This is a genomic window from Nocardia sp. NPDC004068 (assembly GCF_042874315.1).
In the GTDB taxonomy this organism is placed as follows: domain Bacteria; phylum Actinomycetota; class Actinomycetes; order Mycobacteriales; family Mycobacteriaceae; genus Nocardia.
In genome coordinates, this window is the sequence record NZ_JBIAMW010000001.1 from 789,189 (window position 1) to 846,859 (window position 57,671).

At 70.8% G+C, this 57,671-nt stretch carries 49 protein-coding genes (1 of these 49 only partly in view); 37 read left to right on the forward strand and 12 right to left on the reverse strand.

Features of this window, described 5'->3' with window-relative positions; all coding sequences use genetic code 11:
- Positions 1 to 150 precede the first annotated feature (150 nt).
- Positions 151 to 2,442, forward strand: coding sequence for a RelA/SpoT family protein (locus tag ACFYTQ_RS03760; protein WP_387357037.1), 2,292 nt, complete (start codon positions 151 to 153; stop codon positions 2,440 to 2,442).
- On the opposite strand, the gene ACFYTQ_RS03765 is transcribed toward ACFYTQ_RS03760, so the two are convergent.
- Positions 2,418 to 3,272, reverse strand: coding sequence for a DMT family transporter (locus tag ACFYTQ_RS03765; protein ID WP_387356826.1), 855 nt, complete (start codon positions 3,270 to 3,272; stop codon positions 2,418 to 2,420). The genes ACFYTQ_RS03760 and ACFYTQ_RS03765 overlap by 25 nt on opposite strands.
- A gap of 393 nt (positions 3,273 to 3,665) precedes the next feature.
- Here ACFYTQ_RS03765 and ACFYTQ_RS03770 point away from each other — a divergent pair, with 393 nt between their 5' ends.
- The 17 genes from ACFYTQ_RS03770 (at position 3,666) to ACFYTQ_RS03850 (ending at position 22,251) form a co-directional block, all read left to right on the forward strand.
- Positions 3,666 to 5,258 (forward strand): cutinase family protein, encoded by a 1,593-nt coding sequence (locus ACFYTQ_RS03770; RefSeq protein WP_387356828.1) that lies wholly within the window; start codon positions 3,666 to 3,668, stop codon positions 5,256 to 5,258.
- Positions 5,259 to 5,315: 57 nt separating this feature from the next.
- Positions 5,316 to 6,239, forward strand: a complete 924-nt coding sequence (locus ACFYTQ_RS03775; protein WP_387356830.1) for a hypothetical protein — start codon at positions 5,316 to 5,318, stop codon at positions 6,237 to 6,239.
- Positions 6,240 to 6,253: 14 nt separating this feature from the next.
- Positions 6,254 to 7,120: a MinD/ParA family protein gene (locus tag ACFYTQ_RS03780; RefSeq protein ID WP_387356832.1), complete on the forward strand. Its 867-nt coding sequence runs from the start codon at positions 6,254 to 6,256 to the stop codon at positions 7,118 to 7,120.
- Positions 7,117 to 7,776, forward strand: a complete 660-nt coding sequence (locus ACFYTQ_RS03785) for a hypothetical protein (RefSeq protein ID WP_387356834.1) — start codon at positions 7,117 to 7,119, stop codon at positions 7,774 to 7,776. The genes ACFYTQ_RS03780 and ACFYTQ_RS03785 overlap by 4 nt, the downstream gene beginning before the upstream one ends.
- A gap of 135 nt (positions 7,777 to 7,911) precedes the next feature.
- The gene (locus ACFYTQ_RS03790) at positions 7,912 to 8,208 is read left to right on the forward strand and encodes a hypothetical protein (protein ID WP_062515034.1); all 297 of its coding nucleotides are present in this window, start codon (positions 7,912 to 7,914) and stop codon (positions 8,206 to 8,208) included.
- A gap of 14 nt (positions 8,209 to 8,222) precedes the next feature.
- Positions 8,223 to 8,468: a hypothetical protein gene (locus ACFYTQ_RS03795; RefSeq protein ID WP_387356836.1), complete on the forward strand. Its 246-nt coding sequence runs from the start codon at positions 8,223 to 8,225 to the stop codon at positions 8,466 to 8,468.
- A 13-nt stretch (positions 8,469 to 8,481) separates the two neighbouring features.
- A complete protein-coding gene (locus ACFYTQ_RS03800) occupies positions 8,482 to 9,123 on the forward strand; it encodes a hypothetical protein (protein ID WP_387356838.1) in 642 nt (213 codons plus the stop codon).
- Positions 9,120 to 9,947: a hypothetical protein gene (locus ACFYTQ_RS03805; protein WP_387356840.1), complete on the forward strand. Its 828-nt coding sequence runs from the start codon at positions 9,120 to 9,122 to the stop codon at positions 9,945 to 9,947. The genes ACFYTQ_RS03800 and ACFYTQ_RS03805 overlap by 4 nt, the downstream gene beginning before the upstream one ends.
- A complete protein-coding gene (locus ACFYTQ_RS03810) occupies positions 9,932 to 10,795 on the forward strand; it encodes a hypothetical protein (RefSeq protein WP_387356842.1) in 864 nt (287 codons plus the stop codon). Before ACFYTQ_RS03805 ends, ACFYTQ_RS03810 begins: the two co-directional genes overlap by 16 nt.
- The gene (locus tag ACFYTQ_RS03815) at positions 10,789 to 12,267 is read left to right on the forward strand and encodes a hypothetical protein (RefSeq protein WP_387356844.1); all 1,479 of its coding nucleotides are present in this window, start codon (positions 10,789 to 10,791) and stop codon (positions 12,265 to 12,267) included. The genes ACFYTQ_RS03810 and ACFYTQ_RS03815 overlap by 7 nt, the downstream gene beginning before the upstream one ends.
- A complete protein-coding gene (locus ACFYTQ_RS03820; protein WP_387356846.1) occupies positions 12,264 to 13,754 on the forward strand; it encodes an SCO6880 family protein in 1,491 nt (496 codons plus the stop codon). The genes ACFYTQ_RS03815 and ACFYTQ_RS03820 overlap by 4 nt, the downstream gene beginning before the upstream one ends.
- Positions 13,755 to 13,760: 6 nt before the next feature.
- Positions 13,761 to 17,156, forward strand: coding sequence for a hypothetical protein (locus ACFYTQ_RS03825; protein WP_387356848.1), 3,396 nt, complete (start codon positions 13,761 to 13,763; stop codon positions 17,154 to 17,156).
- 28 nt (positions 17,157 to 17,184) lie between these two features.
- The gene (locus tag ACFYTQ_RS03830) at positions 17,185 to 17,493 is read left to right on the forward strand and encodes a transposase (RefSeq protein WP_387356850.1); all 309 of its coding nucleotides are present in this window, start codon (positions 17,185 to 17,187) and stop codon (positions 17,491 to 17,493) included.
- Between the two features lie 304 nt (positions 17,494 to 17,797).
- Positions 17,798 to 19,330 (forward strand): peptidoglycan DD-metalloendopeptidase family protein, encoded by a 1,533-nt coding sequence (locus ACFYTQ_RS03835; RefSeq protein WP_387356852.1) that lies wholly within the window; start codon positions 17,798 to 17,800, stop codon positions 19,328 to 19,330.
- Positions 19,331 to 19,425: 95 nt separating this feature from the next.
- A complete protein-coding gene (locus ACFYTQ_RS03840; RefSeq protein WP_387356854.1) occupies positions 19,426 to 19,968 on the forward strand; it encodes a hypothetical protein in 543 nt (180 codons plus the stop codon).
- 37 nt (positions 19,969 to 20,005) lie between these two features.
- The gene (locus ACFYTQ_RS03845; RefSeq protein ID WP_387356856.1) at positions 20,006 to 21,838 is read left to right on the forward strand and encodes a type IV secretory system conjugative DNA transfer family protein; all 1,833 of its coding nucleotides are present in this window, start codon (positions 20,006 to 20,008) and stop codon (positions 21,836 to 21,838) included.
- Positions 21,835 to 22,251, forward strand: coding sequence for a DUF4913 domain-containing protein (locus ACFYTQ_RS03850; RefSeq protein ID WP_387356858.1), 417 nt, complete (start codon positions 21,835 to 21,837; stop codon positions 22,249 to 22,251). The genes ACFYTQ_RS03845 and ACFYTQ_RS03850 overlap by 4 nt, the downstream gene beginning before the upstream one ends.
- A 173-nt stretch (positions 22,252 to 22,424) precedes the next feature.
- On the opposite strand, the gene ACFYTQ_RS03855 is transcribed toward ACFYTQ_RS03850, so the two are convergent.
- Positions 22,425 to 22,940, reverse strand: a complete 516-nt coding sequence (locus ACFYTQ_RS03855) for a hypothetical protein (RefSeq protein ID WP_387356861.1) — start codon at positions 22,938 to 22,940, stop codon at positions 22,425 to 22,427.
- A gap of 385 nt (positions 22,941 to 23,325) precedes the next feature.
- On the reverse strand, positions 23,326 to 24,198 hold the full coding sequence (locus tag ACFYTQ_RS03860) for a peptidylprolyl isomerase (protein ID WP_387356864.1): 873 nt from the start codon (positions 24,196 to 24,198) through the stop codon (positions 23,326 to 23,328).
- A gap of 229 nt (positions 24,199 to 24,427) precedes the next feature.
- Between ACFYTQ_RS03860 and hisS the strand changes: the two genes are divergently transcribed.
- The 3 genes from hisS (at position 24,428) to ACFYTQ_RS03875 (ending at position 27,548) form a co-directional block, all read left to right on the forward strand.
- Positions 24,428 to 25,705: a histidine--tRNA ligase gene (hisS, locus tag ACFYTQ_RS03865; protein ID WP_387356866.1), complete on the forward strand. Its 1,278-nt coding sequence runs from the start codon at positions 24,428 to 24,430 to the stop codon at positions 25,703 to 25,705.
- 36 nt (positions 25,706 to 25,741) lie between these two features.
- On the forward strand, positions 25,742 to 26,398 hold the full coding sequence (locus tag ACFYTQ_RS03870; protein WP_387356868.1) for a hypothetical protein: 657 nt from the start codon (positions 25,742 to 25,744) through the stop codon (positions 26,396 to 26,398).
- 145 nt (positions 26,399 to 26,543) lie between these two features.
- Complete coding sequence (locus ACFYTQ_RS03875; RefSeq protein ID WP_387356871.1) at positions 26,544 to 27,548, forward strand: malate dehydrogenase; 1,005 nt, start codon at positions 26,544 to 26,546, stop codon at positions 27,546 to 27,548.
- A 1-nt stretch (position 27,549) separates the two neighbouring features.
- Here ACFYTQ_RS03875 and ACFYTQ_RS03880 read toward each other — a convergent pair whose 3' ends face one another.
- Positions 27,550 to 28,419, reverse strand: a complete 870-nt coding sequence (locus ACFYTQ_RS03880; RefSeq protein WP_387356873.1) for a TIGR03619 family F420-dependent LLM class oxidoreductase — start codon at positions 28,417 to 28,419, stop codon at positions 27,550 to 27,552.
- Between the two features lie 117 nt (positions 28,420 to 28,536).
- On the opposite strand from ACFYTQ_RS03880, the gene ACFYTQ_RS03885 reads away from it, so the two are divergent.
- The 6 genes from ACFYTQ_RS03885 to ACFYTQ_RS03910 all read left to right on the forward strand — a co-directional run bounded on the left by ACFYTQ_RS03885 (position 28,537) and on the right by ACFYTQ_RS03910 (position 36,752).
- On the forward strand, positions 28,537 to 29,298 hold the full coding sequence (locus ACFYTQ_RS03885) for an SDR family oxidoreductase (RefSeq protein ID WP_387356875.1): 762 nt from the start codon (positions 28,537 to 28,539) through the stop codon (positions 29,296 to 29,298).
- A 109-nt stretch (positions 29,299 to 29,407) separates the two neighbouring features.
- Positions 29,408 to 33,283 (forward strand): Pls/PosA family non-ribosomal peptide synthetase, encoded by a 3,876-nt coding sequence (locus ACFYTQ_RS03890; protein WP_387356877.1) that lies wholly within the window; start codon positions 29,408 to 29,410, stop codon positions 33,281 to 33,283.
- Positions 33,283 to 34,617, forward strand: a complete 1,335-nt coding sequence (locus ACFYTQ_RS03895) for a M1 family metallopeptidase (protein ID WP_387356879.1) — start codon at positions 33,283 to 33,285, stop codon at positions 34,615 to 34,617. Before ACFYTQ_RS03890 ends, ACFYTQ_RS03895 begins: the two co-directional genes overlap by 1 nt.
- 34 nt (positions 34,618 to 34,651) lie before the next feature.
- Positions 34,652 to 35,527, forward strand: a complete 876-nt coding sequence (locus ACFYTQ_RS03900) for an LLM class F420-dependent oxidoreductase (RefSeq protein WP_387356881.1) — start codon at positions 34,652 to 34,654, stop codon at positions 35,525 to 35,527.
- A 36-nt stretch (positions 35,528 to 35,563) separates the two neighbouring features.
- Positions 35,564 to 36,220 (forward strand): maleylpyruvate isomerase N-terminal domain-containing protein, encoded by a 657-nt coding sequence (locus ACFYTQ_RS03905; protein WP_387356883.1) that lies wholly within the window; start codon positions 35,564 to 35,566, stop codon positions 36,218 to 36,220.
- Positions 36,221 to 36,344: 124 nt separating this feature from the next.
- Complete coding sequence (locus tag ACFYTQ_RS03910) at positions 36,345 to 36,752, forward strand: anti-sigma factor antagonist (RefSeq protein WP_387356884.1); 408 nt, start codon at positions 36,345 to 36,347, stop codon at positions 36,750 to 36,752.
- A 31-nt stretch (positions 36,753 to 36,783) separates the two neighbouring features.
- Here ACFYTQ_RS03910 and ACFYTQ_RS03915 read toward each other — a convergent pair whose 3' ends face one another.
- Both ACFYTQ_RS03915 and ACFYTQ_RS03920 read right to left on the reverse strand, forming a co-directional pair.
- Complete coding sequence (locus ACFYTQ_RS03915; RefSeq protein ID WP_387357038.1) at positions 36,784 to 37,428, reverse strand: three-helix bundle dimerization domain-containing protein; 645 nt, start codon at positions 37,426 to 37,428, stop codon at positions 36,784 to 36,786.
- Positions 37,429 to 37,702: 274 nt separating this feature from the next.
- Positions 37,703 to 38,752: a LacI family DNA-binding transcriptional regulator gene (locus tag ACFYTQ_RS03920; protein ID WP_387356886.1), complete on the reverse strand. Its 1,050-nt coding sequence runs from the start codon at positions 38,750 to 38,752 to the stop codon at positions 37,703 to 37,705.
- A gap of 30 nt (positions 38,753 to 38,782) precedes the next feature.
- On the opposite strand from ACFYTQ_RS03920, the gene ACFYTQ_RS03925 reads away from it, so the two are divergent.
- Entirely contained in the window at positions 38,783 to 39,973 is a 1,191-nt protein-coding gene (locus ACFYTQ_RS03925; protein WP_387356888.1) for an MFS transporter, read from the forward strand.
- 180 nt (positions 39,974 to 40,153) lie between these two features.
- Here ACFYTQ_RS03925 and ACFYTQ_RS03930 read toward each other — a convergent pair whose 3' ends face one another.
- The gene (locus ACFYTQ_RS03930) at positions 40,154 to 41,815 is read right to left on the reverse strand and encodes a hypothetical protein (protein WP_387356890.1); all 1,662 of its coding nucleotides are present in this window, start codon (positions 41,813 to 41,815) and stop codon (positions 40,154 to 40,156) included.
- Between the two features lie 5 nt (positions 41,816 to 41,820).
- On the reverse strand, positions 41,821 to 42,132 hold the full coding sequence (locus ACFYTQ_RS03935; RefSeq protein WP_387356892.1) for a type VII secretion target: 312 nt from the start codon (positions 42,130 to 42,132) through the stop codon (positions 41,821 to 41,823).
- 188 nt (positions 42,133 to 42,320) lie between these two features.
- Here ACFYTQ_RS03935 and ACFYTQ_RS03940 point away from each other — a divergent pair, with 188 nt between their 5' ends.
- The 4 genes from ACFYTQ_RS03940 (at position 42,321) to ACFYTQ_RS03955 (ending at position 47,516) form a co-directional block, all read left to right on the forward strand.
- The gene (locus ACFYTQ_RS03940; RefSeq protein WP_387356894.1) at positions 42,321 to 43,313 is read left to right on the forward strand and encodes an NAD-dependent epimerase/dehydratase family protein; all 993 of its coding nucleotides are present in this window, start codon (positions 42,321 to 42,323) and stop codon (positions 43,311 to 43,313) included.
- 31 nt (positions 43,314 to 43,344) lie between these two features.
- Complete coding sequence (locus ACFYTQ_RS03945; RefSeq protein WP_387356896.1) at positions 43,345 to 44,367, forward strand: Rv2578c family radical SAM protein; 1,023 nt, start codon at positions 43,345 to 43,347, stop codon at positions 44,365 to 44,367.
- A 135-nt stretch (positions 44,368 to 44,502) separates the two neighbouring features.
- Complete coding sequence (locus tag ACFYTQ_RS03950) at positions 44,503 to 46,437, forward strand: 2-oxoacid:acceptor oxidoreductase subunit alpha (RefSeq protein ID WP_387356898.1); 1,935 nt, start codon at positions 44,503 to 44,505, stop codon at positions 46,435 to 46,437.
- A complete protein-coding gene (locus ACFYTQ_RS03955; RefSeq protein ID WP_387356900.1) occupies positions 46,437 to 47,516 on the forward strand; it encodes a 2-oxoacid:ferredoxin oxidoreductase subunit beta in 1,080 nt (359 codons plus the stop codon). The genes ACFYTQ_RS03950 and ACFYTQ_RS03955 overlap by 1 nt, the downstream gene beginning before the upstream one ends.
- A gap of 47 nt (positions 47,517 to 47,563) precedes the next feature.
- Here ACFYTQ_RS03955 and ACFYTQ_RS03960 read toward each other — a convergent pair whose 3' ends face one another.
- Together ACFYTQ_RS03960 and ACFYTQ_RS03965 are read right to left on the reverse strand one after the other, a co-directional pair.
- Positions 47,564 to 48,148, reverse strand: coding sequence for a hypothetical protein (locus tag ACFYTQ_RS03960; RefSeq protein WP_387356901.1), 585 nt, complete (start codon positions 48,146 to 48,148; stop codon positions 47,564 to 47,566).
- A gap of 113 nt (positions 48,149 to 48,261) precedes the next feature.
- The gene (locus ACFYTQ_RS03965) at positions 48,262 to 49,167 is read right to left on the reverse strand and encodes a neutral zinc metallopeptidase (protein WP_387356902.1); all 906 of its coding nucleotides are present in this window, start codon (positions 49,165 to 49,167) and stop codon (positions 48,262 to 48,264) included.
- A 184-nt stretch (positions 49,168 to 49,351) separates the two neighbouring features.
- On the opposite strand from ACFYTQ_RS03965, the gene aspS reads away from it, so the two are divergent.
- Together aspS and ACFYTQ_RS03975 are read left to right on the forward strand one after the other, a co-directional pair.
- A complete protein-coding gene (gene aspS / locus ACFYTQ_RS03970) occupies positions 49,352 to 51,145 on the forward strand; it encodes an aspartate--tRNA ligase (RefSeq protein WP_387357039.1) in 1,794 nt (597 codons plus the stop codon).
- Between the two features lie 15 nt (positions 51,146 to 51,160).
- The gene (locus ACFYTQ_RS03975; RefSeq protein WP_387356904.1) at positions 51,161 to 52,117 is read left to right on the forward strand and encodes a DUF389 domain-containing protein; all 957 of its coding nucleotides are present in this window, start codon (positions 51,161 to 51,163) and stop codon (positions 52,115 to 52,117) included.
- A gap of 3 nt (positions 52,118 to 52,120) precedes the next feature.
- On the opposite strand, the gene ACFYTQ_RS03980 is transcribed toward ACFYTQ_RS03975, so the two are convergent.
- The gene (locus tag ACFYTQ_RS03980) at positions 52,121 to 53,143 is read right to left on the reverse strand and encodes a hypothetical protein (protein WP_387356906.1); all 1,023 of its coding nucleotides are present in this window, start codon (positions 53,141 to 53,143) and stop codon (positions 52,121 to 52,123) included.
- A gap of 241 nt (positions 53,144 to 53,384) precedes the next feature.
- Here ACFYTQ_RS03980 and ACFYTQ_RS03985 point away from each other — a divergent pair, with 241 nt between their 5' ends.
- The gene (locus tag ACFYTQ_RS03985) at positions 53,385 to 54,554 is read left to right on the forward strand and encodes a phosphotransferase family protein (RefSeq protein WP_387356907.1); all 1,170 of its coding nucleotides are present in this window, start codon (positions 53,385 to 53,387) and stop codon (positions 54,552 to 54,554) included.
- A 23-nt stretch (positions 54,555 to 54,577) separates the two neighbouring features.
- On the opposite strand, the gene ACFYTQ_RS03990 is transcribed toward ACFYTQ_RS03985, so the two are convergent.
- Positions 54,578 to 55,333 carry a class I SAM-dependent methyltransferase gene (locus ACFYTQ_RS03990; RefSeq protein WP_387356908.1) on the reverse strand — a complete coding sequence of 252 codons (756 nt, stop codon included), beginning with the start codon at positions 55,331 to 55,333 and terminating at the stop codon, positions 54,578 to 54,580.
- 65 nt (positions 55,334 to 55,398) lie between these two features.
- Between ACFYTQ_RS03990 and ACFYTQ_RS03995 the strand changes: the two genes are divergently transcribed.
- Entirely contained in the window at positions 55,399 to 56,745 is a 1,347-nt protein-coding gene (locus tag ACFYTQ_RS03995; protein ID WP_387356909.1) for a replication-associated recombination protein A, read from the forward strand.
- Between the two features lie 36 nt (positions 56,746 to 56,781).
- A protein-coding gene (gene alaS, locus ACFYTQ_RS04000; RefSeq protein ID WP_387356910.1) for an alanine--tRNA ligase crosses the window boundary here: on the forward strand, positions 56,782 to 57,671 show its 5' portion. The gene runs 1,777 nt beyond the window's last position; 890 of the gene's 2,667 nt are visible here — the first part of the coding sequence; the start codon lies at positions 56,782 to 56,784; its stop codon lies beyond the right edge, outside the window.

Below are 57,671 nucleotides of genomic sequence, written 5' to 3' on the forward strand. Positions count from 1 at the left end.
CCGGTGAGAGGTGGTGGCATGACTCAGCATCTGGAGAAGGCGAATGCGGAGCAATCGTCTGCTGGCGGCGGCGTGCCCGCCGAGGCCGCTCCCGCGCCGCCGTCGCGTCCGGCGGTGACCGAGCCGAAGGCCGCGCCCACCCCGGCCAATATGCCGATGCGCCAGCCCGGCAGCCCCGCCGCGGTCCCGACCTCCGCCTCCCGCCGGGTGCGCGCCCGCCTCGCGCGGCGCATGACCGGGCAGCGCGGGATCGCCGCGGTCAAACCGGTGCTCGAACCGCTCGCCAGCGTGCACCGCGAGCTGTACCCGAAGGCGAATCTGCAACTGCTGCAACGGGCTTTCGACGTCGCCGACGACAAGCACGCCCACCAGTTCCGCAAGTCCGGCGACCCGTACATCACCCACCCGCTCGCGGTCGCCAACATCCTCGCCGAACTCGGCATGGACACCACGACGCTGGTGGCCGCGCTGCTGCACGACACCGTCGAGGACACCGGCTATTCGCTCGAGGAGCTGACCACCGACTTCGGTCCCGAGGTCGCCCACCTGGTCGACGGCGTCACCAAACTGGACAAGGTCAACCTCGGCGCGGCGGCCGAGGCCGAGACCATCCGCAAGATGATCATCGCCATGGCCCGCGACCCGCGCGTGCTGGTGATCAAGGTCGCCGACCGGCTGCACAACATGCGCACCATGCGCTTCCTGCCGCCGGAGAAGCAGGCCAAGAAGGCCCGCGAGACGCTGGAAGTCATTGCGCCCCTTGCCCATCGGCTCGGCATGGCCACGGTCAAATGGGAGCTCGAGGATCTGGCCTTCGCCATCCTGCACCCGAAGAAGTACGACGAGATCGTGCGCCTGGTGGCCGACCGCGCGCCCTCGCGCGACACCTATCTGGCCAAGGTGCGCGCCGAGATCGTCAACACCCTCGCCGAGAGCCGCATCAACGCCGTCGTCGAGGGCCGGCCCAAGCACTACTGGTCGATCTATCAGAAGATGATCGTCAAGGGTAAGGACTTCGACGACATCCACGACCTGGTCGGCATCCGCATCCTCTGCCACGAGGTGCGCGACTGCTACGCCGCGGTCGGCGTCGTGCACTCGCTGTGGCAGCCGATGGCCGGGCGGTTCAAGGACTACATCGCCCAGCCGCGCTACGGGGTGTACCAGTCGCTGCACACCACCGTGGTCGGGCCGGACGGCAAACCGCTCGAGGTGCAGATCCGCACCCACGACATGCACCGCACCGCCGAATTCGGCATCGCCGCGCACTGGCGCTACAAGGAGACCAAGGGCAAACACTCCGGTGACGCCGCCGAGGTCGACGACATGGCGTGGATGCGGCAGCTGCTCGACTGGCAGCGCGAGGCCGCCGACCCCGCGGAGTTCCTGGAGTCGCTGCGCTTCGACCTGAAATCGCCGGAGATCTTCGTGTTCACCCCGAAGGGCGATGTCATCACGCTGCCGCAGAAGTCCACCCCGGTCGACTTCGCCTACGCCGTGCACACCGAGGTCGGGCACAAGTGCATCGGCGCGCGGGTCAACGGGCGGCTCGTCGCGCTGGAACGGCAGCTGGAGAACGGCGAGGTCGTCGAGATCTTCACCTCCAAGGCGCAGAACGCCGGGCCGTCGCGGGACTGGCAGAACTTCGTGGTGTCCCCGCGCGCCAAGGCCAAGATTCGCCAATGGTTCGCCAAGGAGCGGCGCGAGGAGGCGCTCGAGGCGGGCAAGGAGGCGATCAGCAAGGAGGTCCGGCGCACCGGGCTGCCGTTGCAGCGGCTGATGAACGTCGACGCGATGACCGCGCTCGCGCACGAGCTGCACTTCACCGACATCTCCGCGCTGTACGCGGCGGTCGGGGAGAACCAGGTGTCCGCGCACACCGTCGTGCAGCGGCTGGTCACCCAGCTCGGCGGCGTCGGCGACGTGGAAAACGAACTGGCCGAACGCAGTACACCGTCCACGCTGCCCGCGCGGCAGCGCACCAGCGGCGACGCGGGCGTGGAGATTCCCGGCGCGCCGGGCACGGTCGCGAAGCTCGCCAAGTGCTGCACCCCGGTGCCGGGCGACGAGATCATGGGTTTCGTCACCCGCGGGGGAGCGGTGAGCGTGCATCGCACCGACTGCACCAACGCGGATTCGCTTCAGGCACAGGCGGAACGGATCATCGACGTCAAGTGGGCGCCCTCGCCGTCGTCGGTGTTCCTGGTGGCCATCCAGATCGAGGCCCTCGACCGCACCCGCCTGCTGTCGGACGTCACCAAGGTGCTCGCCGACGAGAAGGTCAACATCCTGTCCGCGTCGGTCATGACCTCCGGGGACCGGGTGGCCATCAGCAAGTTCACCTTCGAGATGGGCGACCCGAAGCATCTGGGTCACCTGCTCAACGTGGTCCGCAACGTCGAGGGCGTCTACGACGTCTACCGGGTGACCTCGGCGGCCTGAGCGCGCGAAAGCCGAACGGCCGCAACGCACATCACCAGCACCGCCGCCACCACGAAGGCCGTGCCGAGCGGGCCGCTGCGCAGCCGTTCGTCCAGCACGGTCATGCCGAGGAAGACCGCGCCCAGCGGTTCGGCGACGGTGAACGCGGGCAGCGACGCCGACAGCGGCCCGACCTGATAGCCGCGCTGTTGCAGATACAGGCCCACCGTGCCGCTCGCGACCAGGGTCCAGGTCTGCCAGCTGGTGAGCACCGCCCGCAACCCGTGTTCGAACAACTCGGTGACGTGCTCGGTCAGCGCGGCCGCGATACCGAACAGCAGGCCCGCGGCCGTGCCGAGCAGCAACGCTTGGAGGGCGGGCACGCGCACGACGCTCGCCACCGCCACGCCGATCGCGATGGCGCCGAACAACATTCCCAGCGGCAGGGCCCAGCGATGCCAGGGCGCGTCCGTGCCGCCCTCGGTCGGATCGCCCACGATCAGGAACACCGCCAGCGCCACGGACAGCGCGATCGCCTGCGCCCACATCAGCGGGGTCACCCGGCGGCCGCTGTAGTGCGCGGCCAGCGGCAGCGCGAACACCAAGGCGCTCACCAGGATCGGCTGCACCACCAGCACCGAGCCCAGCGCGAGCGCGGCCACCTGGAACGCGAATCCGCCCGCGTCCCCGACGATCCCGGCCCACCAGCGCGGATTGCGGATCAGCCGGGCGAGCAACGCCTCGCCCTCGGGGACATCGGAGGCCGCCCGCTGCTGCGCGACCGCGGACACGGCGAACAACACCGCGCCGACGAACGCGCAGACCACGGCGGCGACAGGAAGATCGACCACGCGCCCAGTCTGCCGGTGCCGCAGGCCCGTCCGAAGGCGGGGGCGTCGGTGTGTCGCGGGGGCGCGCCCGATCGGGGCTTCGGCGTGTCTCGCGGAGATCGGCGATGAGACCGCGTGGTTCGGCGTATGATCGCCACACGGTTGCTCCTCGGCGCGAAATCCGGCGTACCGGACGGGAATTCTTCCGGTCGGCCCCGCCTCGCCGACGGTTTCTTCCGGGATCGCGCGTGCACTGTGCAGGATGCACTGCGGCGTTCGCCGGATTCTGTTACGGTCTATTGCGTTTCGGGGCCTCGCAGGGCAATGGCGACGCTTCGGACGACGACGCTCTCCTGGGTCGCCGCGAGCCTCGACCCTCCGGACTTTCGCATACGCTGGTGTAGGGGGTGAGAGATGCCGACCGCGCAGGCGGCCCGAAGCAGGCTGGGCGGTACCGTTCTCGCTGTCGCGGCGATCGTCGCGGCACATCCGGTGCCCGCCGCCGCGGGGCCCGTGGCCCCGACCACGAATCTTTCCGTCGACACCTGTCCCGCGCTGTACGCCTTGGGCATTCAGGGCACCGGCGAGTCCTCGCCGGACGCCGCGCCCACGACCGACACCGGGATGCTGTCGTCGGTGTTCCTGCCCCTGCTGGCCAAGGCGCCCGATCGGGGTCTGGTCGATCGGGCCTACGTGCCCTACGAGTCCTCCTTCGGCGGCGCGGTCGGGCCCGGCGCGGCGCCGTACGCGCAGTCGGTGTTCGACGGCCTGGATCGCTTGCGCGGCATGGCCGCTCAGGTCGCCCAGCGCTGCGACAAGACCCGGTTCGCGATCGTCGGGTATTCCCAAGGGGCCCATGTGGCCTCGCTGTTCGCCCAGGAGATCGGGCGCGGGCAGGGCGTTCTCGCCCCGGACCGGATCGCCGCGGTCGCGTTGTTCGCCGACCCCACCCGCACCGCCGGGGCCCCGCTCTTCCCGGGTTCGCCCGACCGCCACACCCCCGCCGCCCCGCCCGGCACCGCGGGCGAGCGGATCGCGGCCGTGCCCGCGCTGCCCCTGCCCCCGGCCACCGGCGGTGGCATCGGGCCGGGCCGCGATCGGGCCGCCGACTTCGGCGCGCTGACCGGACGGGTCGCGAGCCTGTGTCTCGCGGGCGATCTGGCGTGCGACGCCCCCGCGGGCGCGCCGATCCTGCGCGCGGTCGCGAGCGTCGCCGGACAGTCCACGCTCTCGGGCGGCGATCCGGTCGCCTCGCTGACCTCGATCGCGCAGGCGCTGGCGTTCACCTCCATCAAGACCGCGACCGCGGTCGTGAACCAGGATCTGCGCGGCGGCACCTCGGCCTCGCTGTCCTATCAGCCCGGCGAGTCGATCTCCCAGCGCATCGCCGAGGCCGCCGATCCCCGCGCGCGTCTCGACGTGGCCGAGCCGATGCGGGCGCTGCTGCGGGTGGGCGCGATCGGCCTCAACGCCGTCGGCGTCGTCGTGCGCGCGGTGCTCGATCCCACGGTGCTCACGCAACTGGCCACGGCCGCCCTCGACGACCCGCCGAAGGCGCTCCGGCTGCTGGGCGGCCAATTGACCGGTGCGGTGACCCAATTGGTGCCGCCGACCACGGTGTCGCGGCTGATCGAGCAGTCCTATCAGGCGGTGGTCCAGACCATCACCGACAATCGCGAACTGCTCGACACCACGACGTGGGTGCGATACTGGGACACCGTGCAACGGCACAGCGCCTACGCCACCGCGGCGGTCGACGCCCGCGGCGACGCGCCGGTCCGATACGTCGCCGACTGGCTCGCCGCGGCGGCCCGGGATCTGGCCGCCACCGGTGCCGCCGGGCAGCCGCCACGGGCCGGTGCGGGTGGTCCTATCAGCGGAATCTCGGTCCCGGCACCCGGCGCGTCGAGTTCGCCTAATTCGTCGGGTACGGGACAATTTCCGTTCGGGACAGGTTCCGGTCCCAGCGCCGACGCCCACGACAACTACCCGTTCTCCACGAACTGATCGCCGAGAGGGTCCGACGATGCTGCACAACGTGGCTGGCTCCGCGGGGGTAGGGGAATGTTGAAGTCGTACAAAGACCTCCGGCGCTGGTACCCGCCGCTGGAACCGGTCGGCGACGCCGAACGGCCCGCGCCCGCGGCCCAGCCCGTGACCCCCGCCTTCGCCGACGACGGCGCGGCCCGGTACCCGCACTACATCCGCGAGACCGAACCCGAACCCTTCGACCCCGCCTTCGTCGACGAACCGCCCACGCGGCGGGCCGAATTCGTGGGCGGCTGGAGCGACTGGGTCGGCAATCACGCGCCCGGCCCCGACGACGACTATCCGGTCGGCGAGGGCGAGGTCGTGCCGTTCCCGTGGGACGACGACCCCGACCCCGAGGACGAGCTGCCACGCCGCGCCCGGCTCGGCCGCGCCGAGTCGGCCGGGACGCCGACCAGCCTGCACCCGCATCGCACGCGCAACCGCCTGCTCGTTCTCCTGGCGATCGCCGTCGTATTGCTCATCGCCGCAACGGGTTTCGCGGTGTATCTGCTCACCCGCGACTCCGGCGCGGCCGGGCGGGCGCCGCTGACCATGCAGCTGTCGGTGGCGACCACCGACGCCGCCGCCGACGCGTGCCCGACCGAACAACTCCCCGGCGTGCTGCGCGGCGCGGAACCGGGCGGCACCGACTCCGGACCCGCGGCCATCATGTGGTTCCAGCACGCGTACTACGTGGAGCGGTCCGGCGAGCGCGCCCGGGAGGTCGTCGCGCCCGACGCGGTCGTGCCGCCGCCCGCGGTCATCCAGCGCGGCATCGACTCGGTGCCGCCGGGCACGGATTACTGCGTGCGCGTGGTGACCCGGCACGACGGCGAATACGCGGTCGAGGTCACCGAGCGCCGCCCGGGCGGCGTGCCGAGCACCTACAACAGGCAGACGGTGACCACCGCGGTGGTCGGCGGCCGCACGCTGATCACGAGCATCACGGCCGGGTAAGAGGGAGAAGGCAGATGGGACAGGACTGGAGCCGATGGCTCGACGAGGCGCCCGAGACCGGCGACCCCGCGGCCGCGCGCGCGAAGGCTCCGGTGGTGCGGCTGGGCCAGGACGGGGACGAGGAGGCCACCGGCTCGTTCACCCGCCCGATCCTGGTGGTCGGCGGCTGCGGCGGCGCGGGCACCACCACCACCGCCCTCGGCCTGGCCGGTGAGATCGGGGCGGCGGGCGCGCCGACGGTCGCCGTGGACGCCACCGCGGCGGGCAGCGATCTCGCCCTGCGCGGCGCCGACGAGCACCTGAGCCCGATCAGCCTGCAACAGTGGCTCTACGGCCGCGGCGACGACGAACCCGCCCCGCTCAAGGACTGCCTGTCCCAGGCCACCTCCGGCATCGGATTGCTGTGGCGCGACGCGGCCCCGCTGCGCCGCCGCGCGACGTATCTGACCGTGGCGCGGGCGATCTCGGACGCGGGCTACACCCCGGTCTACGACGGCGGCAGCCCGATCGCCGCCCGGCACCTGCGGCCGCTGCTCGAGGACGCGGAAGTGGCTCTGGTGCTTGCCATTCCGGCCCGCGCCGACGCCGCGAACCGGCTGCGGGTGACCCTGGAATGGCTCGACGACGAATTCGGCGGCCAGACCGAGGGCCAGGGCGGCGGCATCGTCGGCGACACCACCGTCGTGGTCTCGCATCAGCAGCCCGGCGGCGAGGCCGAGGTCGCCCAGCATCTGCGCGAACACCTCACCGGCTGGGTGCGCGCCATCCGTGAGATTCCGTACGACTCCCATCTGGCCCGCGGTGAACTGGTGCGGCACCAGGCCCTCGCGGCCGAGACGCGCCGGGCATATCGCACGTTGCTGGCGGGGGTGGCATCATGACCGCGGCCATGAAGCAACATCGCTCCGAATCCTCGCCCGCGGCAGGCGTTGTCGCCCCGCCGGAATCCCGTCGCGCCCCGATCTGGGAACGACCCGTGCCCGGGGTCGGACGCGCCCCGCTGGTGTGGCTGCTCGGCGTGCACGGCGGCGCCGGGGCCAGCACCCTGGCGCACGTGCTCGCGCCCGCCGCGGACTCGCACCGGCGCTGGCCCGGCGTGTTCGATCGCGAATCGCCCTACGTCGTGCTCGTCGCCCGCGAGACCATCGCCGGGCTGACCCGCGCCCACGACCTGTTGCGCCAGTACCACGCCGGGCTGGCGGGTCCGAGCGAGGTGCTCGGCATGATCACCGTCGCCGCGCGTCCGGGCCGCCTGCCCGCCGAGATCCGCCGCTACCGCGATGTGGTGGGCGCGCTGGCGGGGGAGATGTGGCAGCTGCCCTGGCACGAGGAGTGGATCCTGGTCGAACCCGATCAGCTGCCGGTGTGGTCGCCGTCGGATCCACCCCCCTCACTCAAGAAGCGCAAACTCGATCCGTTGCAGGAGGTCCCGCGCGACGTCGACGAACTCGGCGCGAGCATCGTCGCCGTGGTTCGCGAAAAGGTCAGCGCCGCAGCGTCTTCGCGCCGTGATCGGGACGAGGAGCACGATGAGTAGCCCCGCCCCGTCCCCGGGTCCGCGCCCGGTCCGGCCGTTGCGCGCACCGACCGGACGGCACCGAGATGTTGTAACCGAGGGTGTGCCTCAGGTACACGGTTATGTATTCCGATCACCTATGGAGAAGGACGCTCGATGAGTACCATCCTGCTCGCCGTGCACGACACGTACGGCGCAGTTCTCGCCCAGGTCGGGAATCCGACCCCCGAGGCGCCGCCCGCCTCGGAGAAATTGCTCAAGTTGGTTCGCTATTTCACCTGGTTCGTGCTGCTGTCCGGCATCCTCGGCATCACCTACGCGGGCGGTAGGTTCGCCTGGGAGAAGTGGACCGGCGGCGGGCTGGAGTCGCCGAAGATGGTGGCGGGGGCCATGATCGGCGGCATCGTCGCCACCAGCGCGGGCACCATCATGAACGCCGTGATCGGAACCTAGGAAAGGCCGCGATCGTGCTTGCCTACAAGCAGATTCCCGCCGAGGTCATCGAGCCGGTCATGCAGCTGATCAACTGGCTGCTGTGGGTCGTGCTGTTGTTCTGTCTGGCCTGGATGATCGTCTCCGCCGGCCGGTTCTGGTCGGCGTTCCGGGACGACATGGCCATCAACGACGCGTCCCACGGCGTGGTGATGAGCTTGATCGGAGCCATCGTGGCCACCTCGGCGAGCGCGATCGCGCTGACCTTCCTCCCGACGTGAACGGTTGCGCCCCATGACCTCCGCCGAGCCCCGCACCCGCACGCCCGCCCCGCGTCTGCGGCGCACCGCCATGGGCGTGCTCGGCCTCGCGGTGCTGGCGGCCGCGGGGTGTGGCGAGGACGCGACGGCGCAGACCGATCCCGCTCATCCGCCCACCGGGGTGCGCTGGCAGCCGTATCAGGGCGTCGCGCTGCCCGTGACCGAACAGGGTCCGACACGCGACGACGACGGCGCCGCAACGGGTTTCGATCGCGGGCCCGCCGGAGCGGCGGTGGCGGCGGTGACCCATGCCGTGCGCCTGGCGATCGCGCCCGACAACCAGTGGTCCACGGTGCTCGCCAAGGAGGTCGTGCCCGGCCCCGCCCGCGACGGCTGGGCGGTCGATCGGGTGCAGCTCTCCGTCACCGGGCCCGCGGCCCGCGAGTACGCCCCGCGCGTGCTCGGCTATCGCATCACCGGCTATTCGCAGGACAGAACGACCGTGGACGTGTTCACCGAATACTCCGACGGCTCGCGCGCGGTGCACCACACCACCGTCGAGTGGTTCGGACAGGACTGGAGGTTACGGCTGCCCGACGCGGGCGCCACCGAGCGGCCCGTCGACGCGATCGACCAGTTACCCAGTGACATCGTGATTCTGGAGGCCCCGACATGAGTCCCAAGGACTCCGACCCGACCGAGCGCACCGTCTCGTTCGGCGTCATCGCCTCCGCCGCGGTCGTCGCGCTCATCGTGATCGTCGGGGTGTTCATGTACGTCGGGCGCGACGACTCGGGTCACAAGGCCCCCGCCGACGCCGGGCCCGCCCCGGCCGCCGGGACCGGCGCCACCGGTTTCGCCGACCCGGAGGTCGACCTGTTCGGCCGCCGCATCGACATCCCCAACAACGCCGCCGGGCAACCGCTCGCCCAGGACTCGACCGAACAGCACCACCCCGGCGACAAGGACTGGCTCACCGCCGCCCCCGCCGGAACCACCGAACCCCGTGGCTGGCAACGGGTTTACGGCGCCTCGGTCCCGTTCTCCACCAGCGACGGCCCCACCGCCATCGAGAACGGCATGGCCGTCGGCTACGCGCACACCCCGCAGGGCGCCGCCCTGGCCGCGGCCCAGATCACCTACCGCCTCAATGCCCGCCCCGCCGACCGTGACGTGTACGTGCGCCAGGTGCGGGCCACCGCCCAGCAGATCGCCGCCTACGACAAGGCCCGCTCCGCCGGCAAACTCCCCGAACAACAACCCGAGCGCATCACCCGATACCTGGTGGCGCCGGACGCCTTTCAGATCGAGAATTATGCCGACGACATGGCCATCGTCCGACTGGCCGCCCGCGGCCCGGTCAACGACGGCAAACAGCTGTGGGCGGCGGTGCGGCTGATCATGGTGTGGGACGACGGCGACTGGCGACTCAAACCGACCGACGCCCGCGCGTCGCAGACGGAATACGTGGATTCGCTCGGGGGGTGGACGAAATGGTGAGCGGGCCGGAGCGGGGGAGCGGATGGCAACTGCGCGTGCTCGGCGTGGCGGCGCTGGTGACCGTGGCGCTGGCGGTGGCGGTGACCCTGTGGGGCACGCGGCACACCGGGAGGAGCGCGGCCGCGGGCACGACCCCGACCCCGGTGGCGGCGAACGCCACCGCCGGACCGGTGAGCCGATCCGCCTCCGGCGTCCCGAATTTCACCGCGGTGGAGACGGATTCGTTCGGGCATCGGGTCGACGTGCCGGAAAGCGCTGCGGGCGAGGCGCTTCCGCAGGCGGGTCGGGCGCATCGTCCCGAGGATCCGGACTGGCTGACGGCGGCGCCCGGCGGCACGGACCGACCCGGCGGCTGGCAACGGGTGTACAACGGACCGGTGCTGCCCTTCTCGACGACCGACGGCCCGACCGGGCTGGAAGGCGATGTGCCCGTGGGCTTCTCACACACCCCGCAGGGCGCGGCCCTGGCCGCCGAGCAGATCTACTGGCGGGTGTCGGCCCGGCCTGCCGATCGGGCGCTGTGGCAGCGGCTCGTGGAGCTGACCCCCGAGGAACAGGCCGATCACGACCGCAGGATCGCCGAGGGCAGGGTGCCCGCGCAGCTGCCCGAGAAGGCCAGGCCGCTGCTGAACGCCTCGGACGCGTTCCGAATCGAAAGCTACACAGATGATCTCGTGGTCCTGCGCATCGCGCGCAAGACCGGTGAGTTCCTGCACGGAGGCAAGAGCTGGCTCGCCATGCGGCTCACCGCTGTCTGGCGTGCGGGCGATTGGAAAGTGAAGTCCGGCGTGGGCGAGGAACAGCCGTTGGAAACGATCGACTCGATCGAAGGGTGGACACGATGGTGAGGCGGGTTGTCACGATACTCGCGGTCATCTTCACCGTAATGATCGCGACCCCGACGGTGGCCTACGGCCAGACGTACGGGTACGACCAGACGTGCAACGAGATTCACGACGATCTCGACGGGCTCAGCCTGCCCGGGGTCTCGCTCGGCGACGCCGCCTCCGCCGCGTGCAAGGCGAGCAATGCCGCCACGCACCCCGGGGACGCCGCGAACGCGGTGAAGGACAAGGCGTGGGACTCCACCTTCGGCAAGGTGGTCGACTCGCTGATGAACGGGCTCGGGCAGGCGCTGATCCTGGCGCTGACGTTCTGGATGAAGGTGCCCAACGAGAAGCTCAGCGACAGCGGGGCATTGTTCTCCAAGATCAACGACTACACCTATCAGGCGCAGATATTGCTGCTCATGGTGTCGGTGATCCTGTCGGGCATGAGATTGGCGCAGGCCAGACGCGGGGCGGTGCTGAGCGAGGCCGAGGAATCGTTCCGGATGTTCGCGCGGGTGGTGTTCAGTTCCTGGATGCTGGGCGCGGTGATCGTCGCGGCGGCGCAGGCGGCGGATCGCTTCTCGCAGTGGGTGATCCAGGACGCCAGCAACGGCAACGCCAAGGACATCGCCGAGCTGTTGGTGAAAACCTCGAAGCTGCAAGCGTTCTCGCCGGGTCTGGTGCTGATCATCGCCATCGTCGGACTGCTCGGCGCGCTCGGGCAGATCGTGCTGGCCATCGTGCGGCAGGGGCTGCTGGTGGTGGCCGCGGGCATGCTCCCGCTGGCCGCCGCGGCGGGCGGGACGAACACCGGGCGGCAGTCGTATCAGAAGCTGCTGGCCTGGATCATCGCGTTCCTGCTGTGGAAACCGGTGGCCGCCATCGTCTACATGATCGCGTTCATCACGGTCGGCAACACCGACCAGATGACCCCGACCGCCGGACTGCCCGACGCCGATCAGGCGCAGCGCATGCTGGTGGCGATCGTGCTGCTGTGCAGTGTGGCGTTCGTGCTGCCCGCGCTGATGCGGCTGGTGGCCCCGACGGTCACCATGATCGGTACGGGCGCTTCGGGTCTGGGCGCGACCGGCGGCGTGCTGCTCGGCGCGGCGGCGCTCGGCGCGGTCGGCACCAAGGCCGTGTCGGTGGGCGCGCGCGGGACCGCCGCCACCGGCGCCCCGGGGTATGTGAATCGCGGCGGTCGGCCCCCCGGCGGCGCACCGGGTCTGCGGGGTCCGGGCGGGCGGCCGGTGCCGCCGCGCGGTCCGGACGGACAGCCCGCGGGCGGCGGCGCGGCGGCCGCGCGTCCTGCGGCGCCGCCCGGTTCGGGGCCAGTACCATCCGGCCCGGCACGAATCATGAATCGCATCACCACCGCTCGTGCGGCCGGTGCGCCCCTGGGCCGGGCCGACGACGCCATGGGCGACGTCGCCGGCGACCGCTGGGCCAACCGCGCACCCGACCTCGGTAGGAGCACGATTCCGCGATGACGACGAGCGAGAGTTACGAGCGCCGGTCCTACGGACTGTGGCAGAAACCCCGCAGCGCAGGCCTTTTCGGTCTGCGCTGGGGGGAGACCGTGCTCGGCTTCATCGTGGTCATCTCGGCTCTGCTCACGGCGCTGGTGGCCGGTCCGAAGGCCATGTTCTTCGTCGCGGGCGTCGGCGTGGTCGTGATGGTTCCCCTGGTGTGGCGCACGGGCGGCCGCTCCGGTTACGAGACGGGATTGATGATGTTCCACTGGTTGCGCGGCCGGAACAAGGGTGAGCACGTCTACCGGGGCGGCCGGTTCTCGCGCATCCCCGGCGGGGTGGCGCGGCTGCCCGGTCTGATGGCCCCCTCCAAGCTGTACGAGGGCATCGACGCGGGCGGTTACAGCTTCGGCATGATCCACCTGCCGCAGTTCGCGCAGTACACGGTCGTGCTGCGGGCCTGGCCGCAGGGGCACGAGGCGGTCGACCAGCCGGTGATCGACCGGTGGGTGTCGGCGTGGGGGACGTTCCTGGCCTCGCTCGGCCAGACCTCCGACATCATCGCGGTCGTCCCGGTCATCGACACCGTGCCCGAGACCGGAAACCGTTTGCTCACAGAGGTTTCCACGATCACCCACCCGCAGTCCCCGGACCTGGCCCAGCAGGTGATGTACGAACTGGCCACCGAACTGCCGCAGGAGCGGGTGCAGCTGCTGCCGCGGGTGGCGATCACGTTCAAGGCCACCACCGCCGAGCGCCGCAAGAATCCGGCCGAGGAGGCGGTGGAGATCGGGCGGCGACTGCCCGGCATCTGCGCGGCGCTGGCCGAGGCGGGCGTGCGCGCGCAGCCGATGTCGGCCGACGAGGTCATCTCCTTCATCCGGCGCAGCTACGATCCGGCCGCGCAGGCCGATCTCGAGGTCGCGGCCAGCGAACCGGGCGGGCACGGCCTGGATTGGGCCGATGCCGGGCCGATCTCGCACGAGGAGCGCTGGGACCACTTCATCCACGACGGGGGCCGCTCGGTCACCTGGGAGATGGAGACCGCCCCCGAGGGCGCGGTGGACGAGCGGGTGCTGCAACGGCTGCTCGCGCCGAATCCGGAGGTGCCGCGCAAGCGCATCGCCATCGTCTATCGCCCGCACTCGGCCGCCGACGCCGCCGAGATCGTCGACGACGACTACAAGAACGCGCTGGTCGCCCAGCAGAGCGAACGCGGTGTGGTGTCGGCCGCGGCGACCCTGCGCGTGGGCGCCACCCAGCAGGCCCGCGAGGAGCAGGCCCGCGGTCACGGCGTCACCCGGTTCGGGGCGCTGGTGACCATCACCGAACCCCTGCGCGGCGACCTGCCGCGCATCGAGGCCATCACGCGCGACCTGTCCACGCAGGCGCGCTTGAAGATCCGGCGGTGTTACCGCTACCAGGCGGCGGCCTTCGCGGCGTCGTTGGGATGCGGGGTGATCCTGCCGGAGCACGCGTCCATTCCCAAAGCCTTGGCGGGGTGAGCGAATATGGCAGGTGATCAGGAACCGCCGATCCGGTACCGCGGCGAACCACCGCGCTATCGGGAACGGGTGGTCGACCCGGAGAATCCGGCGCCGGTGGGCCGCGGGGCGCGCCGCGGCCACGACGACGGCTGGGACATCGAGGCATACACGCCCGGTGACCCACGGTCCGCCCTCCCTGCCGACTGGGACGACGCGCCCGTGCGTCCCACCCGCCGAGACCTCGGCGCACCCGGCGACGACCGCGAATCCCCGCCCGCGCGACGGGGTTCGGCGCGCTCCGCCCCGCCCGACGATCCCGGCGACACCCCGCCGTCGCGCCGCGGCTCCGCGCGTTCGGCGCATCCGGAACCCGAGGTGACCCTCGAGGTTCCGGACGAGATGGACCTCGACGGCCTGCTCGACCTGCCAGACGCGGGCGGCCCCAGCAGCGCCGAGGCACTGGCGTGGCGTCCCGACACCGGGAAACACGAAGCGCCGCAAGAGTTTTCGACCGACTCCGGCATCGCGGAACCGCCCCCGAGCCGTCCCGAGGACGAGAAGAACCTGCCGCCGGGCCTGCGCGGCGCCGTCCTGCCCCGGCAGACCGGGGTCGAACCCGGTGTGCCGGAGGAATGGAAGGCCGTCCCGAGTCGGCGAGTGCCCGGCCGCACCGGCGCCACCACCGACACCGGCAAGGACCGCCCGCGCCGCAACGCGCGGGCCGAGGGGGACGAGACGACGGCCGGTCCCGGAACGGGGCTTCGGGGCCACTCCGGCGCGCCGAATCCGGCGCGCCCGGACCGGGATCCGGCCGACGGTGACCGGGCGGCAGCGGATGACGGGGTTGCCGCTGCCCCCAGGTCCGCCGACCTCCTCGACATCGACACCCTGGCGGGCCCGATCACCCCCGACCCGACCCTCGGCCTCCCCGACGGCCGAAACGCGGCCCGCGCCAACGGGATTCACATCGATGTTCCCGACGCCGACGCCTCCGTGACCGGCCATCGGGGGGCGTACGACCCCCACCAGGGTCATGAAAACAGCGGTGCCGCAAGCCATTCGGGCGGCATATCCGACGCGTTCGGCCCCGATCCGCGGGGCGGCGGAGCGGACGCGGAGGCCCGAGGGTCCGACGGGCGGCGCGGCGGAGTGGACGCTGGGGTTCGAGCGGACGGCCTGAGGGGCGGAGTCGACGCGGGGGTCCGAGCGGACGGTCCGCGCGGTGGAGTGGACGCCGGGACCCGAGGGTTCGACGGGCGGCGGGACGGGTTCGGGCCTGATCACGGGCGGGGTGCGGGACGGCCCGGTGGGCGTGGGGACGGCTCGGGTGGGGTGGCCGAAACCGAAGGGTTTGCGGGCGGTCCGCGGCGGGGGGAGCGGCGTGGCGTCGCCGAGGGGGCGGCGCGCGGGAGCGATCGGCGGCGCGGGAGTGGGCGTGCGGAGGAGCGGTCCGGGAACGGGGCGGGGCGTGGGCGTTCGGGGCAGGGCGAGGCCGCGCGGCGGCGTGGCGGGCAGGAGCGGGGGGCCATGCGGGACGACGGACGGGCGGCGGTGCGTCGCCGGGCGGGGGAGCAGCCGACCGAGCGGATTCGGACCCGGGGGGACGGGGATCGGGTGCGCGGCAATGGGTCTCGGGGCGGAACGCGGCGGTCCGGGGCGGATCGGGGTGCGTATGCGCGCGATAGGGGGCGGGGCTCGGGGCAGCAGGGCAGGCCCGTCAAGCCGAAGCGGCAGGGGCCGCCGTTGCTCGATGACGCGACCCGGGCGCGCTACGAGGCCATCGCGCGGGAACGGGCGGGGCTGCGGGCGGCGTGGGCCGCGTTCCGGCTCCGGACCGACGATCTGCGGCGGGTCAATGCCGCCGCGCGGATCGAGGCCGTCGTCGAGGACGGATTCGACCGGGAGACAGCGCCATTGACCGATCGCGGCTATGCCGGGGCGGGCGGCGGCCGGATGAGCGTGGTCGGGCGGCCGGTCGAATACCGCGCCACCACCGCGCAGGTCGCGGGGCTGTGGCCCTGGTCGGTGGGCGCGGGCGCGCCGCTGATCGGCACGCCGCTCGGCTCGCACCTGCACACCGGCGCGCCGGTCTGCTTCGATCCGATGAACTGGTTCATGCGCGGCAGCTTCATCACCGCGCCGAGCCTGTTCGTGTTGGGGCTCAACGGTTTCGGTAAATCCTCGCTGGTGCGCCGGATCGTGCTCGGCGGTGTCGCGCAGGGCATCACGCCGCTGATCCTGGCCGACGTCAAACCCGACTACCGCAAACTGGTGGAGCTGGTCGGCGGCCAGGTCATCGACCTGGGCTACGGGCACGGCAAACTGAATCCGCTCGCGGCCGGTGTGCTCGGCTCGATCGTGCCGATGCTGAACGACCTGCCCGCCTTGCAGATCCAGGTGACCCAGGAGATGCGGGCCCGGCAGGTCACGCTCATCGCCGGTCTGGTGGAGCTGGTGCGCGGGGCGCGGGTGCGCGACTACGAGGAGACGCTGATCTCCACCGCGCTGCGCATCCTCTACCGCGAGGGCAGCGGCTACACCCCCGACAACCCGCCCATCATGGAGAACCTGCTCGAGGTGATCGTCGGCGGCGGCGAGGAACTCATGCTCGACGCGGGCGCCGACAACCCCGAGGAGTACCACGAGGCCACCAAGGGCCTGCGGCGCTCGCTGCGCGCGCTGACCCAGGGCCCGTTCGGCGCGATCTTCAACGGCCAGACCACCGCCCCGATCGACACCTCCGCGGTGGCGGTCTGCATCGACGTCTCGCACATTCCCAACGGCGACAAGAAACTCAAGGCCGCCGTCATGCTCGCCTGCTGGGCCGACGGTTTCGCCTCGGTCGAGGCCGCGCACGTGCTCGCCGACGCCGAACTCGGGCCGCAGCGCTACTTCCAGGTCGTCATGGACGAGCTGTGGCAGGTGCTGGGACTGGGCGACTTCATGATCGACCGCGTCGACGAGCTGACCCGCCTGAACCGCACGATCGCCACCGCCTTGATCATGATCAGCCACACCATCAAGGACCTCCAGGCCCTCGGCTCGGAGGCCGCCATCGCCAAGGCGCTCGGCTTCCTCGAACGCGCCCGCGCCAAGATCTTCGGCGCGCTGCCGCCCGAGGAGATCAAGCGGCTCGACTCCACGGTGCCGTTCACCGCCGCCGAGGAGGAGATGGTGACGAGTTGGTCGGCGCCGCAAGCGCTCACGGGTGAGGCGCTCAAACCCGGCCAGATCCGCCCGCCCGCCCCCGGCACCGGCAAATTCCTGCTCAAGATCGGTGAGGACCGGCGTCCGGGCATCCCGTTCCACATGGAGTTCACCATGTCGGAGAAGGCCAGCGGAATCCACGAAACCAACCAGCGCTTCAGCGAGTTCACGGAATCCACCGCGCGCCGCGGTGACGAGGGGAGTGCCGCGTGAGATCGGAAATGTCCGGGAGGTTGGCACGATGATGCCGCACAGGTCCTATCGCAGGGTGTCGCCGGAGGTGCGGCAGGCGGCCGTCGAGCAGGTGCTGGCCCTCACCGGCAGGCTGCGCAGCGAGTCGGAGGCCTGCCGCGTCGTCGCCGAACAGATAGGCGTGCACACCAATTCGGTCCGCAACTGGGTCCGCGCCGCGGAGGGCCCCAGCCTCGAACGCATGGACGCCATCGCCCTCCGCCGCAAAGTGGCCCTCCTCCAACAACAACTAGCCGCCGCCGCCGAAATGAACCGCACCCTCGTAGAAACCCTCAACGACACCAAACGCACCCCATGACCACCCCCCACCGCCCGGCACCCCCAGCCGCACCCCTTATTCGAATCCGCACCCCCTTCAGACCCCCACACGGTGTGCGGATCCGAATAAAGGGTGCGGCTGGGGTGCGTGCTCTGGGGGTGCGGTGAATCCCAAGCGGTGGGTGTGGGTGGGGCTGGGGAGTGTGATCGGGTTGATCGCGCTCGTGGTGGTTGTGGTGTTGCCCGCGTCGGAGGATCCGTGTGCGGATCAGCCGAGTGTGCCGGGGAGTACGTGGGCGATGGGGGCGTCGGGGGTCGCGACAAGTGGGGCCAGTGGAACGGGGGTGCCTTCGCAAGAGGCGGGGGTGCCCTCGCAGGGGGCCGCGGTGATCACGGGGACGGCGACAGGAGCGCCGGATCGGCCTGTGGCGCAAGGCGGTTCGGCGGTGACGGGGACGCCCTCGCTGGCGGGTGGGTTGGCCCCGATTCGGCGGACGTGGCCGTTGCCGGGGGGATCGTTCACGGTGTCGGATCCGTTCGGGGCGCGCGGGGGAACGCATCTGGGGGTGGATCTGGCCGCCGCCGACGGGACGCCGATCTTCTCCGTCGCCGACGGGATGGTCGTCGCGGCGGGGCCCGCATCCGGATTCGGGAACTGGATCGTGGTGGATTCCATCGACGTCAACGGGCGGCCGTTCTCGGCGGTGTACGGGCACGAATGGGACAGCGGGGTACTCGTGCGCGTCGGGCAGCCGGTGCGTGCCGGACAGCAGATCGGCCGGGTCGGGTCGGCGGGCGAATCCTCCGGTCCCCATCTGCATTTCGAGATCGTGCCCGGCGGGCGGTTCGCGGGCGGACATCAGATCGATCCGCTGCCCTGGCTCGACGGCGCGCCGACCCCGAGCGGCGGTGGGGCGTGGCCGTTCTCGGTCAATCCGCAGTGCCAGCGCGGATTCGGCACCGCGGGCGGGGCGCTCGCCGACGGGAAGGTGCCCGCCGAACTCGAGATCTGGTACCGCCGGGCGGGGTCGCTGTGCCCGGAGATCACCCCGTCCCTGCTGGCCGCGCAGGGACGGCAGGAATCCGGTTTCCGGCGCGGCCTCACGTCTCCGGCTGGGGCGCAAGGGCTTTCGCAGTTCCTGCCCAGTACCGCCCGCGCCGCCGACCCCGACGACGGCAAACCGTATCTGCTCGACGCCGACGGCAACGGCACCGCCAGCCTGTGGGACGACGGCGACGCCATCATCGCCCAGGGCCGCTACATGTGCTCGATCGCCCATCAGATCGAACGCTGGATCGGCGAGGGCCGGGTGCACGGCGACGTGGTCCCGCTCGCCCTGGCCGCCTACAACGCCGGAGAGGGCGCGGTGCTCGCCTCGGGCGGCATGCCCAATCAGGTCGCCGCGCACTTCTCCGAGACCCAGCCCTACGTCGCCAACATCCTCGCCATGGAACCCCAGTACCGCGCCGCGGGCGCGACGGGCCGCTTCCAGCCCGACGGCCAACCCCCCGGCGCGCAGATCGTCGAGGCCGCCCGGCAATGGATCGGCACCCCGTACGTCTGGGGCGGCGGCGGGCCGCAGGGCCCGTCCGGCGGCGGCCTCGACGGCCCCGGCCTCACCGCGGCCTCGGTCTTCGCCGCCTCCTCGGGCCGAATCTCGTTGCCGCGCACGGCCGAACAGCAGTGGGAGGCGGGATCCGAGGTGCCGCTGCGCAAGGCCCAGCCCGGCGATCTGGTCTTCTCCCGATTCGGCCCGCGCGGTCCCGCCGAGGTCGGCGTCTACACCGGCAACGGCACGATGATCCGTGCCGCCGACGCGTCCGGTGTCCGCGAGGCTCCCATTCCCGGCGACAGTCGAGTGCGGAGGGTGCTGTGAGTTCACCGGAAGTCGGACACGCCGGGGTCACGGACAGCCGGGTCGGCCCCGCCCGGCGCTCGCGGGGTTTAGCCTGGACAGCAGGGCCGAAATCGATGACGAGACACGGTAACCTGGTGGTGATGCTGGTGGTGGGCATCGCGGTACTGGTGGCCGGTTGCGGTGGCGATTCGGGTTCGTCGGCCGAACGGTCGCCGACCTCGACCCCGCGGCAGCTGGAGGCGGTCCCCGCGCCCGATCCGACCACGCCCGACGGCGTGGCGGTCGCCGCGCTGCGGGAGATCTACACCTGGTATCCCGCGCGCGAGGCGCAGGGTGCCTCGTTGTCGCGGGCGCGGAAATGGCTGGGCCCCAGCCTGATCCGCACCCTGGACACCCCGCCCAGCGGCGTCGACACCCCGAAGCCGTCGCTGCAATGGGCGGACTGGGGCAAGGCCGGTGCGAAGATCGACGCGTTCACCTTCGCCTCCGGGGAGAAGGCGCCGCCCAGCGGCGATCCGGACCACGAGCAGTACAAGATCGGGATCGAGCAGACCGTCGTCTACCCCGACGGCCGGCGCGAGTCGCTGCCGCCGACGACGGTCATCGCCACCGTCGCGCGCACCGCCGACGGCTGGCGGCTCGACGGATACCGGTGAGCCACAACAACGTATACGGTCACCTCAGGAGGCGGAGATGGCGAAGAAGTTGAAGGACCCGGCCGAGCCCGGTCCCGACGTCACCCTGTACATGATCTACATCGGTTTCGCGATCGTCGGAACCCTGTGGCTCGCCTTGCAACTCGGCAACCAGATGGCGGTGACCAAACAGGACGTCCCGATCAACCCGATCGCCATCGTCGCCGGCTTCGCCCGCGGCAAGTTGCACTGGCCCACGGCGTCGTCGGTGATCGTGCTGCTGGTGTTGGGGGCGGTGGTCGCGTATGTGGTGGTGCGGCGGGAGCTGAAGAAGAGCAAGGGGAAGGGGAAGCTCGCGGTCGACGACAAGGCCCAGTACATGGGTAATGGGGGAGCGATCTCCTCGCTCACCGCCGCCGGGGTGAAGGAGAAGGCCGATCAGCTCGGCGTGCGGCTCGGCTACGACGACGCGCCCGGCGTCCCGATCGGTGTCGCGGTCGCCGACGGCACCCCGCTCTACGGCTCCTACGAGGATCTGCACATCGACATCTGGGGTCCGCGCCAGGGCAAGTCGACCTCGCGGGTCATCCCCGCCATTTTGGCCGCCATCGGCCCGGTGCTGGCCACCTCCAACAAACGCGATGTGGTCGACGCGACGCGAGATATCCGGCAGGCCAAGGGATCCGAGGTCTTCGTCTTCGATCCGCAGGGCGTGGCCGACGAACCGCCGACCTGGTACTGGAATCCGTTGCGCTGGGTGGACGCCCGTCGCGAGGGCTGCGAGATGCGCGCGGCCCGGCTGGCCGGGCACTTCGCCGACGGCGATGACGGCGGGAACAATTCGACGGGCGGTGACGACGGCTTCTTCGCGCAGGAGGCCGAGGATCTGCTGGCGGGTCTGTTCCTCGCGGCGGCCATCGACGATCGGCCGATCGTGCAGGTGTGGGACTGGGTCACCAACATTCAGGACACCGAGCCGATCGAACTGCTGCGCTCGGCGCGTCACCACTTCACGGCCTCGGGCCTGTCGGCGCAGTACAACACCGATCCCCGCATGCGCAGCGGCATTTTCGGCATGGCCAAGAAGATGATCCGCTGCCTGAAGCTGTCCAACGTGCATCCGTGGATCACCCCGGGCGGGGACCGCCGCGAGTTCGACGAACTCGACTTCATCGAGCGCAACGGGACGCTCTACAGCCTGTCGCTGGAGGGCCGCGGTTCGGCCGCCCCGCTGGTGAGTGCCCTGACCGAGGCCGTGATCGACACCGCGATGCGCAAGGCGTCCCGTTCGCACGGCGGCCGCCTGGAGATCCCGCTGCTCGCCGTGCTGGACGAGGCCGCGAACGTGGTGCGCTGGAAGGATCTTCCCAAGCAGTACAGTCACTTCGGTTCGCGCGGCATCGTGGTCATGACCGTGCTGCAATCCTGGGCGCAGGGCGCGCGCTGCTGGGGTGTCGACGGTATGGAGGCGCTGTGGGGCGCGGCGAACATCAAGGTGCTCGGCAGCGGCGTGGACGATATGAAGTTCCTCCAGGAACGCTCCGACGCCATCGGCGACTACGACACCATCTCGCAGTCGGTCTCGGAATCCAAGGGCGGCAAGAGTTATTCGCGCTCCCTCGGCTCGTCGAAGACGTTCAGCGTCAACGCGCTGGCGACCCTGCCGCGCGGGCGGGCTATCGTATTCTCCTCCGGCGCACCGGCTGTACTGGTTCGAACCGTTCCCTGGTGGGAGGGCGAGTACGCTGACGCGGTACGCCGCTCGATCGAACGGCACGATCCGCAGACGAACCGCCGGACGACGATGAACGACCTCGTCGAGGAGCGCCAGTTGAACGACGCGGCCCAGCCGCAGACCTACGGACAGCCCGAGGAGGTTCGGCCGCTGTGAACGAACAGCAGCAAGACATGATCTACTCGAACGTCGTCGAGTTCGTCGAGAACTACCTGAGCCTGGTGTATCGGCGGCAGGTGACCGATCTCAGCGATACCGCGTGGTGTCCGGAGTGGTGGAAACACGCCGAGGCCGCGATGCGGCTCGAAGCACTGTGGCGCGCATGGGAATACCTGCGCCAGGACGGCAAGACCGGGATGAGCGTGTGGTTCCTCGACCACGCCGATCCGCACATGGCCCGGCTGCTGGATCCGAAGGGACCGTTCAAGTACTGCAGCGTCCGCAACGGCCACAAGGACATGCTCAGCCCGCTGCCGCTGAAGTCGCCGCAGCAGGGGCTGTTCGGCGATCCCACCATCGACCCGACGACCGGCGGCATCGACCCGGCCGCGGGCGGCTTCCACGCCTGAAACAGGCTGCGGCGCAATCGGATTCGAGAGAAGTGGGTCCGGAAGCGGGAACGCGCGACCGAATCGGGGGAGCGGTCCGAAAGCGGTGCGGCGCAACCAGATCCGGAGGATCGGGTCGGAAGCCGGGGCGGCGGACCCGAACCCGGGGAGCGGGTCCGGAACCGCCGCGCGGGTCAGCGGGACCGCTCGAGCCCGAGTTCCTTGTTGAGGCCCATCTCCTGCTGCCGCGCCCGGGTGACCCGGGGGGCCTCGTTGGGCTTGCTGCCTACCGCCGCCTGCGGCGGTTGCGCCTGGCTGACCTCCATCAGCATCCGTACCGCCGCCAGATCGGGCGCGATGCCGATCCGGGCGAGATGCGCGGCCAGGGCGGTGCGCCGCTCGACGGAGTCGTAGTAGCTCATCTCCTTGACCTTGTCCTTCGCCGCGGCCTGGGCGGCCATCCGGGTGGCGTTGGCCTGTGCGGCGAAGCGGTCCTTCTCCAGCGAGACGCCCTTGTCCAGCGGCGGACGTTCCAGCATTCGGGCCAGCTCGAGGTTGCGCGGGTCCTTGGCCTTGGCCTCGCGGGCCTCGCGGAGCGCGAGCTCCTTGGCCTCCTTACGCCGCGCGTCGGTGATCTTGACGCGGGCCTCGGCTTCCTTCTGGCCGCGTTCCCGGGTGCGCAGTGCGACCAGGGTCGCAAGCTGCAACATTTGCTTCATCAAAGCCGCTGTCTCGCGGCCGATGTCGTCGAGTTCCTCGGCCATTGCCTGCTCCCCGATGTTGCAGAGTCACTATGGATGGTGGTGGTGCTGCGGTCTCGCCAACGCGGATGCCGACGGCGCCGACGGGGCGTAGTCCTACCCGGTGGGGTGGTCGGTACGTCTCATCGGCACTCCGTTCTTCGAGGTTACCAGCGACAACTGTGCGACAAACCTGCTCGCGAGTGCATGCACAGCATATAACGCACTATTGCGACATATACCCCTATGCGCCGGTATGTTCCCGCACCTCAGGATGACCCCCGAAACGGGGGCGGTGCCAGCGTTCCGCGATGCCATTTCGCCGCCCCGCCATGGCATTCCGCCGCCCTTGGACTCAACCCAGCTTGACGGATTGGAAGGTGACGGGTTGGTTCGGCTTGCCGCCGCCGGGTCGGGGGTTCAGCGAACCGTCGTCGCCGCTCGCGGCGATCTTGTCCAGCGTCCGCAACCCGGCCTCGTCGATCGTGCCGAAGATCGTGTACAACGGCGGCAGCTGGGAGTCGCCGAACAACAGGAAGAACTGACTGCCGTTGGTGCCGGGCCCGGCATTGGCCATCGCGACCACGCCGCGCTTGTACAGCACGGGGGGCACATCCTCGTTCGGATCCATCGGCGGGTATTGGTCGGTCGGGTACTCGTTGTCGAAGACGTAGCCGGGTCCGCCCTTGCCGGTGCCCGTCGGGTCGCCGCACTGGAGCATCTTCAGGCCCTGCGTGCTGAGCCGGTGGCAGGGCGCGCCGTCGTAGTAGTGCTGGCTCACCAGACTCGCGAAACTGTTGACGGTGCACGGCGATTCGGCGCGGTCGAGGGTGATGCCGATCGGGCCCTGCTCGGTCGTGATGGTGACCGCCTCCTGGCCCTTGGCGACGATGTTGTCGCCGTTGGGCTTGGCCACCGGCTTGGCCGCGTCGCCGCCGCCGTCGCGGTAGACGCAGCCGACGGTCTCCGGCTTGGGCTGCGGGGAGGGCGGCGGCGCGGCCTGCGGGGTGCTCGCCAGCGAGGAGTCCGGAGTCGCCGCGTTGTCGGACTTGTCATCGCCACGGGTCAGGTAGTAGATGCCCACACCGGCGGCGATCGCCACGACGACACCCAGGACCGAGCCCGCGATGGTGAGCTGCCTGCGCTTGCGGGCCCGCTCGGCCTGCCGGGCCAATCGCCGCTCGAGCTTGCGTTTCGCCGCCTGCCGCCGCTGTTCGTTACTCGGCACTCCCAGATCCTCCCGTGATGGTCCGCTGTCGGCATAAGAGTGTGCCATCACTTCCTGAGACCGCGACTCAGGTCACGATTCCGCCCCGTACAATCCGCGCGACCTCAAGCGGGTCGAGCCGGGGACAGGGATTCGCGACACCGGCCCAGGCGAATCGGACCATGGGACGCGTACGCCCGGCCGCAACCGGTTGGACGCGCCCCCGACGCGTTTGAAAGACTGGTCGATCGTGACCAAGGCCAGCAGCTTCACCGCCCCGAAGGGGATCCCGGATTACGTGCCGCCCGGCTCGGCGGAGTTCGTCGCCGTGCGCGACGCGCTCGTGCGCTCGGCGCGACTGGCCGGGTACGGGCACGTCGAGCTGCCGATCTTCGAGGACACCGGCCTGTTCGCCCGCGGCGTGGGCGAATCCACCGACGTGGTCAGCAAGGAGATGTACACCTTCGCCGACCGCGGCGACCGCAGCGTGACGCTGCGGCCCGAGGGCACGGCCGGGGTGATGCGCGCGGTCATCGAGCACGGGCTCGACCGCGGGCAGCTGCCGGTCAAGGTGTACTACTCGGGCCCGTTCTTCCGCTACGAGCGGCCGCAGGCCGGGCGCTACCGGCAGTTGCAGCAGGTCGGCGTGGAGGCCATCGGCGTGGACGATCCGGCCCTCGACGCCGAGGTGATCGCGATCGCGGACGCGGGCTTCCGCGCCCTCGGCCTGGACGGCTTCCGGCTCGAGCTCACCTCCCTCGGCGACGACACCTGCCGCCCGCGCTATCGGGAACTGTTGCAGGAGTTCCTGTTCGCGCTGCCGCTGGACGAGGAGACCCGCCGCCGCGCCGAGATCAACCCGCTGCGCGTGCTCGACGACAAGCGGCCCGAGGTGCGGGCGCTGACGGCCGACGCGCCGCTGATGCTCGATCACCTGTCCGAGACCGCCAAGACCCACTTCGAGCAGGTGCTCGGCCACCTCGACGCGCTGGGCGTGCCGTACGTCATCAATCCGCGCATGGTCCGCGGCCTGGACTACTACACCAAGACCACCTTCGAATTCGTGCACGACGGCCTCGGCGCGCAGTCCGGGATCGGCGGCGGCGGGCGCTACGACGGGCTGATGGCCCAGCTGGGCGGGCAGCCGCTGTCGGGTATCGGCTTCGGGCTCGGCGTGGACCGCACCATCCTGGCCTTGCAGGCCGAGGGCAAGTCCGCCGCCGAACCGGCCCGCGTCGACGTGTTCGGCGTCCCGCTCGGCGACGCCGCCAAGGCGCGGCTGGTGGTGCTGGCCGCCGAGCTGCGCGCGGCGGGCGTGCGGGTCGATCTGGCCTACGGCGGGCGTGGGGTGAAGGGCGCGATGAAGGCCGCCGACCGCTCCGGCGCGAAATACGCTCTGGTGCTGGGTGATCGGGACCTCGCCGAGGGTGAGATCGGGCTGAAGGATCTGGTCAGCGGCGACCAGCGGCAGCTGCCGCTGGATTCGGCGGTCTCGGCCGTCTCGGCCGCGCTGGCGGGGGATCGGTAGTACGGTCACGACGGGGGGCCCGACGGATGTGGACGCGTGACTGAACCCTCGAATTCCGGTGCGGCGCAACCGGTCGGCTTGGACCTGATCGCGCCGGAGACGTTCGCCCCCATGCTGCGCCGGTTGACGCTGGCGGCGGTGGGCGTCGGCGTCGTGGCGGCGCTGCTGCTCGCGTTGCTGGTGAGCTGGCCGGTCGCGGTGCTGGCCGGGCTGGCGCTGGGCGCGCCGACCGCGCTGTACGCGGTGGCGGTGCAGCGGCGGCGAATGTGGTTGACCGGCACCGAACTTCGCGCCCGCAGGCTGTTCGGCTCGCGGCGGCTGGACGTCGCGGCGGCGACGGGCGTGGAGGTGCTGGTGTATCCGGCGCGGCTGAGCCGGATCGTGTTGCGGGTGACCGCCGGGCGGGACAGTCAGCTCGTGCCGCTGGCGATGTACACCGACTCCGGCAGCGGCCGGGAGCTGCACATCCTGGGCCTGCGCACGCTGGCCGACGCGCTCGCGCGCAGTGAACTGGCCGCGGCGCTGGCGGTGTCGGGCGTGCTGGTGAATCAGCTGCGGGCGGAGGCGCGCGACGCGGCCCTGGAGGAGCGGCCGTTGTACCGGGCGGTGCAGCTGGTGCGCGCGCAGGACATCGTGCAGCCGGTGGTGCTCGGCGACCGCGATATCGCGCGGCTGGACCACCCTTTGCCCTGAAAGTGATTGCGCGGCAAGGGTTTTTCCCGTTTCGTCGGCTCTGTCGCGGTCCGGGTGTCTGGTTGCTCACGCCGGGGGCTCGTCGGGCCTGAGCGTGGCTAGGGTGGGGTCAGGCGCGAAGATCACGAGGACACGAGGAGTCGATGTGAGCACTGCCCCCACCCCCGCGACGGTTACCGTCACCGGCGCGGCCGGTCAGATCGCCTACGGGCTGCTGTTCCGCATCGCCTCCGGGGCCATGCTCGGCGCGGACACCCCGGTGCGGCTGCGGCTGCTGGAGATTCCGGCCGCGGTCGGGGCGCTCGAGGGCGTGGCCATGGAACTCGAGGACGGGGCGTTCCCGCTGCTCGAGTCCATCGATATCAGCGACGATCCGTGGGTCGGCTTCGCGGACGCGAATGTCGCGATCCTGGTCGGGGCGCGGCCGCGGACCGCGGGCATGGAACGCGCGGACCTGCTCGCCGCCAACGGCCCGATCTTCACCGATCAGGGCGCGGCCATCAACGCCAGCGCCGCCGCGGACGTCAAGGTCCTGGTGGTCGGCAATCCCGCCAACACCAACGCCTACATCGCCATGAGCAACGCGCCCGACGTCCCGGCCGAGCGGTTCACCGCGCTCACCCGGCTCGACCACAATCGCGCCCTCGCGCAGGTGGCGAAGCGGTCCGGCGCGCCCGCCGCCGACATCGCCCGAATCGCCGTGTGGGGCAATCACTCCGCGACCCAGTACCCCGACCTCTCGTACGCCACCATCGCCGGCCGCCCGGCGCTCGCGGTGCTCGACGATCCGGAGTGGGTGCGCGCGGAGTTCATCCCGACCGTGCAGCAGCGCGGCACCGCCATCATCGCCGCGCGCGGCGCCTCCTCGGCCGCCAGCGCGGCGAGCGCGGCCATCGACCACATCCACGACTGGGTGCGCGGCACGCCCGCTGGGGACTGGGTGTCGATGGCCGTGCCCTCCGACGGGTCCTACGGGGTGCCCGAGGGGCTGATCAGCTCGTTCCCGGTCACCTGCCGCGACGGCGAGTACCACATCGTGCCCGGCCTGGACATCGACGAATTCTCCCGGGAGCGGATCGATCTCAGCGTCGGAGAGCTGGCGGCCGAGCGCGACGCGGTGATCGATCTCGGCTTCGCCAAGCGCCGCTGACTCAGCACTTGGCGATGATCGACTCGCCGTAGCGGTTCAGGTGGGCGATCTTGGTCTCCAGCGGTTCGGTGTCCTGACCCGCGACGTACGGGTAGCGGAAGCCGACGATCACATCGGTCACGCCCTTGTCCTCGAGCCGTTTGATGCCGTCGGTGGTGTAGGCGTCCAGGGACGCCACATGGATCTCGAACGGGCCGGAATGCCCTGCCTCGCGGCGCAATTCGCTGAGCCGGTCGAGCATGCGGTCCAGTTCGGCGGCGTCGCCGCCCGCGTGCATCCACCCGTCGCACAGCCGCACCGCCCGGCGCAACGCGGCGTCGCTGTGGCCGCCGACCAGGATCGGCAGCGGTTCGGTCGGCACCGGGGTGATCTTGATCTTGGGGATGTCGTAGAACTCGCCGTGGTACTCGAAGTACCCGCCGCGCGACAGCCCGCGCACGATCTCGATGCACTCGTCCATGCGCTTGCCGCGCTTGTCGAACGGCACGCCCATGATCTGGAAGTCCTCCGGCCACGGGCTGATGCCGACGCCGAGGGAGAACCGGTTGCCGCTGAGATAGGCCAGCGAGGCGGCCTGCTTGGCCACCAGCACGGGCGGCCGGATCGGCAGCTTGATGACGAACGGGGTGAACCGCAGCCGGGTGGTCGCCGCGGCCAGTGCCGCCGAGAGCACGAACGCCTCGATGAACGGCTTGTCGTCGAGGAACTCCCGGTTGCCGTCGGGGGTGTAGGGATAGGTCGAATCCGATTCGGCGGGATAGGCGATGCTGTCGGCGATCGACATGCTGTGGAATCCGGCCGCCTCGGCGGCCTGGGCCAGCGGGATGTAGTGCGCCGGGTCGGTCATCGCCTCCGCGTAGGTGAAGCGCATCGGTGTCCTCTCGCAGTGCCCGCGCGGCGGCGGGGAAAACTAGAACAGATTCTAATTATCCCCGGGATGCTAACTCGTATCGGCACGTCGCGGGGTGACACCTGTTCTAATTGTCCGATGACGATCGCGATCACCGGATCGGCCTCGGGCATCGGCGCCGCCACCGCGGCGGCCCTGTCCGCGGCCGGGCACGACATCATCGGCATCGACCTGCGCGACGCGGACGTGCGCGCCGATCTGGCCGACCCGGCGAGCCGGGCCGCCGCGATCGAGAAGGTCACCGAGCGCTGCGGCGGTACCCTCGACGGCGCGGTGCTCTGCGCGGGCGTCGGTCCGCACACCCCCGACCCACTGCGCCTGATCGATATCAACTACCACGCGGCGGTCGCGGTCCTCGACGGCCTGCTGCCGGTGCTGTGCAAGGCGGAGTCCCCGGCCGTCGTCGTGGTCTCCTCGGTGGCCTCGGTCCAGGTGACCTGGGCGGAGAATCCGCTGGCCACCGACCCCACGCCCGCCGACCTCACCGCGGCCCTGCGACCCGCGGGCGACTACGCGGGCCATCTCGCCTACGCCTGGTCCAAGAACGCCCTCACCGTCGCGGTCCGCCGCCGCGCCGCCGATTGGGGCGCGGCGGGGGTGCGGCTGAACACCGTCGCCCCCGGCACGGTCGACACGCCGCTGCTGCGCGCCGGACTGGACGATCCCCGCTACGGCGACCTCATCCGCGGCTTCACCGCGCCCATCGCCCGTACCGCCGAACCGGCCGAGATCGCAAGTCTCACAACGTATCTGCTCGGCCCGCAGGCGGGCTACATCCACGGCGCGCAGTTCGTCATCGACGGGGGAGTGGACGCGGCGACCCGGCCGACGATGTTCTGAGCGCGGCCCCGCGCACCGGCACGCCCGATAGTCCTGCGAGAATGGTCCCGAATTAGCTCACCGGTAACGGCGCCGGGCGGTAGGCGGGGGCGATCGGAAAGGCAGGACGGTGACGCTCGGTTTCGACGTGTCGGCACCCACTCCATTGCTTCGTTCGGCGGCGGCGGCCCCGCCGCGCACCCTCGTCGACATCCTCGCCGAGACCGCGGCCGCCCATCCCGACGCGCCCGCGATCGACGACGGCTCCGACGTCCTGACCTACGCCGAACTGCTCGCCGAGATCGACGAGGCCGTGGACCGGCTGCGCGACGCGGGCGTGCGGACCGGCGATCGGGTCGGGGTGCGGGTCCCGTCCGGGACCGCGGAGCTGTATGTCGGGATTCTGGCCGTGCTGCACGCGGGCGCCGCCTACGTTCCGGTGGACGCGGACGATCCCGAGGAGCGCGCCCGGCTGGTGTTCGGGGAAGCGGGAATCACGGCGCTGGTCACCGGGGACGGGATCGAGGCGACCGGAAACGCCCGCGCCCGTTCGGATTCCACCGCGCCGCCCACGCCCGACGACGACGCCTGGATCATCTTCACCTCCGGCTCCACCGGCACCCCCAAGGGCGTCGCGGTTACCCACCGCAACGCCGCGGCGTTCGTCGACGCCGAGGCGCGAATGTTCCTGCGCGACAACCCGATCGGACCCGGCGACCGGGTGCTGGCCGGGCTGTCGGTGGCCTTCGACGCCTCCTGCGAGGAGATGTGGCTGGCGTGGCGCAACGGGGCGTGCCTGGTGCCCGCGCCCCGCGCGCTGGTGCGCAGCGGCATGGATCTCGGTCCGTGGCTCGAACGCCGGGCGATCAGCGTGGTGTCGACCGTGCCGACGCTGGCCGCCATGTGGCCTGCCGAGGCCCTGGAGGCGGTGCGGCTGTTGATCTTCGGCGGCGAGGCCGTGCCGCCCGAACTGGCCGAGCGGCTGGCGGGCAGCGCCGACCGCGAGGTGTGGAACACCTACGGCCCCACCGAGGCCACCGTGGTCGCCTGCGCCGCCCGGCTCACCGCGGGGGAACCGGTGCGGATCGGTCTGCCGCTGGACGGCTGGGATCTGGCCGTCGTGGACGGCTCCGGAAATCCCGTGGGGGAGGGCGAATCCGGTGAGCTGGTGATCGGCGGCGTCGGCCTGGCCCGCTACCTCGATCCGGCCAAGGACGCCGAGAAGTACGCGCCCATGCCCTCGCTCGGCTGGGACCGCGCCTACCGCAGCGGCGATCTGGTCCGCAACGAGGCGGCCGGGCTGATCTTCCTCGGCCGCGCCGACGATCAGGTCAAGATCGGCGGCCGCCGCATCGAACTCGGTGAACTCGACAACGCGCTGCAAAACCTGCCCGGCGTCACCGCCGCGGCCGCCGCGGTGCGAACCACCAAGGCGGGCAACAAGATCCTGGTCGGCTATCTCAGTGTCGCCGACCCCGGATTCGACGCGCACCGCGCCCGCGACCGGCTCGCCGAGAGCCTGCCCGCCCCGCTCGTGCCGCGCCTGGCCGTACTGGACGAACTGCCCACCCGCACCTCGGGCAAGGTCGACCGCGAGGCGCTGCCCTGGCCGCTGCCCGGCGCGTCCAACGATCCCGAACCCGGTGAGGGCCTCGACGGCACCGCACACTGGATCGCCGGACTGTGGAATTCGATTCTGGGCGCGGACATCTCGGGCCCGAACGCGGACTTCTTCGACCTCGGCGGCGGTTCGCTCGCCGCCGCGCAACTGGTGACCGCCCTGCGCGAGCGCTTCCCGTGGGTCACCGTCGCCGACCTCTACGACCATCCCCGCCTCGGCGCGCTGGCCGATCTGCTCGACGCCGCCGCGCCCGCCGCCGAGGTCGAGACCCGGCACGTCGCGCCGACCTCCCGGCGGGCGCAATGGATCCAGGTGCTCGCGCTGGTGCCGCTGACCACGCTCACCGGCCTGCAATGGCTGACCTGGCTGGGTATCGTCACCAATATCGCGGGCTGGTCCGGGGCGCTGCCGTGGATGCCGGGCCTGTCGTGGTGGTGGGCGGTGGCCGGATTCGTGCTGTTCATCTCCCCGCCCGGCCGCATGGCCATCTGCGTCGCGGGGGCGCGCGTGCTGTTGCGGGGCGTGGGCGCGGGAACGTATCCGCGCGGCGGCTCGGTGCATCTGCGGTTGTGGGCGGCCGTGCGCCTCGCCGAGGCCAGCGGGGCCGAGAACCTGTCCGGCGCACCGTGGATGGTGCCGTTCGCCCGCGCGCTCGGCGCCCGGGTGGGCAAGGGCGTGGATCTGCACAGCCTGCCGCCGGTGACCGGGATGCTCGAACTCGGCGACGGATGCAGCGTGGAACCCGAGGTGGATCTCGCGGGCTACTGGATCGACGGCGACCGCGTGCACATCGGCCCGATCCGGATCGGCGCGGGCGCGGTGGTCGGGTCGCGCTCGACACTGCTGCCGGGCGCGGTGGTCGGCAAACGGTCGGTGGTCGCGCCCGGATCGGCCGTCTTCGGCAAGGTCAAGGCCGGACAGGAGTGGGCGGGCTCGCCCGCGGTGAAGGTCGGTAAGGCCGACCACCCGTGGCCCGCCGCGACGCCGCCGCGCGCGACCCGCTGGGTGCTCGTCTTCGGGATCACCTCGATGGTCCTGGCCGCCTTGCCGATCGTCGCGCTCGGCGCGGGTGGGGCGTTGCTGGCGTGGGCGATTCGCGACGACCGGACCCTGCCCGGCGCGCTCGGCCACGCCTTCGCGCTGCTGCCGGTGGCGACCGTGCTGAGCCTGGCCGTATTCGCCGCGCTCACCGTGGTGGCGGTGCGGCTGCTGAGCATCGGGCTGCGCGAGGGCTACCATCCGGTGCGCAGCCGCGTCGGCTGGCAGGCGTGGGCCACCGAACGGCTGATGGACTCCGCGCGCACCTTCCTGTTCCCGCTGTACGCCAGCCTGCTCACGCCGATGTGGTTGCGGCTGTTGGGCGCTCGCGTCGGCCGCAATGTGGAGGCGTCCACGGTCCTGCTGCTGCCCAAGTTCACCACGGTCGCCGACGGCGCCTTCCTCGCCGACGACACCATGATCGCGGGCTACGAACTCGGCGGCGGCTGGATGCGCGTCGGCGAGGCGAAGGTCGGCAAGCGCGCGTTCCTGGGCAACTCGGGTATGACCGCGCCGGGCCGCCGGGTGCCGAAGAACGGTCTGGTCGCGGTGCTGTCGGCCGCGCCGGAGAAGGCGAAGGCCGGATCGTCGTGGCTGGGCAGCCCGCCGGTTCGCCTGCGCCGCAAGGCCGGTGAGTCCGACACCGCCCGCACCTTCGATCCGCCGCTGCGGCTGAAGGTGGCCCGCGGCGTCGTCGAGACCTGCCGCCTGCTGCCGGTGATCGTCACCTTCGGCATCGGGCTGGGCGTGCTGTTCGGGCTCGCCGCGCTGGCCCAGGGGCCCGGCTACTGGTTCGCCGCGCTGCTGGCCGGGATCGTGCTGCATCTGGCGGGCGCGCTGGCGGGAGGTTGCGCGGTGGCCGCGAAATGGGCGATGGTCGGCCGGATCGGGCGCGAGGAGCATCCGCTGTGGAGCTCGTTCGTCTGGCGCAACGAGGTGTCCGACGCGTTCGTGGAAACCGTTGCGGCCCCGTGGTTCGCGCGCGCCGCGACCGGCACCGCGGTGATGAACATCTGGCTGCGCGGCCTCGGCGCGCGGATCGGGCGCGGGGTGTGGTGCGAGTCGTACTGGCTGCCCGAGGCCGATCTGGTGACCCTCGGCGACGGGGCGACCGTGGAACGCGGCTGCGTCGTGCAGACGCATTTGTTCCATGATCGGATCATGGCCATGGACACGGTGACTCTGGAGGCGGGCGCGACCCTCGGCCCGCACTGCGTGGCGCTGCCCGCCGCGCGGATCGGCGCGGGCGCCACGGTCGGCCCCGCCTCCCTGGTGATGCGCGGCGATACCGTGCCGCCCTCGACCCGCTGGTGGGGCAACCCGATCGCGCCCTGGCCGGAGCGGTGATGTCCGACAAGGTCTCCGACGCGCCGATCGACCCGTACCTCCCGCAGAACGGCAATCGCGGCTACCGGGTGTCGCGCTACGAACTCGACCTCGAGTACAAGGTGGCGAGCAACCGGCTCGCCGGGCGCGCCGACATCACCGCCGTCACCACCGAGGCGCGGCCCCGCTTCGCGCTGGACCTGTCCCAATCCCTCACCGTCGCAAAGGTTTCGGTGAACGGGGCCAAGGTCGCGAGGTATACCCACCGGCACGGCAAGCTGACCTTCGCTCCGGCGCAACCGATTCCGGCCGGGGGCGCGCTGGTGATCGCCGTGCAGTACGCGGGCACGCCGCGCCCCATCCGCGGGCCGTGGGGCGAGGTCGGCTGGGAGGAGCTGACCGACGGCGCGCTGGTGGCCGGGCAACCCAACGGCGCGGCGTCCTGGTTCCCCTGCGACGACCACCCCGGCGCGAAGGCGAGCTACCGCATCGCCGTCACCACCGATTCGCCGTATCAGGTTGTGGCCAACGGGGTTCTGACCCACAAGCGCACCAAGTCCAGCCGCACCACCTGGGTGTACGAGCAGGCCGAACCGATGTCGACGTACCTGGCGACGGTGCAGATCGGCCCGTACCGCGAATACCGGATCGAACCGGCCCGCGGCGCGGATCCGGTGCCCATGCGCGCGGTGCTGCCGTCGCGGTTGCGGACCCGCTTCGAGCACGACTTCGGCCGGCAGCCGCTGATGATGGCCGAATTCCAGCGGCGGTTCGGGCCGTATCCGTTCTCCGGGTACACGGTCGTGGTCACCGACGACGACCTCGAGATCCCGCTCGAGGCGCAGGGGTTGTCGATCTTCGGGGCCAACCACTGCGACGGGGAGCGCGGCGCGGAACGGCTGATCGCGCACGAGCTGGCGCATCAGTGGTTCGGCAACAGCCTGACCGTGCGGCAGTGGCGCGACATCTGGCTGCACGAGGGCTTCGCCTGCTACGCGGAGTGGATCTGGTCGGAGGCGTCGGGCGGTCCCGCCGCCGACGCCCTGGCCCGCTCGGCCCGGCAGCTGCTCGCGCGGCAGCCGCGCGATCTCGTGCTGGCCGATCCCGGACCGCGCACGATGTTCGACGATCGGGTGTACAAGCGCGGCGCGCTCACCCTGCACGCGCTGCGGCTGACCCTCGGCGACGCGAAATTCTTTGCGCTGCTGCGGGATTGGACGCAACGGTACCGGCACTCGCTGGTCGGCACCGAGGAGTTCACCGATCTGGCCGGACATTACGCCGATACGCCGCTGCGGGAGCTGTGGGACGCGTGGCTGTACGCCCGGCCGCTGCCGGAGCTGCCGCGCTCTTGACTTGGAGTGCGCTCCAGCGTCTAGCGTTCCCGGTATGGAATTCGGACTTCATCTCCCCGTCTTCGACATCGACGGCGGCACCGCGGCCATCGCGGGCGAACTCGCCCGGGTGGGCGAGGCCGCCGAAGAGGTGGGCGCGAGCTGGTTGTCGTTCATGGACCACTTCTTCCAGATCGAGCCCACCGGGCTGCCCGCCGAGTCGAACATGCTCGAGGGCTACACCACCCTGGGCTACCTCGCGGCCCACACCCGCACCGTCGACCTCGGCCTGCTCGTCACCGGCGTGACCTACCGGCACCCGGGCCTGCTCGCCAAGATCGTCACCACCCTGGACGTGCTGTCCGGCGGGCGGGCCACGCTCGGCATCGGCGCGGCCTGGTTCGAGCGCGAGCACCGCGGGCTCGGCGTGCCGTTCCCGCCGCTGGCCGAACGCTTCGAACGGCTCGAGGAGGCCCTGCGCGTCTGCGCGCAGATGTGGGACCCGGACAACGACGGCCCGTTCGAGGGCAAGTACTACCAGCTCGCCGAAACCCTGTGCCGCCCACAGCCGATCAACCGCCCGAAGGTGCTCATCGGCGGCGGTGGCGAGAAGAAGACCCTGCGCCTGGTCGCCCAGTACGGCGACGCGTGCAACCTGTTCGCCAGCTCGCCCGAGGACGTCGCCCACAAACTCGACGTGCTGCGCCGCCACTGCGACACCGTCGGCCGCGACTACGACACCATCCGCCTCACCATCACGGCCAACAACCCCCGCCCCACCCCCGCCACCCGCGACGAATTCGTCCGCTCCATGGGCGATTACGCGAAACTGGGCATCCATCGGGTCATGGTCTCCCCGATGACGGGCGCGCCCGCCCAGTGGACCCGGGACATGGGCCCGGCCGTCGGTCAGCTCGCCGAACTCGGGTAGGCCGCGCGGTCGCGCGACCGGTGTTAGCTTGCGGCAGTGGATCTTTTCTCACGCTCGTGGGCGGCGCTGCGGACGACGGTCGCCTATCTCTCGGACGAGGATTTCGGGCGACCGTCGGGATGCGCCGGATGGTTGGTGCGAGATCTGGTGTGCCACTTGATCATCGATGCGCAGGACGTGCTGATCACGCTCGTGACGCCCGCGGACGCCGAGCCGACGCGCGACGAGGTGACCTACTGGGAGACCGCCGACGTCCAGCCGAACGGTGAGCATCCGCTCGACGCGCTGACCGTTCGGCTCGCCGCCGCCTACGAGGAACCGCGGTTGCTGAAGTTCCATCTCGACGACGTCGGTTCCGCCGCCGGGCGCGCCGCGGAGCTCGCCGATCCGGCCGTGTGCGTCGGCACCCGCGGCCACGTGATCACCACCGGCGACTACCTGCGCGCCTACGTCCTGGAATGGACCCTGCATCACCTCGACCTGATCGCCCAGCTGCCGGACGCGCCCCGACCGCCGGAGGAATGCCTCGCCCGCTCCCGAACCATGCTGGAGCGGATCGCCGGGACGGCGTTGCCCGCCGAATGGTCCGATGCCGACGCCCTGCTGATCGCGACCGGCCGCCGCGAGCCCAGCGACGCCGAACGGGCCGCCCTGACCGGCGCTGCCGCGAAACTCCCGATTTTTCTCCAGTAACCACCGCGTGTCCGTTATGGGAAAGAGGTTTGCGGGCGGGCTATTGTCTTGATACCAAGGAAGGGACGGGTTCGTCTTCAGCTGACAGGGTGAGTCCGCGAATCCCCGACGGATGGGTTGCTCGATGAGCACGAACCGCCACCACGAATCCGATACGGCCCGATTGCGCCTGACCGCGAGCCTGGAGAGCCGCGCCGAGGCGATGATCCTGCGCGCCCACGGCGAGGTCGACGCCTATACCCTGCCGACCTGGCAGCGGCTGTTGCGCGCGGCCGCCGACGCCTCGCCCGGCAGGCTCGTCGTCGACACCCGCAACCTCGGTTTCCTGGGGTATCGCGCCTACGTCGTATTGGCCGACGAGGCCGTGCGCGGTCGACGCGAGGGCGTGACCGTATGCCTGGTGTCGACCCAGGCCATCACCCGGCGCATCCTGGCGGCGACGGAGTTGAACACCCAACTGGCCGTCTACGAGACCATCGAGGCGGCGCTCGCGGCCCCGGCCGTGCGCACGGGCGCGGGGCAACGGTCGTAGGGGACACGAAAGGCTCTGTGCCGCAAGCCTTTCAGACCGGTATGCGCAGGCTCTCCAGCAGCCTGCGCACGCGCCGGTCGATATCGTCGCGGATCGGGCGGATCTCGGCGACCGTCAGCCCCGCCGGATCGTCGACGATCCAGTCCTCCTGCCGGATGGTCGGCACCACCGGGCAGACGTCGCCGCAGCCCATGGTGATGATGACATCGGCGGCGCGCAGGATCTCGGCGGTCCACGCCTTCGGGAACTCGTGGGCGATATCGATCCCGACCTCGGCCATCGCCGCGACCGCGGCCTTGTTCAGCGCGGCGGACGGCTCCGAACCGCCCGACCAGGCCAGCGCCCGGCCGCGCGCGTAATGCTCGAAGTAGCCCAGGGCCATCTGCGAGCGCCCGGCGTTGAACGTGCACAGGAACAGCACCACCGGAATCGCGTGCTCGATCCGGCCCTCCACCTTGGCCCGCGCGTGCAGGCGCTGACGGGCGTAGCGCTCGGCCAGCAGCGGCAGATACAGCTGCACCGACGCCTGCCCGCCGATCTCGGCGTAGGAATCGTGCAGGAAATGGTGAATGGTCTTGGTATCGAACAGAATCGAGAACTCGCGGTGCAGCCGCCGTTCCGCCCGCGCGAGCGCGGTGCCGTGCACGATGTCGAGGAGCCGGTAAGCCGGTGTGATCTCGGCGTATCCGGCCCGCTTCCGCCGCTCGAGCGTAGCCACGTAGTCAGGGTGACACCGGACCCGTGCGGCGGCAACCGAACTGGGGATGAACCGTTGCGGACCCGGAGGGCACAATCCGACATATCTCCGACCACATGCGGTGGCCAGGCGGTATTTCGCGAAAATCGTCAGCGCGGGGAAGGTTTCGAGTCGTTATCGAATAGTGTTGTGGCGCAAACGATGCGTGTTTCGGGCGCGTGAAATCCGTAACACATCCGGTCGCGGGACTCGGTCAGCCGCGCGGTCCCGTGCTCGCGCGCACGGTCACCGACCAGTCGTGTTCGTGGCCGGGCGCCCGCTCGCCCAGGGCGAGGAGCGCGCAGCTGCGGCCCTGGTCCGACAGCGACTGCGTGACCGTGGTCAGGCCCGCGCGCTCGGCCTCCGGATCGTCGTCCCACCCCGCGACCGTGATATCGCCGGGTACGCGAAAACCCTTGCGGCGGCAGGCATCCAGCACCGCGAAGGCGAGCTGATCGCTCATGGCGATCACCGCGTCCGGCGCGTGGGCGTCCAGCAGCGCCTCGGTGACGGCCGCGGCCTCGTCACGATCGTTGCGGGCGGCGACGGCCACGGGCAGGCTCCGGACATCCCGGCCGCTCGCCCGGCAGTGGTCGTAGACGCCCAGCAGCCGGTCGCGCGTGACGGGGAAGGCCACCGCGTCCGGGTCCGGCCCGACGATCAGGCGCGACTCGCGCGCGCGATCGAACGGGAAGCTGAGCACGGCGGGGCGTCGTGCGCCCGGGAAGGTGTGCGCGGCCAGGTCCCGGGCGGAGGCGCGATTGTCGATGGTGACCGTCCGGGCCCCGCCCACCGCCGGGCCGCCGTGCACGGCCACCGGTTTGCCCAGCCGGGTCACCGCGTCGACGACGGGGTCGGCGTCCACGGTCGTCCACACGATGAAACCGTCCACCGCGGCCGAACGCACGCGGGTCACATCGTCCGGCGCACCCGTCGTCGGGATCAGGTTCAGCCCGACCCCGCGCTCCCGGCACACCTCGGCCACCCCGGTCAGGAAGCGCCGGGCCTGCGGGTCCTCGAAGGCGTAGGCCAGCTGCTCGCCGAGCACCACCCCGATCGCGCCCGTGTGCGAGCGGCGCAGCGAGCGCGCGGTCGGATCGGGGCCGGGATAGCCCAGTTCGGCGGCGACCTCGAGGACGCGGCGGCGGGTGTCGGCGGCGACCCGGTCGGGCTGGTTGTAGCAGTAGGAGACCGTCATGGGGGAGACGCCGCTACGGCGGGCGACCTCGGCCATGGTGACGCGGGCGGACCGGGGCCTGGACATGGACCCAGCCTATCTGTGTATCGTTACACAATGGTCGATTCCCGCTCGTCCCGGACCGGCGTGGCGCTCGCGGCCCTGGCCGCCGCGTGCTTCGTCTCGGTCACCTCGGAGAATCTGCCGGTAGCCCTGCTGCCGCGGTTGGCCGCCGGATTCGGGGTGTCGGAGTCGCGGATCGGCCTGCTGGTCACCGGATACGCGCTCGTGGTCGCGGTGACGGTGGTGCCGCTGGTGGCGCTGACGGCCCGATTCGACCGCCGCGCAACGGGTTTGGCGACGGTCGCGACGATCACCGTGTCGAATCTCGTGCTGGCGTGCGCGCCCACCTATGCCGTGGCGGTCGGCGCGCGGGTGGTGTCGGCGATCGGGCACGGGGTGTTCTGGTCGATCGTCGCCCCGATGGCCGCGCGATTGCTCGATCCCCGGCAGGCGGGTCGCGCGACGACGGTGATCTTCGCCGGGAATTCGCTCGCCTTCCTGTTCGGGCTGCCGCTGAGTTCCTGGCTGGGCGCGACGATCGGTTGGCGGCAGACGGTTTCGGTTGTGGCGGTCGCGGCGGCGTTGGCGGCGTTGCTCATTCGGGTGACGATCGATCCGATGCCGGTCGAGACGCCGCCCGCGCCCGGCGGGTTCGCGGGCCGTCGAGCCGGGATCGGGCGGGTGCTCGCCGATCCGGTGCTGCGCGGGGCGAACGCGGCCACGCTCGTCGTGGTCACGGGCCACTTCGTGGCGTTCTCCTACATCACCGTGCTCATCGCCCACTACCTGCGCCTGACCGGACCCGCGACCTCGGGCGTGCTGCTGGCGCACGGGGCGGCGGGTCTGGTCGGCCTGGTCGCCATCGGTCGGCGCGTGGACAGCGCCCCGCGCGCGACGGCCCTGACGGTGACGGCCGGGCTCACCGCGTGCATGCTGGTCGTCCTGTTCCTCGGCCCGAGCTCGACGCTCGCCGCCGCAATCGCCCTCGTGCTGTGGGCCGTCCCCGCGGGCGGCATGGGAGTCGTGTTGCAGGCCGCGGTCTTACGACACGCGGGGGACCACCAGGACCTCGCCTCCGCCGTCTACATCGTCGCGTTCCAGATCGGCATCGCGGCGGGCGCCTGGGCGGGCGGAGTCACCCTCGACCACGACGCGGTCCCGAGCATGGTGGGCCTCGCGGCGGCCTGCGGCCTCACCGCGACCCTCATCGTCCGGCGGGCACCGGCTTTCGCTGCTGTGCGATGACCCGGTGACGGCGCCGTCTCGTGATGCGGTGTGGTGCAAGGGGATTCGGTGCTGGCCTATCGAGCCGATCCGTCCCCGAGCTGTCCGTGCGGGAGAGTCCGGCGCGCCGGGTCATCTCGTGGTGTTGTGCCCGATGACCCGGGGCCGGTGATCTCGTGATGCGTTGTGGCGCATCGAGATTCAGAGCTGGTCCATCTCGTAATCGTTGATGATCTCGTCGGAGTGGGTCTGGCCGATGACCTCCGGGGCGGATTCGCCGAGGCCGCCGGTGAGATCGGTGTTGCCCGTGGGGCTTTGGTAGGGCTGGACGTTGCGGCCGTGTTCGTCGTCGTCGCGGCGCTGGCCCGCGACGCCGCCGGGTGCGCCGAGGAAGCCGGAGCCCGCCGCGCCCTGGCCGGGGGCGCCGGGCATACCGGGGCCGAAGGGCATGCCGGGGACGCCCGCCACGCCGCGACCGCCGGGCAGGGCCGCGCCCGCACCGGGTTTGGCGGCCGACGCGCCGCCGGAACCGCTGCCGCCGCCGTGACCACCGAACAGGCCGCCGCCGAATCCGCCTGCGCCGCCGCCGGATCCGCCGAACGAGCCGGGGTGGGCGCCGTTGCCGCCGAAGGACGCCGCGTGCGTCGACGCGCCCGGACCGGAGCCCGTGAGGTCGGTGCCGCCCAGACCCGCGGCCTGGGTGCCGATGCCGTCACCGGACAGCAACTGCTGGGCCTGCTCCATGATCGGCTCGCCGACGTTCTGCGCCACCGACTGCGCGACCTGGGCCGCGTCGGGCGCCGAGGTGCCGAGCAACTGCTGGACCACGCCCGACAACTGCCCGGTGTACCCGGCCAATTCGGCGCGGGTCGCGTTCACGATGCCGACGGCCGTGCCGAGATGTTCGGTGGCACTGGCGATCAGCGTGGCCTGGGCGGGCGGGGTGAAGATCACCGGGGCCAGCGCGGTGGCCTCCGCCGCGAACATATTGGCCACGGCGGTCAGCTGCACATTGCCGCGCTGCACGACCGCGGCCGCCTCCTCGGTGAGCTTGGAGATGTCGAATCCGCGCTGGCTGGCGTCCTCGCCGTGCGCCTGGGTCTGGGCCGCGGCGGTCTGGGCGCCGCGCGCGGCCTGCCCCTCCCAGACCTGCTCGACCGATTTCACCGCGCCCATGCCGACCTGCATCGCGGTCTGGATGATCTGCGAGGACTGGTTGAGCAGGGCGGCCGGATTGAGCGCCCCGAGCACGCCGGTGCCGAAGCTGGACAGCAGGTCCAGGAACGGTTTGAACAACGCGTCGACCCCGGGCAGGGCGGGCAGCGCGGCGCCGTTCATCAAGGCGCCGATGGGATCCGACGGCATCGGGGCCACCGTGGGCGCGGCGGCCGCTGCCGCCGCGGCCGGGGTCCCGGCCTGCTGCACGGCCGCGGCCATCCCGCCGCCGCCCGCGTGGCCCAAAGCCGTTTGCGCCGAATCCAGTACGCCCTGCGCCGCGGTGTGGCTCGAATTCAACACGCCCTGAGCGTCGTTCAGCGCGGTGTGCGCGGCCCCGAGCAGCGGCGAGGAGGGATCGGCGAGCGCGGCCGGGTGGATCGCCGCCGCGGGATCGGGCGAACCGCCGCCCAGCCCCGGCGCGTGCGGGACACCGAGCACCGTGCCGTCGTCGTCGAACTCCTTGCGCGCCAACGTGAACGCGGGCGGCTCGATCGGCGGCATATCCGCCGGGAGTTGCGGCAGCGCCACATCCAGGATCGGCCCGCTCTGCCCCGCCGCCTCGGTGACGACGTGCGCGGCCTCCGGCGCGGGGGCGTACGGCGCCGCGCCGATGACGCCGCTGTCGGTTCCGTCTACTGTGCGCACGACTCTCACACCCCTGTCGCGGTGATACCCGCCGCCGACGTGCCGTCGGTCTCGTCGAAGAAGGCGGCCGTGCCGAACGCGGCCCGGCCGAGGTGATCGACCTTGGCGGACAGATCGTTGACGTCCTTGGCGTGCAGCACCTGCGCGGCCGCGAACATCGCCAGATAGTCGGCCCCGATCATGCCGAACACCGGCGTCATCGCCGCCACGTTCTTGACCGTGTCCATATCGGCGGCGCCGGCGATATCGGCCGCCACGCCCTCGTGGGTCGCGGCGAACGACCGGATCGCATCGGTCTCCGCGGAAAGATCACTCATCGCGTCTGCCCCCCAATCGTCGTGATCATCAGCCTGGTCCGTTCGAACTACGGTGGCCCCCACCGCCGAACGGTGGCGACTGGGCCTCAATATAGCCGACCACGCCGACGAGTTTCGAGCGTGCGGAGGGGAAGAGGGACGAACTGGAACTTGTTGCAAATTAGAACATGTTCTATATTCTCGTTCCCATGAAGGTGGCAGTCACCGGCGCGGCCGGGTTCCTGGGCACGAATCTGCTCCACCAGCTGGTGGAGCGCGGTCACGAGGTGATCGCCATCGATCGGCTCCGGCCGTCCGGGGACACCGATCCGCGCGTCCGCTGGGTCAACGGCGATGTGCTGAACCCCGATTCGATGCGCTCGGCGCTCGACGGGGCCGAGGTGGTGTATCACCTGGTCGCGGTGATCACCCTGGCCCACCGCAACGATCTGGCCTGGCGGGTGAACACCGAGGGCGTGCGGGTGGTCGCCGAGGCCGCGCACGCGGTCGGCGTGCGAAGGATGGTGCACGCCAGCTCGATTCACGCGTTCGATCAGTACACCTGCGGCGGCCGCATCGACGAGAACGGGCCGCGGTCGACCGATCCGTCGCTGCCGGTCTACGACCGGTCCAAGTACCAGGGCGAACTCGAACTGCGCAAGGTCGTCGAGCGGGGGCTCGACGCGGTGATCTGCAACCCCACCGGCGTCTACGGCCCGATCGACAACAGCGCCTCGCGCATCAACGCCTCGCTGTGGGACGCCGCCCGCGGCCGCGTGCCGGTGATGATCGGCGGCGGCTTCGATCTGGTGGACGTGCGCGATGTCGCGGCCGGGCTGATCCTCGCCGGGGAGCGCGGCCGCACCGGGGAGAACTATCTGCTGCCCGGCGCGATGGTGACGATGCTCGAACTGACCCGGCTCGCGGCGGAGGTCAACGGAAAACGCGGTCCCCGCTTCGCGATTCCGCTGCCGGTCGTGTCGGCGGCGATGCCGGTGCTTGAACCGATCGCGAAACTGTTCGGCAGCGACAAGGTCTCGCGCGCCGCGATGGGCGCGCTGCTGTCGGCCCCGGAGGTCGACGGTGCCAAGGCGCGCACCGAACTGGGCTACGCGCCGCGCCCGACCGAGCGGACCGTGCGCGACCTCATCGCGTTCTACAAGGGCGAATCGCCCGAGCCGGAGGCGCTCAGCATCGCTTGACAGCATCTAGAACACATGTTCGACTGGTTGGGTGCGATGGCAAGGCCAGACCCTGGACGCCGATGACGGCGCCCTCCCGGGGCTCGAGCGGGCCGGCTTCGTGCGCAGCGTCCGGACGCCCGAGTTCGAGGGCGTCACGTTCCACGAGGTGCTGTGCAAGAGCGCGCTGAACAAGATTCCCGAGGGCAGCGGGTTGCCGTTCAAATGGACGATCAACCCGATGCGCGGCTGCTCGCACGCCTGCCGCTACTGCTTCGCCCGCACCACCCACGAGTACCTGGACCTGGACGCGGGCCGCGATTTCGACAGCCAGATCGTGGTCAAGACGAATGTCGCCGCGGTGCTGCGCAAGGAACTGCACCGCCGCTCGTGGCGGCGCGAGACGGTCGCGCTGGGCACCAACACCGACCCGTACCAGCGGGCCGAGGGCCGATATCGGTTGATGCCGGGCATCATTCGCGCGCTCACCGACGCGGGCACCGGCTTCTCCATCCTCACCAAGGGCACGCTGCTGCGCCGGGATCTGCCGCTGCTCACCGCGGCCGCGCGGGTCGTTCCGGTCAGCCTGGCGTTCTCGATCGCGATCGGCGACCACGAGCTGCACCGGAGTCTGGAACCGGGCACGCCCTCGCCGCGGGCCCGGCTGGAGGTGGTGCGGGCCGCGACCGACGCGGGCTTCGACGTCTCGGTGCTCGTGGCGCCGGTGATCCCGTACCTGACCGACGGTACGGCCGCGCTGGACGAGTTGTTCGGCGCGATCGCGGCGGCGGGCGCGACGAGCGCGGTCGCGTTTCCCATGCATCTGCGGGGGAGTACCCGCGGCTGGTTCCTGGAGTGGCTGGCCGCGCGGCACCCGGCGCTGTTGCGGCGTTATCGACAGCTGTACGGTCGTGGGGCGTACGTCACACCGGAGTACTCTGCGTGGTTGCGGGACCGGATCGAACCGCTGCTCGCGCGGCACGGTCTGCGTCGCGAGGCTCCGGCCGATCCCGGACCGCCGCATCTCGCGGACTCGGCGCCCCGGCCGGACCCGCAGCTCGCTCTGTTCGCCTGACGCCCCACGCGGTTCGATTCGTGCCATTCGAACGATCGAATCGTGTCGTACCCAACGGTTCTCGGGTGTGCCCGGGGGATGCGGGGAGTAATTTGGCTTGTGGTACCTCATACCCAGAGGAAGTGATGCAGGCGCATGGTTGACCTTGCCCACCGTGACGGTGCCGGTACAGAGAAATTGGAGCGCGTCGTCATCCGCTTCGCCGGGGACTCCGGCGACGGGATGCAGCTGACGGGCGACCGCTTCACCCACGAGGCGGCGGCCTTCGGCAACGACCTCGCCACGATGCCCAACTTCCCGGCCGAGATCCGGGCGCCGCAGGGCACGCTACCGGGCGTCTCGTCCTTCCAGATCCAGATCGCCGACTACGACATCCTCACGGCGGGCGATCAGCCCGACGTGCTGGTGGCCATGAATCCCGCTGCGCTGAAGGCGAATCTGGAGGATCTGGCGCGCGGCGCGACGGTCATCGTCAACACCGACGAGTTCACCAAGCGCAACCTCGCCAAGGTCGGCTACACCGGCGACCCGCTCACCGACGACACGCTGACCGGTTTCGTGGTGCACCGCGTGCCGATGACCTCGCTGACCCTCGCGGCCACCGAGGTCACCGGCGTCGGCAAGAAGGACGCGCAGCGGGCGAAGAACATGTTCGCCCTCGGCCTGCTGTCGTGGATGTACGGGCGGCCGATCGGCGGCACCGAGCAGTTCATGCGGGAGAAGTTCGCCGCGAAACCCGATATCGCCGAGGCCAACATCCTCGCGTTCCGGGCGGGCTGGAACTACGGCGAGACCACCGAGGCGTTCGCCACCACCTACGAGGTCGCGCCCGCGACCCTCGCTCCCGGCACCTACCGGCAGATCACCGGCAACACCGCGCTCGCCTACGGCATCGTCGCGGCCGGGCAGCTGTCCGGCCTGCCGGTGTTCCTCGGGACCTATCCGATCACCCCCGCCTCGGACATCCTGCACGAGCTGAGCAAGCACAAGAACTTCGGCGTCACCACCTTCCAGGCCGAGGACGAGATCGCGGGAATCGGTGCGGCCCTGGGCGCTTCGATCGGCGGCGCGCTCGGCGTCACCAGCACCTCCGGCCCGGGTCTGGCGCTCAAGAGCGAGACCATCGGCCTCGCGGTGATGACCGAACTGCCGCTGCTCATCATCGACGTGCAGCGCGGCGGTCCGTCCACGGGCCTGCCCACCAAGACCGAACAGGCCGATCTGCTGCAAGCCCTCTACGGCCGCAACGGCGAGTCGCCGGTGGCGGTGCTCGCGCCGCGCTCCCCGGCGGACTGCTTCGCCACGGCGGTCGAGGCGGCGCGCATCGCGCTGACCTACCGCACCCCGGTGCTGCTGCTGTCCGACGGCGCGATCGCGAACGGTTCGGAGCCGTGGGCGATTCCGAACGTCGCCGAGCTCGAGCCGATCGATCCGGCCTTCGAACCCGAAGCGGCCGAAGGGGATTCGTTCCAGCCCTACGCGCGTGATCCGGAGACGCTGGCCCGCCCGCTGGCCGTCCCCGGCACCAAGGGGCTCGCGCACCGCATCGGCGGTCTGGAGAAGGCCGACGGCAGCGGCAACATCTCCTACGATCCCGCCAACCACGAACTCATGGTTCGCTTGCGGCAGGCCAAGATCGACGGCATCGCCGTGCCCGAACTCGAGGTCGACGATCCCGACGGCCGGGCCGAACTGCTGCTGATCGGCTGGGGCAGCTCCTACGGCCCGATCGGCGAGGCGTGCCGCCGGGCGCGTCGGCGCGGGGTGTCGGTGGCCCAGGCGCATCTACGGCATCTGAATCCGTTGCCGCCCAACCTCGGTGACGTGCTGCGCCGCTACCGCACGATCGTCGCCCCGGAGATGAACGGCGGCCAGCTCGCCATGCTGCTGCGCGCCCGCTACCTGGCCGACGTGCGGCCGTGGACCAAGATCGCGGGCACCGCCTTCTCCGCGCAGGAACTCGTCGGCGTCATCGATGCCGCCCTCGACGGCTCGATCGCCGAGCTGGAACACGACAAGGCCTTCGCCGCGCGGGCACGGGCCACGTATCGCACGACAGGGGGCAAGTGATGACGATCGTCGAAACATCGCTCGTCGGAACCGATCTCGGCCTGACCGGACTGGCCGGGGTGCCGGGCGCGGCCGGACCGCAGAAGGCCAAGGACTACACCTCCGATCAGGAGGTGCGCTGGTGCCCCGGCTGCGGCGACTACGTCATCCTCGCGACCGTGCGCGGATTCCTGGCCGAACTCGGATTGCGCCGGGAGAACCTGATGTTCGTCTCGGGCATCGGCTGCTCGAGCCGGTTCCCGTACTACCTCGACGCCTACGGCATCCACTCCATCCACGGCCGCGCGCCCGCCATCGCGACCGGGCTGGCCGTGACCCGGCCGGATCTGTCGGTGTGGGTGGTGACCGGCGACGGCGACGCGCTCTCCATCGGCGGCAACCACCTGATCCACGCGCTGCGCCGCAATGTGAACATGACGATCCTGTTGTTCAACAACCGGATCTACGGCCTCACCAAGGGCCAGTACTCGCCGACGTCGGAGACCGGCAAGGTCACCAAGTCGACGCCGATGGGTTCGGTGGACCACCCGTTCAACACGTTGTCGGTGGCGCTGGGCGCGGAGGCGAGCTTCGCCGCGCGCGCCCTGGACTCCGACCGCGCCGGGCTGACCGAGGTGCTGCGCGCCGCGGCCGAACATCGCGGCGCGTCGTTCGTCGAGATCCTTCAGGACTGCCCGATCTTCAACGACGGCTCCTTCGACGACCTGCGCAAGGAGAACGCCGAATCGCATCTGATCCGGCTGCGGCACGGCGAGCCGATCCGGTTCGGCGCGAACGGCGAATTCGCGGTTGTCCGAAGCGGATTCGGCCTGCGGGTAGTCGGGGCCGACACCGTCGCCGAATCGGAGATCGTCGTCCACGACGCGCACAGCGAGGATCCGGAATACGCGTTCGCGCTGTCCCGGCTCTCCGCCCAGGACCTCTCGCACGTCCCGATCGGTGTCTTCCGCAGCGTCGCCCGCCCGACCTACGACGACGGCGTCCGTGCCCAGACCACCGCCGCCCGCGACCGTAAACCCGTGGGCCCGAACACCTTGCAGGACTTGCTCACCGGCAAGGAGACGTGGACGGTCGGCTGACGCCCACCAGGAGGTCGCCCGCACTGATCGACGGGTAGTCCGCTACCTCACTGATCGGCGACGAAGGAGTCGAGCAACCTGGAGCAGAGGTCGGCGAACCGCTTGCGGTTCGCCTTCTGCTCGTCGCTCAGACCCGTATCGGTCGCCGGGGAGTACACCACCAGGTGCACATCCTGATCCGGTGTGTCGCCGAGGAAGTCGAGCAGCGTGCTGCCCGAATCCCCGTTCTGCGGCATCCCCATGTCCGCGGTGGCCAGGGTGTGCGCCTCGGCCGCCGCGTCGGTGAGGACCTCCACCGGCACCCGCCCGTTCGTCCGCTGCGGCGCGGCGCCCGGTGCCCGGTTCGCGCTCGCGGCGTCCGGACTCCGGACCGCCCGGCCGTCGCCCCGCACCTCCAGGATCGGTTGCAGATCGGTCCGCGCGTCCCAGCCGGGGGGAATGGTGGTGAGCACCACCGAGATCGGCGCGGCGGCCACCGGAACCGTCCCGGGCGCGGGCACCGGCTGCCGCGGCGCGTGCGCCCACGCGACGCCCCCGACGGCCGGACCGCCGAGGGCGGTGGCCGCCACCAGCAGCGCACCGGCCGCCGTCCGGGCGAACGCCAGTCCGAGAGTCCTGCCGAGCGACCGCATGGTTCCTCCTGATCGGACGGTTCGTCGTGAATCGCGAAGCGCACGAACCCTACTCGGCCCGCGTCCTCCGGTATTCGTCGCCCCGCCACCCGGCGGATGGCCCGAATCCGATGTCAGCGCAATGCCGGGGGATTGGTCAGGTCCGCGGCGTTGAACGTGTCGCAGGCGCGGACCTGACCGGTGCGATAGCCGGACAGGAACCACTTCTGCCGCTCGTCCGACGACCCGTGCGTCCAGCCCTCGGGATTGACCCGGCCGGTGGACGCCTTCTGGATGCGATCGTCGCCGACCGCGGCCGCGGCCGACAGGGCGTCCTGAACATCCTTGTCGCTCAACGTCTTCAGATAGGGCTGGTTGTTGCTCGCCGACATGGGCTGTTTGTCGGCGTAGTAGGCCCACACCCCGGCGTAGCAGTCGGCCTGCAACTCCAGCCGCACCGACCCGGAATCGGGTCCCTTCGGATCCCGTTGCGCGCGACCGGAATCGCCGAGCAGATTCTGGATGTGATGGCCGAACTCGTGCGCCACCACGTACTCCTGGGCCAGCGGGCCGCCGCTCGCGCCGAATTTGTCGACCAGTTCCTGGAAGAAGCCGGTGTCGAAGTAGGCGCTGCGGTCGGCGGGGCAGTAGAACGGGCCCACCGCGCTGGTCGCGTTGCCGCAGCCGGTGCCGACCGAACCGGTGAACAACACCAGCTTGGGCTTGCTGTACTGCTTGCTGGTCTGCTTGGGAAGCTGTGCGCCCCAGACCCCGTCGAGGCTCTGGGCGGTCGCGACGACGCGGCACTGCACGTACTTGTTGGCGTCGGCGCCCGTCTTGCACATCGAGGTGTCCACGCCACCGGTCTGCTGACCGCCGCCGCCGGTGACGTTGTCGAGCACATTGCCCGGGTTCACGCCGAACAGCAGCGCCAACACGAGCACGATCAGACCGCCGCCGCCACCGAGCGCGAGCTTGGGTCCCATACCGCCCGAGGAGGCCCGGTCGGGATCGATTTCCATACCCTCGTTGAAGGTCATCGTTCGCTCTCTCATGTGCGTGCGGGGGCGTGCTCGACGTCCCGCGATCCGGCTGGGGCGCGCGGCCCGAGACAAGCTTGACACGGCCGCGCGGATATCGGTTTCCCGTCGCGAACCGTGTCTAACTAGGATGGGACCGCGCCAGGCCACCCTGGCCGTGCCCCGAGTCGTCGAAAGGAATCCCGTGCTGCGCACCCACTTGGCAGGTTCGCTGCGAAGCGAGCACGCCGGTCTGACCGTCACCCTCACCGGATGGGTGGCCCGGCGGCGAGACCACGGTGGGGTGATCTTCATCGATCTGCGCGACGCGTCGGGGGTGGCGCAGGCCGTCTTTCGCGAGGGCGATCCCGCCGAACAGGCGCATCGGCTGCGCAACGAGTTCTGCGTGCGGGTCACCGGCGTGGTCGAGGCCCGGCCCGAGGGCAGTGAGAACCCGAACCTGCCGACCGGTTCGATCGAGGTGAACGTCAGCGAGCTCGAGGTGCTCAACGAGGCCGCGCCGCTGCCGTTCCAGCTCGACGACGAACCCGGTGAGGAGGCGCGGCTGAAGTACCGGTACCTCGACCTGCGCCGCGAGACCCCCGGCCACGCCATCCGGCTGCGCTCGAAGGTCAACGCCGCCGCGCGCGAGGTGCTCGACCGGCACGCCTTCGTCGAGGTCGAGACCCCGACCATGACCCGGTCCACCCCGGAGGGCGCGCGCGACTTCCTGGTGCCCGCGCGGTTGCAGCCGGGCAAGTTCTACGCGCTGCCGCAGTCGCCCCAGCTGTTCAAGCAGCTGCTCATGGTCGGCGGCATCGAGCGCTACTACCAGATCGCGCGCTGCTATCGCGACGAGGACTTCCGCGCCGACCGGCAGCCCGAGTTCACCCAGCTCGACATCGAGATGAGCTTCGTCGAGCAGGAGGACGTCATCCTGCTGGCCGAGGACATCCTGGTGGCGCTGTGGAAGCTGGTGGGCCACGACATTCCGACGCCGATCCCGCACATGACCTACGCGGAGGCCATGCGCCGCTACGGTTCCGACAAACCGGACCTGCGCTTCGGCATCGAGATCACCGAGTGCACCGAGTATTTCGCCGACACCCCGTTCCGGGTGTTCCAGGCGCCCTACGTCGGCGCGGTCGTCATGCCCGGCGGCGCGAGCCAGCCGCGGCGGCAGCTCGACGCCTGGCAGGAGTGGGCCAAGCAGCGCGGCGCGAAGGGTCTGGCCTATGTGCTGGTGCAGGAGGACGGCACGCTCGGCGGTCCGGTCGCCAAGAACCTCAGCGACGCCGAACGCGAGGGCCTCGCCAAACATGTCGGGGCGGAACCGGGTGACTGCGTCTTCTTCGCGGCGGGTCCGGCCAAGGCGCAGCGCGCGCTGCTGGGCGCGGCGCGCGGCGAGATCGCCCGGCGCTGCGGCCTGATCGACGAGGACGCGTGGTCGTTCGTGTGGATCGTGGACGCGCCCATGTTCGAGCCCGCCGACGAGGCGACCGCGAGCGGTGATGTGGCGCTGGGACATTCGGCCTGGACCGCGGTGCATCACGCGTTCACCTCGCCGCGGCCGGAGTCGCTGGACACCTTCGACACCGATCCCGGGTCGGCGCTGGCCTACGCCTACGACATCGTCTGCAACGGCAACGAGATCGGCGGCGGCTCGATCCGTATCCATCGCCGCGACGTGCAGGAACGGGTCTTCCAGGTGATGGGCATCGGGCCCGAGGAGGCGCGGGAGAAGTTCGGCTTCCTGCTCGAGGCGTTCTCCTACGGCGCTCCGCCCATGGGCGGCATCGCCTTCGGCTGGGACCGCATCGTCGCGCTGCTCGCCGGGGTCGACTCGATCCGTGAGGTCATCGCCTTCCCGAAGTCCGGCGGCGGCGTCGACCCGTTGACCGACGCGCCCACCCCGATCACCCCGCAGCAGCGCAAGGAGGCCGGGCTGGACGTGGTGCTGGACGAGAACGGCATCCCGGTCACCGCGAAAACCAAGTAGCCGCAAGGGTTTCCGGTGCTGCACGTTCGGGTGATCTGCCCGTCGGAGGCGACCGACGCCGCGCTGGCCGTCCTGCGCACCGAGCCGGGCGCCACGCTGATCACGCTGCACCGCGGCGCGGCGGTCGAACCGACCGGGGATCTCATCGAGGCCGATATCGCCCGCGAGTGCGCCAACGACGTGCTCGCGGCGCTGTCGGACCTCGGCATCCCGAGCACGGGCGGCATCCTGCTCGACCCGGTCGAGACCTCGTTGTCCGAGGCCGCCGATCGGGCCGAGGAGGCCGCGCCCGGTGACCCCGCCGACGCGGTGGTGTGGGAGGAACTGCTCGCCCAGACGCACGAGGAGTCCTCGCTGAATCTGGTGTTCCTCGCGTTCATCACCATCGCGTGCCTGCTCGCGGTGGTGGGTGTGGCGACCGACTCGCCGGTGACGGTGGTCGGCGCGATGGTGGTCGGGCCGGAGTTCGGTCCGCTGGCGGCCATCGCGGTGTCGTTGGTGCGCAGGGACTTTCGGCTCGCCCGGCGGTCGGCGCTGGCGTTGCTGGTGGGTTTCCCGGTGGCGATGGGGATCGCGACGCTGGCGTCGCTGGTCTTCGAGCACGCGGGCTGGATCACCGTCGACGGCATCAACGAGAGCCACAATGTCGACTTCATCTACGAGGTGGGGCCGTTCTCCCTCGTGGTCGCGCTGCTCGCGGGCGCGGCGGGCATGCTGTCGCTGGTCACGTCGAAATCCTCGGCGCTGGTCGGGGTGTTCATCTCGGTGACCACGATTCCCGCGGCGGGCTACGCGGCGGTCGCCGCCACGCTCGGCGAATGGCATCGGGCCTTCGAGTCGATCGGCCAGCTCGGCGTGAACATGGTGGGCATCGTGGTGGCGGGGGTGATCGTGCTGCAACTGCGGCCGGGGCACGGCCGCGAGGGCGGCCCGGTGCACCGGTTCAAACGCTGGTGCGCCGGAATGCTCTGAGGCTCAGACGAGTACGCCGCCGGTGAGGAATCGGTAGGTGTAGGTGACCGCCATGATCGTCACGGGGGCCACGATCAGCAGCCCGATTCCGCACAGCAGCGTGGCCACGACGGTCAGCACCACCACGGCCAGCGCCAGCAGCAGGGTCGGCGCGAGATTGGCGATCACCAGATTCACACTGGATTTGATCGCCGTGAACGGACCCTGATCCTGATCGATCACGAAGTGCAGCGCGAACATGCACAGGTACCCGACGATCAGCGCCGGAAAGACCAGGCACAGCGCGGCCACCCACGCGGCCACGAAGACGACGAGCGCGGTCAGCAGCACATTGCCCGCGTTGACGAAACCGAAGAAGGACTGGAAATCCGGTGGCGTGCCGTCGGTTTCGTAGAGCGCCCCGCGAACCATGGCCGCCTGCAACAGCCAGACCACCACCGACACCACGAGGAAGATCAACAACAGCGGCGCGAGCGATTCGATGTCGCCGATATTGATCACCAGCGTCACCGCCAGATAGGCGATGAAACCGACCAGTGTGATCGCCACCCACGGAATCGGATTGGCGCGGAAGTGGTTCCAGCCGTACCCCAGCGCGCTGCCGATGCTCAGGGTGGGGGGCGGCGGACCCGCGACGTAGCCGGGGCCGGGTGTGCCGTATCCGGGCGGCGCGTCCCCGGGCGGCGGATACGAGCCCGGCGGACCGTAGCTCGGTTCCCCATAACCCTGATCGGGGCCCGGCGGATACCCCGGTTGGCCATAACCCCTGTCCGACGGACCGTATCCGGGCTGCTGGGTGGGAATCGGCTGCGTGCCCGAAACCGGCGGCGGCACCGCCCCACTCGGCGGCGGTAGCGGCGCACCGCCCGACACCGGGGGCGGCGGCTCGATCGGCTCCCTGCCGTACTGCGCCTGACCTGGACCCTCGAACTGCGGATACCCCGCCGCGCCCGGCATTTGGTGCCGTCCCGACGCACCGCCTCGCGCGGGCGTGTCGCCGGAGCCGGGGTGCGGCGTGTCGGTCATGGTGGGGACCTTTCGAATCGCCTGGGTTGCGGTGTGGCGCAGAGCAGTTGAGGATGAGACAACCGGACCGGCCCACGAGTGTCAAGCAGCCGGTCCCCGGTGTCCGCGGCCGGACTCGTTCGTGATACCCGTTCAACATCACGTGCGGTAGCGAGCCCTTCACAAAGACACGCCGAGCGACGCGCGAAAGGTTGCGCAACCGCTCGCTGAAAGTGACCCGAAGCGAGTAACTTGGGATCCGATGACCGCACTATTGGCCGAACGCGCCGCCGAAGTCGTGTCCGCGGCACAACAGTTGCTCACCAAGCGAATGGGCGCTGCGGTAAAGCTGAGCGACCCCGTCGAACTCAGTGGCAGTGGCAGGACGACGGTCCTACGCGTGCGCGTGGCGGAGAACGCCTTCTCGCTCCCGCGAACCCTGATCGTCAAGCAGGTTCGCGGCGCCGCGCGCGATCGACGCATCGGTGGCATGGCGCCCGGAGTGGCCAGTATCGACTCGGCCTTCCTCCGGGAGGCGGTGTCCTATCAGTTCACCACCGCGCTGTCGAGCCGCCACCGCCCCGGCGCGTACCTGCTCGCGCACAGCTTGCCCGATCGTCTCCTCATCCTCAGCGACCTCGGTGAGAACATGTCGCTCACCAGCGTGTTGCAGACCGGCGGCGAGACCGCCACGCGCAACGCGCTGATGGCGTTCGCGCAGGCGCTGGGCCGCATGCACGCGGCGACGGTCGGGCGCGAGGCCGACTTCGTGGCGCTGCTGCGCCGGGTCGACGTGTCGCATCGCATCGACGGCATCGGCCAGCAGGCCGAGGCCGCGATCAACGAGGTGCCCGGACTGTTGTTGCGCGAGTTGGGCATCGAGGTGCCCGGCGAGATCGCCGAACGCATCGTGCGCGGCAACCGGCTGTTCTCGGCGGGTCGCTTCCGCGCGTTCAGCCCCTCGGACCTGTGCCCGGACAATGTGATCCTCAACGAGGAGGGCGCGCGGTTCCTCGACTACGAGTGGGGCGGCTTCCGCGACGCGACCCTCGACATCGCCTACGCGCTGGTGTCGTTCCCGGGCTGCCTGTGCGATGTCGAACTCTCGCGCGAGCGCGCCCGGCAGATGGTCGAGGCGTGGCGCTCGGAGGTCGTGGGCGTGTGGCCCGCACTCGCCGACGACGACCTGCTGGCCGAACGCATCCTCGAGGCCCGGCTCATCTGGGTGTGGCTGTCGACCTACTGGTTCCTCCCGGTCGACTACACCCGCATCGCCGCCGCCCGCGAACACGGCCTGTCCGTTCCACGCTCGGCCGCGCTGATCAACCGCTGGGCCGCCCTCGCCGAGGACGCCCGCTGTTTCGGCGACGATCCGCTCGGCGATTTCGCCGAACACGTGTCGGCCACCCTCGAGGAGTACTGGGAGGAGTAGCCGCCCGGAATGTCCGGTGCCGCTCAGGGTTTCCGCGCCTCGACGAGAGTGCGGGCGGCGTGGGCGACGAACGGTCCTTCGCGCACGATCCGCTCGTGCAGTGCGCGCAGCCGATCCCGGTACGCCTCGACGGTGAATCCCGGAACCAGCCAGATCACCTTCCGCAGGAAGTAGACGATCGCGCCGATATCGCCGAATTCGACGCGCAGGCGCTCGCTGCGGAGATCGACGATATCGAGTCCGGCCGCCCGCGCGTCGGCGGCCTCGACCTCGGGATCCCGCGCCCGCCGGGCCTCCGGTTGCGGTCCCAGGAAGTATTCGACCAGCTCGAAAACGCTTGCGGCACCGACATGTTGGGCCAGATAGCTCCCGCCCGGCCGCAGCACGCGCGCGATCTCGTCCCAGCGGATCGTCGCGGGATGGCGACTCGTCACCAGGTCGAAGGCCGCGTCGGCGAACGGCAGCGGCGCGCCCTCGGCCTGCGCGACCACCACCACGCCGCGTGGATGCAGCAGCGCGGTGGCCGTCGCGAGATTCGGCGGCCAGGACTCGGTGGCGGCCATGGTCGGCGGGAACGCCTCGGCCTCGGCGAGCACCTCGCCGCCGCCGGTCTCGAGATCCAGGGCCGCGGTCACCGTCGCGAGCCGCGCGCTCATCAACCGCTGATACCCCCACGACGGCCGCTGTTCGGTGGCCCGGCCGTCGAGCCAGGAGAAATCCCAGCCCGCCATCGGCGCGGCCGCGGCCTCCGCGACCAGATCCTCGAAGGTTCGGTCCATGCGGAAACATTCTTCCAGCCCGTACCAGCGCGGACCTGTCGGACCGGGACGGTACCGTCGAACTCGTGAGCGAAGGGTTGTTCGAGGCCCCGACGGCGGAGCCCGCGACCGGCGGGGGCACGGTGGAGTTCCGCGGCGCGGGTGATCACGTGCCGTTGGCCGTGCGGATGCGGCCCGCGAGCCTGGACGAGGTGGTCGGCCAGCGGCATCTGCTGGGCGCGGGCTCGCCGCTGCGGCGGCTGGTCGAGGGATCGGGCGCGGCGTCGGTCCTGCTGTACGGGCCGCCCGGGACGGGCAAGACCACGCTCGCCTCGCTCATCTCGCAGGCCACCGGCCGCCGGTTCGAGGCGCTGTCGGCGCTGTCGGCCGGGGTGAAGGAGGTACGCGCGGTCATCGATATCGCGCGGCGGCGACTGCTCGCGGGGGAGCAGACCGTGCTGTTCATCGACGAGGTGCACCGGTTCTCCAAGACGCAACAGGACGCGCTGCTGGCCGCGGTCGAGAACCGGGTGGTGCTGCTGGTCGGCGCGACCACGGAGAACCCGTCGTTCTCGGTGGTGTCGCCGCTGCTGTCGCGGTCGCTGGTGCTGCAACTGAAGTCGTTGTCCGACAACGATATTCGAGCCGTGCTGCGACGCGCGATCGAGGATCCGCGCGGGCTGGCGGGGGAGTACACCGTCAGCGACGCGGCCCTGGATCACATCGTGCGCATCGCGGGCGGCGACGCGCGCCGGGCGCTGACCGCGCTGGAGGCGTCGGCCGAATCCTCGCTCGACGGGACGGTCGACGTCGATCTGGTCGAGGCCAGCGTCGACAAGGCCGCGGTGCGCTACGACCGCGCGGGCGATCAGCACTACGACGTGATCAGCGCGTTCATCAAATCGCTGCGCGGCTCCGACGTCGACGCGGCGCTGCACTACCTGGCGCGGATGATCAGCGCGGGCGAGGATCCGCGATTCATCGCCCGCCGCTTGATGATTCAGGCCAGCGAGGACGTCGGCATGGCCGACCCCACGGCCCTGCAGACCGCGGTCGCCGCCGCCCAGGTGGTGCAGCTGGTCGGCATGCCCGAGGCGCAGCTCGCGCTCACCCACGCCACCATCCACGTCGCCACCGCGCCGAAGTCCGGTGCGGTCGCGGCCGCCATCGGCGCGGCCCTGGCCGATATCGGCAAGGGCAAGGCCGGCGCGGTGCCGCCGCATCTGCGCGACGGGCACTACGCGGGCGCGGCCCGGCTCGGCAACGCGCGGGGGTACCAGTACCCGCACGATCACCACGACGGTGTGCTGACCCAGCAGTACCCGCCCGACGATCTGGTCGGCACCGACTACTACCGCCCCACCGACCACGGGTACGAGCGCGAGGTGGGTCCGCGGGTGACCAAGCTGCGGCGCATCGTGCGCGGTCAGTGAAAACCCGGTGGACCTGGCCCGGTAGGCTGAATACTCGTGCAGACCCACGAGATACGACGGCGCTTCCTGGACCACTTCGTCCGTGCCGGGCACACCGAGGTCCCCAGTGCCTCGCTGATCCTGCCGGACCCCAACCTGCTCTTCGTCAACGCGGGTATGGTCCAGTTCAAGCCGTATTTCCTGGGTCAGGAGGCGCCGCCGTTCGCGCGCGCGACCAGCGTGCAGAAGTGCGTGCGCACCGGCGATATCGAAGAGGTCGGCGTCACCACCCGGCACAACACGTTTTTCCAGATGGCGGGCAACTTCTCCTTCGGTGACTACTTCAAGGAGGGGGCCATCACCTTCGCCTGGGAGCTGATCACCAAGCCCCAGACCGAGGGCGGATTCGGCTTCGACCCCGAGCGCATCTGGGTCACCGCCTACGAGAGCGATCCCGAGGCCGCCGAGATCTGGCACCGCGTCGCGGGAATTCCCAAGGAGCGCATCCAGTTCCGCGACGGCAAGGACAACTACTGGGACATGGGCGTGCCCGGCCCCGGTGGCCCGTGCTCGGAGATCTACTTCGACCGCGGCCCCGAGTACGGCCGCGACGGCGGCCCGATCGCCGACGAGGACCGCTACCTCGAGATCTGGAACCTGGTGTTCATGCAGGACATCCGCGGCGAGCTGAGCCCCAAGGAGGGCCACGCCCCGATCGGATCGCTGCCCAGGAAGAACATCGACACCGGCATGGGCATCGAGCGCGTCGCCATGCTGCTGCAAGGCGTGGACAACGTCTACGAGACCGATCTGCTGCGCCCGATCATCACCAAGGCCGAGGAGCTGACCGGCAAGTCCTACGGCGTCGAGGCCGCCCAGGACGTCCGCTTCCGCGTCATCGCCGACCACGCCCGCAGCGCGGCCATGCTGATCTCCGACGGCGTGAA

Excerpts from the sequence above, each read along its gene's own strand:
- ACFYTQ_RS03985 (WP_387356907.1), top strand. The coding sequence starts at position 53,385 with ATGACCGCACTATTGGCCGAACGCGCCGCCGAAGTCGTGTCCGCGGCA.
- ACFYTQ_RS03895 (WP_387356879.1), top strand. The coding sequence starts at position 33,283 with ATGTCCGACAAGGTCTCCGACGCGCCGATCGACCCGTACCTCCCGCAG.
- ACFYTQ_RS03840 (WP_387356854.1), top strand. The coding sequence starts at position 19,426 with ATGACGAGACACGGTAACCTGGTGGTGATGCTGGTGGTGGGCATCGCG.
- ACFYTQ_RS03940 (WP_387356894.1), top strand. The coding sequence starts at position 42,321 with ATGAAGGTGGCAGTCACCGGCGCGGCCGGGTTCCTGGGCACGAATCTG.
- ACFYTQ_RS03800 (WP_387356838.1), top strand. The coding sequence starts at position 8,482 with ATGACCTCCGCCGAGCCCCGCACCCGCACGCCCGCCCCGCGTCTGCGG.
- ACFYTQ_RS03880 (WP_387356873.1), bottom strand. The coding sequence starts at position 28,419 with ATGCGCTTCACCTACGCGGAGGCGATGACCGACCCGGCGCACTACATC.
- ACFYTQ_RS03950 (WP_387356898.1), top strand. The coding sequence starts at position 44,503 with ATGGTTGACCTTGCCCACCGTGACGGTGCCGGTACAGAGAAATTGGAG.
- ACFYTQ_RS03900 (WP_387356881.1), top strand. The coding sequence starts at position 34,652 with ATGGAATTCGGACTTCATCTCCCCGTCTTCGACATCGACGGCGGCACC.
- ACFYTQ_RS03990 (WP_387356908.1), bottom strand. The coding sequence starts at position 55,333 with ATGGACCGAACCTTCGAGGATCTGGTCGCGGAGGCCGCGGCCGCGCCG.
- ACFYTQ_RS03925 (WP_387356888.1), top strand. The coding sequence starts at position 38,783 with ATGGTCGATTCCCGCTCGTCCCGGACCGGCGTGGCGCTCGCGGCCCTG.
- ACFYTQ_RS03980 (WP_387356906.1), bottom strand. The coding sequence starts at position 53,143 with ATGACCGACACGCCGCACCCCGGCTCCGGCGACACGCCCGCGCGAGGC.
- ACFYTQ_RS03920 (WP_387356886.1), bottom strand. The coding sequence starts at position 38,752 with ATGTCCAGGCCCCGGTCCGCCCGCGTCACCATGGCCGAGGTCGCCCGC.
- ACFYTQ_RS03780 (WP_387356832.1), top strand. The coding sequence starts at position 6,254 with ATGGGACAGGACTGGAGCCGATGGCTCGACGAGGCGCCCGAGACCGGC.
- ACFYTQ_RS03820 (WP_387356846.1), top strand. The coding sequence starts at position 12,264 with ATGACGACGAGCGAGAGTTACGAGCGCCGGTCCTACGGACTGTGGCAG.
- ACFYTQ_RS03775 (WP_387356830.1), top strand. The coding sequence starts at position 5,316 with ATGTTGAAGTCGTACAAAGACCTCCGGCGCTGGTACCCGCCGCTGGAA.
- ACFYTQ_RS03785 (WP_387356834.1), top strand. The coding sequence starts at position 7,117 with ATGACCGCGGCCATGAAGCAACATCGCTCCGAATCCTCGCCCGCGGCA.
- ACFYTQ_RS03805 (WP_387356840.1), top strand. The coding sequence starts at position 9,120 with ATGAGTCCCAAGGACTCCGACCCGACCGAGCGCACCGTCTCGTTCGGC.
- ACFYTQ_RS03960 (WP_387356901.1), bottom strand. The coding sequence starts at position 48,148 with ATGCGGTCGCTCGGCAGGACTCTCGGACTGGCGTTCGCCCGGACGGCG.
- ACFYTQ_RS03845 (WP_387356856.1), top strand. The coding sequence starts at position 20,006 with ATGGCGAAGAAGTTGAAGGACCCGGCCGAGCCCGGTCCCGACGTCACC.
- ACFYTQ_RS03830 (WP_387356850.1), top strand. The coding sequence starts at position 17,185 with ATGATGCCGCACAGGTCCTATCGCAGGGTGTCGCCGGAGGTGCGGCAG.
- ACFYTQ_RS03760 (WP_387357037.1), top strand. The coding sequence starts at position 151 with ATGCCGATGCGCCAGCCCGGCAGCCCCGCCGCGGTCCCGACCTCCGCC.
- ACFYTQ_RS03855 (WP_387356861.1), bottom strand. The coding sequence starts at position 22,940 with ATGTTGCAGCTTGCGACCCTGGTCGCACTGCGCACCCGGGAACGCGGC.
- ACFYTQ_RS03885 (WP_387356875.1), top strand. The coding sequence starts at position 28,537 with ATGACGATCGCGATCACCGGATCGGCCTCGGGCATCGGCGCCGCCACC.
- ACFYTQ_RS03935 (WP_387356892.1), bottom strand. The coding sequence starts at position 42,132 with ATGAGTGATCTTTCCGCGGAGACCGATGCGATCCGGTCGTTCGCCGCG.
- ACFYTQ_RS03790 (WP_062515034.1), top strand. The coding sequence starts at position 7,912 with ATGAGTACCATCCTGCTCGCCGTGCACGACACGTACGGCGCAGTTCTC.
- ACFYTQ_RS03910 (WP_387356884.1), top strand. The coding sequence starts at position 36,345 with ATGAGCACGAACCGCCACCACGAATCCGATACGGCCCGATTGCGCCTG.
- ACFYTQ_RS03965 (WP_387356902.1), bottom strand. The coding sequence starts at position 49,167 with ATGACCTTCAACGAGGGTATGGAAATCGATCCCGACCGGGCCTCCTCG.
- ACFYTQ_RS03825 (WP_387356848.1), top strand. The coding sequence starts at position 13,761 with ATGGCAGGTGATCAGGAACCGCCGATCCGGTACCGCGGCGAACCACCG.
- ACFYTQ_RS03955 (WP_387356900.1), top strand. The coding sequence starts at position 46,437 with ATGACGATCGTCGAAACATCGCTCGTCGGAACCGATCTCGGCCTGACC.
- ACFYTQ_RS03770 (WP_387356828.1), top strand. The coding sequence starts at position 3,666 with ATGCCGACCGCGCAGGCGGCCCGAAGCAGGCTGGGCGGTACCGTTCTC.
- ACFYTQ_RS03815 (WP_387356844.1), top strand. The coding sequence starts at position 10,789 with ATGGTGAGGCGGGTTGTCACGATACTCGCGGTCATCTTCACCGTAATG.